58 protein-coding genes and 2 pseudogenes (2 of these 60 cut by a window edge) are annotated in these 56,000 nt (G+C 67.9%); 24 read left to right on the forward strand and 36 right to left on the reverse strand.

The features are described from left to right. The 3 genes from A5696_RS25785 to A5696_RS25795 form a co-directional block, all read right to left on the reverse strand. A protein-coding gene (locus tag A5696_RS25785) for an NIPSNAP family protein (protein WP_067883895.1) crosses the window boundary here: on the reverse strand, positions 1-686 show its 5' portion. The gene continues 19 nt to the left of window position 1, outside the view; the window shows 686 of its 705 coding nt (coding positions 1-686); it begins with the start codon at positions 684-686; the stop codon falls past the left edge of the window. Next, a complete protein-coding gene (locus A5696_RS25790; protein WP_067883897.1) occupies positions 686-1,237 on the reverse strand; it encodes a hypothetical protein in 552 nt (183 codons plus the stop codon). Before A5696_RS25790 ends, A5696_RS25785 begins: the two co-directional genes overlap by 1 nt. Positions 1,238-1,326: 89 nt before the next feature. Then, positions 1,327-2,496: a CaiB/BaiF CoA-transferase family protein gene (locus A5696_RS25795; RefSeq protein ID WP_067883899.1), complete on the reverse strand. Its 1,170-nt coding sequence runs from the start codon at positions 2,494-2,496 to the stop codon at positions 1,327-1,329. Positions 2,497-2,591: 95 nt separating this feature from the next. On the opposite strand from A5696_RS25795, the gene A5696_RS25800 reads away from it, so the two are divergent. From A5696_RS25800 to A5696_RS25805, 4 genes and pseudogenes are all read left to right on the forward strand, one after another. Continuing rightward, positions 2,592-3,101, forward strand: coding sequence for a hypothetical protein (locus A5696_RS25800; RefSeq protein WP_156738593.1), 510 nt, complete (start codon positions 2,592-2,594; stop codon positions 3,099-3,101). 121 nt (positions 3,102-3,222) lie between these two features. Further along, positions 3,223-3,357, forward strand: a pseudogene (locus tag A5696_RS29290) (EthD family reductase); the annotation flags it as partial. Positions 3,358-3,400: 43 nt separating this feature from the next. Continuing rightward, a complete protein-coding gene (locus A5696_RS28585; RefSeq protein WP_231964592.1) occupies positions 3,401-3,559 on the forward strand; it encodes an EthD family reductase in 159 nt (52 codons plus the stop codon). Between the two features lie 36 nt (positions 3,560-3,595). Continuing rightward, entirely contained in the window at positions 3,596-4,273 is a 678-nt protein-coding gene (locus A5696_RS25805; RefSeq protein ID WP_067883902.1) for a DUF427 domain-containing protein, read from the forward strand. A gap of 69 nt (positions 4,274-4,342) precedes the next feature. Here the strand turns inward: A5696_RS25805 and A5696_RS25810 are convergent, their stop codons facing one another. From A5696_RS25810 to A5696_RS25820, 3 genes are read right to left on the reverse strand one after another with little or no spacing between them, the layout of a single operon-like run. Then, positions 4,343-5,497, reverse strand: a complete 1,155-nt coding sequence (locus tag A5696_RS25810) for an acyl-CoA dehydrogenase family protein (protein WP_067883904.1) — start codon at positions 5,495-5,497, stop codon at positions 4,343-4,345. Further along, positions 5,498-6,412, reverse strand: a complete 915-nt coding sequence (locus A5696_RS25815) for an LLM class F420-dependent oxidoreductase (protein ID WP_067883906.1) — start codon at positions 6,410-6,412, stop codon at positions 5,498-5,500. It lies immediately after the preceding gene. A 15-nt stretch (positions 6,413-6,427) separates the two neighbouring features. Next, on the reverse strand, positions 6,428-7,318 hold the full coding sequence (locus A5696_RS25820; RefSeq protein WP_067883908.1) for an acyl-CoA thioesterase II: 891 nt from the start codon (positions 7,316-7,318) through the stop codon (positions 6,428-6,430). Between the two features lie 148 nt (positions 7,319-7,466). Between A5696_RS25820 and A5696_RS25825 the strand changes: the two genes are divergently transcribed. From A5696_RS25825 to A5696_RS25835, 3 genes are read left to right on the forward strand one after another with little or no spacing between them, the layout of a single operon-like run. After that, positions 7,467-8,285, forward strand: coding sequence for an SMP-30/gluconolactonase/LRE family protein (locus A5696_RS25825; protein WP_067883909.1), 819 nt, complete (start codon positions 7,467-7,469; stop codon positions 8,283-8,285). Positions 8,286-8,304: 19 nt separating this feature from the next. Next, positions 8,305-9,138, forward strand: a complete 834-nt coding sequence (locus A5696_RS25830; RefSeq protein WP_067883911.1) for a thioesterase family protein — start codon at positions 8,305-8,307, stop codon at positions 9,136-9,138. A gap of 31 nt (positions 9,139-9,169) precedes the next feature. Next, positions 9,170-9,709 carry a TetR/AcrR family transcriptional regulator gene (locus tag A5696_RS25835; RefSeq protein ID WP_067883913.1) on the forward strand — a complete coding sequence of 180 codons (540 nt, stop codon included), beginning with the start codon at positions 9,170-9,172 and terminating at the stop codon, positions 9,707-9,709. A gap of 100 nt (positions 9,710-9,809) precedes the next feature. Here A5696_RS25835 and A5696_RS25840 read toward each other — a convergent pair whose 3' ends face one another. From A5696_RS25840 to A5696_RS25855, 4 genes are all read right to left on the reverse strand, one after another. Beyond that, entirely contained in the window at positions 9,810-11,159 is a 1,350-nt protein-coding gene (locus A5696_RS25840) for an FAD-binding oxidoreductase (RefSeq protein WP_067883915.1), read from the reverse strand. A 55-nt stretch (positions 11,160-11,214) separates the two neighbouring features. Beyond that, positions 11,215-11,565, reverse strand: coding sequence for a WhiB family transcriptional regulator (locus A5696_RS25845; protein ID WP_067883917.1), 351 nt, complete (start codon positions 11,563-11,565; stop codon positions 11,215-11,217). Positions 11,566-11,728: 163 nt separating this feature from the next. Next, on the reverse strand, positions 11,729-12,469 hold the full coding sequence (locus tag A5696_RS25850; protein WP_067883918.1) for a glucose 1-dehydrogenase: 741 nt from the start codon (positions 12,467-12,469) through the stop codon (positions 11,729-11,731). 15 nt (positions 12,470-12,484) lie between these two features. Then, a complete protein-coding gene (locus A5696_RS25855) occupies positions 12,485-13,585 on the reverse strand; it encodes a diacylglycerol kinase (RefSeq protein WP_067883920.1) in 1,101 nt (366 codons plus the stop codon). Between the two features lie 109 nt (positions 13,586-13,694). Between A5696_RS25855 and A5696_RS25860 the strand changes: the two genes are divergently transcribed. Further along, positions 13,695-14,591, forward strand: coding sequence for an alpha/beta hydrolase (locus A5696_RS25860; RefSeq protein ID WP_067883922.1), 897 nt, complete (start codon positions 13,695-13,697; stop codon positions 14,589-14,591). A 133-nt stretch (positions 14,592-14,724) separates the two neighbouring features. Beyond that, on the forward strand, positions 14,725-16,188 hold the full coding sequence (locus tag A5696_RS25865; RefSeq protein ID WP_067884233.1) for a PE-PPE domain-containing protein: 1,464 nt from the start codon (positions 14,725-14,727) through the stop codon (positions 16,186-16,188). 16 nt (positions 16,189-16,204) lie between these two features. Here A5696_RS25865 and A5696_RS25870 read toward each other — a convergent pair whose 3' ends face one another. Then, a complete protein-coding gene (locus A5696_RS25870; RefSeq protein WP_067883923.1) occupies positions 16,205-16,828 on the reverse strand; it encodes a TetR/AcrR family transcriptional regulator in 624 nt (207 codons plus the stop codon). A 161-nt stretch (positions 16,829-16,989) separates the two neighbouring features. On the opposite strand from A5696_RS25870, the gene A5696_RS27860 reads away from it, so the two are divergent. Further along, positions 16,990-17,115, forward strand: a complete 126-nt coding sequence (locus tag A5696_RS27860; RefSeq protein ID WP_108637325.1) for a hypothetical protein — start codon at positions 16,990-16,992, stop codon at positions 17,113-17,115. Between the two features lie 4 nt (positions 17,116-17,119). Here the strand turns inward: A5696_RS27860 and A5696_RS25875 are convergent, their stop codons facing one another. Genes A5696_RS25875 through A5696_RS25890 form a run of 4 tightly spaced genes read right to left on the reverse strand, consistent with a single transcriptional unit; the run spans position 17,120 to position 20,507 of the window. Then, entirely contained in the window at positions 17,120-18,544 is a 1,425-nt protein-coding gene (locus tag A5696_RS25875) for an NAD(P)(+) transhydrogenase (Re/Si-specific) subunit beta (protein ID WP_067883925.1), read from the reverse strand. Beyond that, on the reverse strand, positions 18,541-18,870 hold the full coding sequence (locus tag A5696_RS25880; RefSeq protein WP_067883927.1) for an NAD(P) transhydrogenase subunit alpha: 330 nt from the start codon (positions 18,868-18,870) through the stop codon (positions 18,541-18,543). The genes A5696_RS25875 and A5696_RS25880 overlap by 4 nt, the downstream gene beginning before the upstream one ends. Before the next feature lie 2 nt (positions 18,871-18,872). After that, positions 18,873-19,988 carry a Re/Si-specific NAD(P)(+) transhydrogenase subunit alpha gene (locus tag A5696_RS25885; RefSeq protein ID WP_067883929.1) on the reverse strand — a complete coding sequence of 372 codons (1,116 nt, stop codon included), beginning with the start codon at positions 19,986-19,988 and terminating at the stop codon, positions 18,873-18,875. Between the two features lie 57 nt (positions 19,989-20,045). Further along, a complete protein-coding gene (locus A5696_RS25890; RefSeq protein ID WP_067884234.1) occupies positions 20,046-20,507 on the reverse strand; it encodes a nuclear transport factor 2 family protein in 462 nt (153 codons plus the stop codon). 149 nt (positions 20,508-20,656) lie between these two features. On the opposite strand from A5696_RS25890, the gene A5696_RS25895 reads away from it, so the two are divergent. The 4 genes from A5696_RS25895 to A5696_RS25910 all read left to right on the forward strand — a co-directional run bounded on the left by A5696_RS25895 (position 20,657) and on the right by A5696_RS25910 (position 26,380). Then, complete coding sequence (locus A5696_RS25895; protein WP_067884246.1) at positions 20,657-21,877, forward strand: acyl-CoA dehydrogenase family protein; 1,221 nt, start codon at positions 20,657-20,659, stop codon at positions 21,875-21,877. Beyond that, positions 21,870-22,694, forward strand: coding sequence for a tyrosine-protein phosphatase (locus A5696_RS25900; protein WP_067884248.1), 825 nt, complete (start codon positions 21,870-21,872; stop codon positions 22,692-22,694). The genes A5696_RS25895 and A5696_RS25900 overlap by 8 nt, the downstream gene beginning before the upstream one ends. Before the next feature lie 140 nt (positions 22,695-22,834). Next, a complete protein-coding gene (locus tag A5696_RS25905) occupies positions 22,835-24,496 on the forward strand; it encodes a PE-PPE domain-containing protein (protein ID WP_067883931.1) in 1,662 nt (553 codons plus the stop codon). A 162-nt stretch (positions 24,497-24,658) separates the two neighbouring features. Next, positions 24,659-26,380: a PE-PPE domain-containing protein gene (locus A5696_RS25910; protein ID WP_067883933.1), complete on the forward strand. Its 1,722-nt coding sequence runs from the start codon at positions 24,659-24,661 to the stop codon at positions 26,378-26,380. Positions 26,381-26,402: 22 nt separating this feature from the next. On the opposite strand, the pseudogene A5696_RS27865 reads toward A5696_RS25910, so the two are convergent. Beyond that, a pseudogene (locus tag A5696_RS27865) lies at positions 26,403-26,559 on the reverse strand (NADPH:quinone oxidoreductase family protein); the annotation flags it as partial. A gap of 222 nt (positions 26,560-26,781) precedes the next feature. Here A5696_RS27865 and A5696_RS25915 point away from each other — a divergent pair. Continuing rightward, on the forward strand, positions 26,782-28,533 hold the full coding sequence (locus tag A5696_RS25915; protein WP_067883935.1) for a PE-PPE domain-containing protein: 1,752 nt from the start codon (positions 26,782-26,784) through the stop codon (positions 28,531-28,533). A gap of 22 nt (positions 28,534-28,555) precedes the next feature. Here A5696_RS25915 and A5696_RS25920 read toward each other — a convergent pair whose 3' ends face one another. From A5696_RS25920 to A5696_RS25960, 9 genes are all read right to left on the reverse strand, one after another. Continuing rightward, positions 28,556-29,524: an NADPH:quinone oxidoreductase family protein gene (locus A5696_RS25920; protein ID WP_067883937.1), complete on the reverse strand. Its 969-nt coding sequence runs from the start codon at positions 29,522-29,524 to the stop codon at positions 28,556-28,558. A 4-nt stretch (positions 29,525-29,528) separates the two neighbouring features. Then, the gene (locus A5696_RS25925) at positions 29,529-30,389 is read right to left on the reverse strand and encodes an SDR family oxidoreductase (protein WP_067883938.1); all 861 of its coding nucleotides are present in this window, start codon (positions 30,387-30,389) and stop codon (positions 29,529-29,531) included. Between the two features lie 55 nt (positions 30,390-30,444). After that, on the reverse strand, positions 30,445-31,881 hold the full coding sequence (locus A5696_RS25930; RefSeq protein WP_067883940.1) for an aldehyde dehydrogenase family protein: 1,437 nt from the start codon (positions 31,879-31,881) through the stop codon (positions 30,445-30,447). Between the two features lie 135 nt (positions 31,882-32,016). Then, positions 32,017-33,582: an LCP family protein gene (locus A5696_RS25935; protein ID WP_067883941.1), complete on the reverse strand. Its 1,566-nt coding sequence runs from the start codon at positions 33,580-33,582 to the stop codon at positions 32,017-32,019. Between the two features lie 107 nt (positions 33,583-33,689). Next, on the reverse strand, positions 33,690-34,616 hold the full coding sequence (locus A5696_RS25940) for a class I SAM-dependent methyltransferase (RefSeq protein ID WP_067883943.1): 927 nt from the start codon (positions 34,614-34,616) through the stop codon (positions 33,690-33,692). After that, the gene (locus A5696_RS25945; protein WP_067883945.1) at positions 34,617-35,558 is read right to left on the reverse strand and encodes a class I SAM-dependent methyltransferase; all 942 of its coding nucleotides are present in this window, start codon (positions 35,556-35,558) and stop codon (positions 34,617-34,619) included. Between the two features lie 17 nt (positions 35,559-35,575). Then, positions 35,576-36,517, reverse strand: coding sequence for a class I SAM-dependent methyltransferase (locus tag A5696_RS25950; protein ID WP_067883947.1), 942 nt, complete (start codon positions 36,515-36,517; stop codon positions 35,576-35,578). Positions 36,518-36,600: 83 nt separating this feature from the next. Beyond that, positions 36,601-37,236: a TetR/AcrR family transcriptional regulator gene (locus A5696_RS25955; protein WP_067883949.1), complete on the reverse strand. Its 636-nt coding sequence runs from the start codon at positions 37,234-37,236 to the stop codon at positions 36,601-36,603. Positions 37,237-37,238: 2 nt separating this feature from the next. Further along, positions 37,239-38,201, reverse strand: a complete 963-nt coding sequence (locus tag A5696_RS25960) for a pirin family protein (RefSeq protein ID WP_067883951.1) — start codon at positions 38,199-38,201, stop codon at positions 37,239-37,241. 155 nt (positions 38,202-38,356) lie between these two features. Between A5696_RS25960 and A5696_RS25965 the strand changes: the two genes are divergently transcribed. Next, complete coding sequence (locus A5696_RS25965; RefSeq protein ID WP_067884250.1) at positions 38,357-39,754, forward strand: chloride channel protein; 1,398 nt, start codon at positions 38,357-38,359, stop codon at positions 39,752-39,754. Here the strand turns inward: A5696_RS25965 and A5696_RS25970 are convergent. After that, positions 39,751-40,299 carry a Dps family protein gene (locus A5696_RS25970; protein WP_067883952.1) on the reverse strand — a complete coding sequence of 183 codons (549 nt, stop codon included), beginning with the start codon at positions 40,297-40,299 and terminating at the stop codon, positions 39,751-39,753. The two genes, A5696_RS25965 and A5696_RS25970, sit on opposite strands and share 4 nt — an antisense overlap. Positions 40,300-40,368: 69 nt before the next feature. Continuing rightward, on the reverse strand, positions 40,369-41,280 hold the full coding sequence (locus A5696_RS25975; RefSeq protein ID WP_067883954.1) for a DNA-3-methyladenine glycosylase: 912 nt from the start codon (positions 41,278-41,280) through the stop codon (positions 40,369-40,371). A gap of 59 nt (positions 41,281-41,339) precedes the next feature. On the opposite strand from A5696_RS25975, the gene A5696_RS25980 reads away from it, so the two are divergent. Next, positions 41,340-41,741, forward strand: coding sequence for a nuclear transport factor 2 family protein (locus tag A5696_RS25980; RefSeq protein WP_067883955.1), 402 nt, complete (start codon positions 41,340-41,342; stop codon positions 41,739-41,741). Here the strand turns inward: A5696_RS25980 and A5696_RS25985 are convergent. The 3 genes from A5696_RS25985 to A5696_RS25995 form a co-directional block, all read right to left on the reverse strand. Then, positions 41,735-42,115: a DUF427 domain-containing protein gene (locus A5696_RS25985; protein WP_067883957.1), complete on the reverse strand. Its 381-nt coding sequence runs from the start codon at positions 42,113-42,115 to the stop codon at positions 41,735-41,737. The two genes, A5696_RS25980 and A5696_RS25985, sit on opposite strands and share 7 nt — an antisense overlap. A 68-nt stretch (positions 42,116-42,183) precedes the next feature. Then, positions 42,184-43,215 carry an NAD-dependent epimerase/dehydratase family protein gene (locus A5696_RS25990; RefSeq protein WP_067883959.1) on the reverse strand — a complete coding sequence of 344 codons (1,032 nt, stop codon included), beginning with the start codon at positions 43,213-43,215 and terminating at the stop codon, positions 42,184-42,186. Beyond that, positions 43,212-43,718: a nuclear transport factor 2 family protein gene (locus A5696_RS25995; RefSeq protein ID WP_067883961.1), complete on the reverse strand. Its 507-nt coding sequence runs from the start codon at positions 43,716-43,718 to the stop codon at positions 43,212-43,214. The genes A5696_RS25990 and A5696_RS25995 overlap by 4 nt, the downstream gene beginning before the upstream one ends. 234 nt (positions 43,719-43,952) lie before the next feature. Between A5696_RS25995 and msrA the strand changes: the two genes are divergently transcribed. The 3 genes from msrA to A5696_RS26010 all read left to right on the forward strand — a co-directional run bounded on the left by msrA (position 43,953) and on the right by A5696_RS26010 (position 47,563). Continuing rightward, complete coding sequence (msrA, locus tag A5696_RS26000) at positions 43,953-44,468, forward strand: peptide-methionine (S)-S-oxide reductase MsrA (protein WP_067883962.1); 516 nt, start codon at positions 43,953-43,955, stop codon at positions 44,466-44,468. Positions 44,469-44,667: 199 nt separating this feature from the next. Beyond that, on the forward strand, positions 44,668-46,281 hold the full coding sequence (mdlC, locus tag A5696_RS26005; RefSeq protein WP_067883964.1) for a benzoylformate decarboxylase: 1,614 nt from the start codon (positions 44,668-44,670) through the stop codon (positions 46,279-46,281). A 61-nt stretch (positions 46,282-46,342) separates the two neighbouring features. Beyond that, positions 46,343-47,563: a CdaR family transcriptional regulator gene (locus A5696_RS26010; protein ID WP_067883965.1), complete on the forward strand. Its 1,221-nt coding sequence runs from the start codon at positions 46,343-46,345 to the stop codon at positions 47,561-47,563. 1 nt (position 47,564) lies between these two features. Here the strand turns inward: A5696_RS26010 and A5696_RS26015 are convergent, their stop codons facing one another. After that, a complete protein-coding gene (locus tag A5696_RS26015; RefSeq protein ID WP_067883968.1) occupies positions 47,565-48,881 on the reverse strand; it encodes a cytochrome P450 in 1,317 nt (438 codons plus the stop codon). Positions 48,882-49,029: 148 nt separating this feature from the next. Between A5696_RS26015 and A5696_RS26020 the strand changes: the two genes are divergently transcribed. Both A5696_RS26020 and A5696_RS26025 read left to right on the forward strand, forming a co-directional pair. Then, the gene (locus A5696_RS26020; protein ID WP_067883970.1) at positions 49,030-49,626 is read left to right on the forward strand and encodes a TetR/AcrR family transcriptional regulator; all 597 of its coding nucleotides are present in this window, start codon (positions 49,030-49,032) and stop codon (positions 49,624-49,626) included. A 32-nt stretch (positions 49,627-49,658) separates the two neighbouring features. Further along, on the forward strand, positions 49,659-49,871 hold the full coding sequence (locus A5696_RS26025) for a molybdopterin-binding protein (RefSeq protein ID WP_067883972.1): 213 nt from the start codon (positions 49,659-49,661) through the stop codon (positions 49,869-49,871). A gap of 22 nt (positions 49,872-49,893) precedes the next feature. Here A5696_RS26025 and A5696_RS26030 read toward each other — a convergent pair whose 3' ends face one another. Together A5696_RS26030 and A5696_RS26035 are read right to left on the reverse strand one after the other, a co-directional pair. Continuing rightward, positions 49,894-50,784, reverse strand: coding sequence for an alpha/beta fold hydrolase (locus tag A5696_RS26030; protein WP_067883974.1), 891 nt, complete (start codon positions 50,782-50,784; stop codon positions 49,894-49,896). Positions 50,785-50,819: 35 nt separating this feature from the next. Next, entirely contained in the window at positions 50,820-52,055 is a 1,236-nt protein-coding gene (locus A5696_RS26035; protein WP_067883975.1) for a sulfotransferase, read from the reverse strand. A 28-nt stretch (positions 52,056-52,083) separates the two neighbouring features. On the opposite strand from A5696_RS26035, the gene A5696_RS26040 reads away from it, so the two are divergent. Then, entirely contained in the window at positions 52,084-52,659 is a 576-nt protein-coding gene (locus A5696_RS26040) for a TetR/AcrR family transcriptional regulator (protein ID WP_067883977.1), read from the forward strand. After that, complete coding sequence (locus A5696_RS26045) at positions 52,656-53,759, forward strand: DUF1214 domain-containing protein (protein ID WP_067883979.1); 1,104 nt, start codon at positions 52,656-52,658, stop codon at positions 53,757-53,759. The genes A5696_RS26040 and A5696_RS26045 overlap by 4 nt, the downstream gene beginning before the upstream one ends. A 136-nt stretch (positions 53,760-53,895) precedes the next feature. On the opposite strand, the gene A5696_RS26050 is transcribed toward A5696_RS26045, so the two are convergent. The 3 genes in view from A5696_RS26050 to A5696_RS26060 are tightly spaced (at most 54 nt apart) and all read right to left on the reverse strand, a layout consistent with a single transcriptional unit that may run on beyond the window. Then, positions 53,896-54,939 carry an LLM class flavin-dependent oxidoreductase gene (locus A5696_RS26050; RefSeq protein WP_067883981.1) on the reverse strand — a complete coding sequence of 348 codons (1,044 nt, stop codon included), beginning with the start codon at positions 54,937-54,939 and terminating at the stop codon, positions 53,896-53,898. Further along, a complete protein-coding gene (locus A5696_RS26055) occupies positions 54,939-55,463 on the reverse strand; it encodes an SRPBCC family protein (RefSeq protein WP_197517084.1) in 525 nt (174 codons plus the stop codon). Before A5696_RS26055 ends, A5696_RS26050 begins: the two co-directional genes overlap by 1 nt. A gap of 54 nt (positions 55,464-55,517) precedes the next feature. Beyond that, positions 55,518-56,000, reverse strand: the end of a protein-coding gene (locus tag A5696_RS26060) for an acyl-CoA desaturase (RefSeq protein WP_067883985.1). 624 nt of this gene lie beyond the right edge of the window; only the last 483 of its 1,107 coding nucleotides appear in the window; its start codon lies off the right edge, out of view; it ends in the stop codon at positions 55,518-55,520.

The following is a 56,000-nucleotide window of genomic DNA, read 5'->3' on the forward strand; positions in this document are numbered from 1 at the left end:
GGTAGGGCCTGCAGAATCGAGTCTTCCCAGCCGTCGCGCAGGGCCGGCGCCACGCTCATCCACGTGACGATCTCGGCCGGCGGGCTCTCCTTCCAGGACGGGTAGTGATTGGCGAAGCACTCCCAGCCGCCGTCGAGCGCCCAGTAGTGGATGACCTCGTTGTAGCGAAACGTGGTGGTGAAGGAGCCCAGCCAGCGCTTGCCCGTGCGCTCCGACCACGGGACGTACAGGCGCTCCAGCTCGCGGATGTAGTCGTCCTGGCGCCCGGGCTTGGTCTGCATGATCTCCTGGATCACCAGCGGAGCAGCGAAATTCGTCTCGCGCAGCTGTTCCAGCGTCCTGTTGCTGGGACCGGGGTACATGATCCGCCCCTCCCCCGAGGCGCCGATGTCGGACAGGTACGCCGCCCACTTGCCGGCCGCGGCTTCGTGGCTGCCGCCGCGCGCCTGCGCTGCGCCGATGCGGGCGTAGTCGGCGAACCCGTCGATCTCCCAGATGACCGTGGCCTGCGGCCAGTGGCCGTTGTAGGGGGTGGTTTCCCAGATTGCGAACAGCCGGGCTCCGAGGTCGTCCATCATCGGCTGGTATGTGTCGGTGAAAGCCTCGGTGAAGCCGTCACTTCGCCCGGATCCCAGTGAAATCGTCTCGTGCAGGTAGAGCAGGGTGTGGCCGTAGTACTTCTTCATCAGTCGAGCCGGGTGGCGGCGTCGCACAGCAGCGTCTCGGTCGGATCGACCGGGCCGCAGCCGATTCCGGCCGCCGCCAGGGCGTGGCCCTTGAATCGGCGCGCGGCCATGCTGAGCACGTGCTGCGCCTGGTTCATCGCGCGGTCGACCGCCAACGGCCATCCGTCACCCCACAACGCGACCTCGGTCAACCGATCACCCATGGCCTCGAGCACCTTCTCGCGCACGCGGGCGTCGGCGGTGAATGCCTCGGCGCTGACCGCCAGGCTGTGGCTCCTCGCGGCCGCCGGATCCGGCTGCTCGTCGGAGTCCACTGCCCGCACCCCGAGGATCCGCAGCGCGCGGGTGTCGCAGCCGTGCGGCAACATGACGGTCACCTCCCAACCGGCCATCACGCGGTCATAGAGCCAGCCCCCGGCGGACTGCACGACATCGGCGGCGCTGGAAGCGACGACGTCCAACCGATATCGCAGACACTCACCATCGGCACGGGTCGACCGCGCGGACCTGACCCGGCCCTGGTGGCCGATGTTGAACGTTGGAGTGACCATCGTTGGTGTTTCCTGCAGCGCTCGTCCTGGGCTTGTTGTCACCGGACAGCGTGACACTTCGGGAAAAATTTGTAAAGGTCGCGGGCCGGTCAGGACCCGCGGCGTGCCTCGAGTTCGGCGAGAATCTCGTCGGTGTGCTGCCCCAGTTCCGGCGCCACGGACCGCGGCGCCCACGGCGTGCCATGGAAATCCGCCGGTGTGGCCACCATCGCCACGCCGGCTTGTCCGTTGGGCACGTCGACGATGCCGCCCGCGGCGTGGAACTGCTCGTCGGCCACCACGTCCTCGAGCGAGTTGACCGGCGACCAGAAGAGGTCGGGTTCGCCCGCGAAGATCTGCGCCCACTCGTCCAGCGGGCGGGTCGCGAAGATCTCGTCCAACTCGGCGATCAGCGGCACCGCATTGGCGGCGCGGGACCGGGCGTCGGCGAACCGGGGATCGTCCGCCCACTCGGGCCGGCCCACGGCGCGGCACAGCGGCGGCCAGTGGCGATCGGCTTCCAGCCCGACGATCCAGAACCGTCGCCCATCACCGGTGGCGTAGTTGTTCATGCACGGGTTGCCCATCGATTCCCGCTGGCCGATCGCGATCTGCTGGCCGGTCAGCAGATAGGTGTTGAGGTCGAAGCCGACCGTGTAGGCACCCTGGCGGTACAGCGACGTGCTCACCAATTGGCCCGCACCGGTGCGTTCGCGGGCGAGCAGCGCCGCGCACACCGCCGCGGCCAGGGTCATCCCGGCGGAGTGGTCACCCATGCCGCCGCGCTGGAACGGGGGCGTGTCGCCGGGCCGGGTGAGCAGGTGGGCCACCCCCGCCCGCGACCAGAACGCGGCCACGTCGTAGGCGGCGCGGTCGGCGTCGGGACCCGTCTCGCCGTACCCGGTGATCAGGCCGTAGACCAGCCGGGGGTTGCGGGCCGACACCGACTCGAAGTCCAGCCCGAGGCGCCGCAGCGCGCCGGGCCGCACATTGGTCACGAAAACGTCGGCGTCGCTGAGCAATTCGAGGGCGGTGTCGCGCCCCTCGTCGGTCGTGAGGTCCAGGACGATGCTGCGCTTGGACCGGTTGTCCATCTCGAACGGCGGGTTGACCCCGAGGTCGCACCCCAGCATCCGGCCGAACAGACGCCCCGGGTCACCGGTCGGCGGTTCGATCTTGATGACGTCGGCGCCCCAGTCGGCCAGGATCCCGCCGGTGGCCGGCCCGGCCACCCACACGCCGAGCTCGACGACCTTGACGCCCTCCACCGGTCCAGCCATGGCTAAGTTCCTACTCCGTGTTGCTGCCGCCTCTCTCAACCGGGTCACGCGGTCGACCATGGCGCTCGGGTAGCTCCCGGCGTAGGGTGCGCGTTGTGGGGGCCGGCCACGATATGCCAGACGACTTGTTGGATCGCAAAGTCATCCGAAGCGTCCGGGTCTTGGTTGGGTCCGAGGTCGGTGGCGTTCAGGCCGCGGCATTCGCCGAACGACACGCACGTAACGCAGCGGAACGCGACATCTGGGCGGCTTTGCGCGAACTTGAGCTGCAAACGCGCGAAGCGGTTTTCGATCAGCTGGGCGGAGCCGCCGCGCGATTCACCGCCACAAAACGCATGGCGAAGACCCTCGGTGGGGCGAATGGGGCGGCCGTGACGGTGTTGCCTCATCAGATGCAGATGCGCTCGCTGGTCGTCGCCACGAAGCTGTTCATCCCGCATTTCCGCAAGCTTGACCAACATTTCGCCGGTGGGCCCCGGGCCGCGTTCTTCCACTATGTCCTCGCGCACGAGCTCGCAATCGCCGAACTGGGTCGGCGAGCGCTCACACACGATGAAGATCCGCTGACCCCGGTCGAGGCACTGCTCGGCGATGTTCCGAAGTGATGGGTTTTGCCACCAGCACCGAGCAGCTCCCATCCGGGAACGCACGACGATTACCGCGACGATGACCGGGTAGCCGAGACGCTGACCCGAATATCGGGTAGTTGAGGGGAAACCGACTGATCTGAAACCAAATACAAGGGGGGCATCGGTCGCCAAGCTTGTCGTCATGTATCCAAAGCCGAAGGATACGGCGCACTTTGAGCGGTTCTACCGCGAAGTCCACGTCCCGCTCGTTGAAAGAATGCCCGGAATCAAGGACTATAGTTACCGCTACCCGACGGGGCCTGACAACCAGGAGGGTGCGTTCTTCTGCTTTTTCCATCGCAACATTCGACAGTCTAGAAGCGATCAAGGATGCGTTCGCTTCTCCTGCCGGTAGGGACGTGATCGCCGACATTCCGAACTATTCGCCCGATCATCACCCCACCATGTTGTTTCTGGAATCGATTGACGGCTGAAGCATCCGCTCATGCGGAGGCTCAGGAAGGAAGACCATGAGCCTGGTAGCCGGACGCGGTCCGCTCAGCACCGATCCGGCCGGGCGGTTCTCGCCGGCGATACCCACCGAGGTCGTGTACATCGAGCCACACCCCCGGCGCGTCCAAGCCTTCCGGGACGGGCGTCCGGTGATCGACACCGAGCGGGCACTGATGGTGCACCGGCGGGGCCGCCCGCTCAGCTACGTGTTTCCGGCCGACGAGGTCGGTGACCTCCCGGCGGAGCCGGAACCCGAAGCGCCGGGCTTCGTCCACGTGCCCTGGGACGCCGTCGACACCTGGCTGGAGGAGGGCCGCGAGCTCGTCCACTACCCGCCGAATCCCTACCATCGCGTCGACTGCCGCCCGACGCGGCGCCGGCTGCGCGTCTCGGTCGCCGGCGCCACACTGGTGGACACCGACGACACACTGATCCTGTTCGAAACGGCGCTCGAGGCTCGTCTTTACGTCGACCCGAAGCACGTACGCACCGATCTGCTGCGGCGATCGGAGACGTCGAGCTACTGCAACTACAAGGGCTTTGCGACCTACTGGTCCGTCGCCCTCGACGACCGCACCGTCGACGACGTCGCCTGGAGCTACGAGGACCCACCCCCCGAATGCCTGCCCATCAAAGGATTCCTGAGCTTCGACACCGCCCGGGCGGATGTGACGGCCCAACTGCCACTCACTTGAGCCGCGAAAGTGCAACTGGCAACGCATTTCCCGAGTGCCGCCGTCGGCAGTTGCACCTTCGCGGCGAAATCAGGAGTAACTAGGACGCCCCAGCCGCAGCGCGTGCTGCGCGATCATGTTGCGGAACACCTCCAGGGTTCCGCCGTAGATCCCGAGCGGCAACGAAAGACGGTAAAGGTGTTCTGCCGCACCGTCGCTCGCGGCACCCCGGGCGCCGGTGGGCAGCGCCGACGCCGCCCCGAGGATGTCCATCAGGTCCGGGGTGATGTCGCGCATCGTCTGCGCGATCGCCACGCGACCGAACATTCCGGGCGTGGACAGCGCCGCCTCCATCCGTGCGACGGCCCGTCCGAGGCGGTATTTCACCGACTCGTCGTCCACTTCGGCAACAAGCGCCGCGACGGTGTCGACCACTTCGGCCATCAGATCGCCGTGGCCCGCCATCGCCGCAACGTATTGCAGCCCATGGTTTTCCGGGTCTACCATGCCGTGCTCGGAGTCCAGCGCCGCGCGCATCACCGTCCAGCCGCCGTTCACCTCGCCGATGCGGTGGAGGTCATCGACGCGCACGTCGCTGTAGTAGACGATGTTGGTGCGGTCGCCGTCCAGGGTGCGGATGGGTTGGATCTCGATGCCCGGCGAGTCGAGGGGGACCAGAAACATGGTCAGGTTCTTGTGTTTCGGGCCCTGCGGGTCGGTGTTGGTGAGCAGGAAGACGTACCGGGCGTTCTGCGCGTTCGAGGTGAACATCTTGGAGCCATTAATGATCCAGCTAGATCCATCCGCGTCCCGCACCGCCCGGGTCTTGCAGGTGGCGACATCGGAGCCGCCCTCCGGCTCGGTGTACCCCAGGCACAGCCGGATTTCGCCGGACAGCACGCCGGGCACGACCTTGTCGGCCAGCTCTGGCGCGCCGAATTGCTGGACCAGCCGGGCGACGACGGACGTGGTGCCCCAGTGGTACCACGGCGTGTGGGCCCGGGCGATCTCGAGTGCGAAGATGCGCCGTCGGACCGGGCTGAACCCGCCGTCGGCCTCCGCCTTCCAATCCGAGGCCAGATAGCCGGCCTCACCGAGCGCCAAATGCACTCTCTCGTCGAAGTTTTCGCCGAACTCAAGCTGGCGGGCGAGCACCTCGTCGGTGACGTGCTTGGCGATGAAGGCCCGGGTCTCGTCGAGAAATTCCCGGTCTTCGGCGGAGAGTTCGACCCGTGAAAAGTCCATTTAGATCGCGTCGACCACCTGGGTTCGGAACCGGTCGAGGGTCTCTAGCGCGTGCGCCACGCTGTCGCCGGGCAGCCCGACGCTCACCCACGTCACGCCCACTGCCGCAAGCTTTTCCAATCCGTCGAGGTACGCGTCGGCGTTGAACTCATCGGACGCGGGGCTGCCGCCCTCGAAGTTGGTGAAGGTGACGTCGATCGCGGACCAGTCGCGGCCCGCCGCGTCGCAGCGCCGGCGCAGATCGTCGATGCCCTCCGTGAGGCGCTGCACCGAGTCGATCACCGCAGTGCCCGCGGTCTGGGCCAGCTGCGGCGGAGCCGGAAACGGGCACCAGCCGTCGCCGTACTGCGCGACGCGCCGGCGCGCGGTCGTCGTGTTGCCGCCGATCCAGATCGGTGGGCAGGTGGCCGGCCGCGGGTGGGCCGTGATGCCCCGGGCGGTGAAATGCTTTCCCTCGAAGGTGATGTCGTCGCCGGTCCAGATGGTCCGGATCACCTGCAGCGCTTCCTCGAACAGCTCGGCGCGCTCGTCGTAGTTCACACCCAGCGCCGCGAACTCGCGCTTGAGATAGCCCACGCCGACGGCCAGAGTGAAGCGGCCGCCCGAAAGCAGGTCCAGCGAGGCCCCGGACTTGGCCACCACGAACGGGTTTCGATACGGCAGCACCACGATGTTGGGGATCAGCCGCAGCGTCGTCGTTCTGGCGGCCGCATAACCCAGCGCCACAAAGGGATCCAGCGCGTCGTGCCCGCCGGCCTCCAGCCACCGCTGCGAGGGCGCCGGGTGGTCGGTGAAGCCGAACCCGTGAATTCCGGCCGCCTCGGCAGCTGCCGCCACCTTCCCGATGCCCTCCCCGCTCACCAGTTCCGGGTTATACGGATGGCTGTGCATCGGATGGGTGATGGTGAAGCGCATGAAGGCGGCCAGACGCTAGAACCGCGCGCGGGAATCGATGGCCGTGTCGCTGGTGCGCAACGGACGGATCAGCGCCTCCTGGGCGAACGAGCACAGCAGCTCGCCCTCCTCGGAGTGCACGGTGCCGCGCACGTACGACATTCCCGCGCCGACCTGGGTGCTCTCGTGGGTGTAGAGCAGCCAACCCTGCCAGCGCACCGGCTCGTGGAACGCGACGGAGATGCTCATCGGCGCAGTGGACACGGTCAGGTGCGCCTGGGCGGTGCCAATGCCCGGGTGCGCGCGCATGGTGGTGGAAATGCCCAGGTGGCCGGTGAAGTACGCCAGCAGCGCCTTGGCCAGGTCATCCCGGGTGGGGATCGGCTCGTAACGCAGCCAGGCGTAAAGCTCCGGCGGCCCGACCTCGTCGGGGCTGTTCACATCGACGACGTCGACGAGGCGCAGCTCGCGTCCGACCATCGGCATCGGCGAGGGGTGGGCTTCGGCGGGCCCGGCCACGTCGGGCCGCGGCAGATGGTGGCGAATGACGTCGTCGGTCGGGACGTCGGCCAGCACGGTGATGCTCAGGCAGCGCCGACCGTTCTGATGCACGGCGACCACCGCGGTCGCGGTGGACCGGCCCTCGGACACCACGTCGAGCACCAATTCGATCGGCGGGCCGACGGTGACCGCGCGGGAGAACACCGCGTGCGCCGAGCGCACGGACTTGTCCGGGAATCGTTTGGCCACCGCGACGATCGCCTGGGCGAGCACCTGGGTGCCCTCCACCACCTGCCGTTCGTCGGCGACGGCGATGCCGGTGTCGCCGGTGAACCGATCTTGCCCGTCGGCCCGCACGTCGAAGAGATCCAGCAGGCCCTGCACCGTCCACTCGGTCTGCTCGGATTCCTCGGAAGCTTTAGTCAAGTCCGCTCCATCTCTCGCGCCGGCAGCTCACGGCTCAGCGTGACACTTTGAGTAGGATTTGTAAAGCTTGGCTAACAAACCGGGCGAGATTGACACCGGCACACGTCCTGCATGACACTTTCCCGATGTTTTGTAAAGGCCCGGCCGGATGATCCCCGAGCCCCTGGCCAACGGCTTCTGCTTCGGTGAAGGCCCGCGGTGGTTCGAGGGACTGCTGTGGTTCTCCGACATGCTCGGCGAGGCCGTCCACACCGCGGACATGCGCGGCTCGCTGACCACGTTGCCGCTGCCCGGGCGCTCCCCGTCCGGCCTGGGGTTCCGCCCCGACGGGTCACTGCTGATCGCCTCGACCGAAGACCGCCAGGTGCTGCGCTACGACGGCGAAACGGTCGTGACCATCGCCGATCTCGCCTACCTGACGCCGGCCAATCTGGGTGACATGGTCGTTGACGACGCCGGGCGGGCCTACATCGGATGCCAGGCGTTCTCCGGTGGCGCGATCATCCGCCTCGATGCCGACGACACCGCCGCTGTTGTCGCCGAGGACCTGGATTTTCCCAACGGCATGGTGATCACCCCCGACCGAAGGACGTTGATCGTCGCCGAATCGACGGCCCGCCGGCTGTCCGCGTTCACCATCGACGACGACGGTGGGCTCGGTGCGCGTCGGGTCTTCGCCGACGGCCTCGACGGGCCACCGGACGGCATCGCGCTCGACGCCGAGGGCGGGGTGTGGGCGTCGATGACGCTGGCCCACCAGTTCGAGCGGATCACCGAAGGCGGCGTGGTGACCGATCGGATCGACATGGGCGAGCGGGTGGCCATCGCGTGCGCGTTCGGCGGCCCCTCGCGCCGCACGCTGTTCCTGCTCTCCAGCACCGACGCCTATCCCGCGCGCCTGATCGGCACCAAGTTGTCGCGGCTGGACGCCGTGACGGTGGACACCCCCGGCGCTGGCCTACCCTGACACCCCGGAAGGTGGACGAGTGACGGATTCCTATTACGAGCTGATCGACGGCGCCGACCCGTTGGGCGAGAAGTTCCGGGCCACCGACCTCGCGCGCGGCACCTGGTCGGCCGCGATCCAGCACGGCGGACCGGTATCGGCGCTGCTGGTCCGGGCGCTGGAGCGCTGCGCCCGGCGCGACGACACTCGGCTGTCCCGCGTCGTCATCGACCTGCTGGGCGGGGTGCCGGCCGAGGGCGACCTGTGGGTGAGCTCCCAGGTGCAGCGCGGCGGCAAGCAGATCGAGTTGGTCAGCGCCGAGATGCTCGCCGTGGGTCCCGACGGCGGGCCGCGGCCGGTGGCTCGCGCCAGCGGCTGGCGGTTGCAGCGGCAGGACACGCGGGCAATTGCTCACGCCGCGACCGAGCCGCCGCGGCCGCGGGCCGAGGCCCGCAACCGCAACCTCAAGGCGCTGGACTGGGACCGCAACTACGTGCACAGCCTCGAGTGGCTCTGGCTGACCGAGCCGCTCAGCGCGGGTCCGGGCGAATCCTGGATCAATCCGACGGTCGACCTCGTCAAGGGCGAGGCCATGACGCCGCTGGAGCGGCTGTTCGCGGTGGCCGACTGCGCCAACGGCATCGGCAGCAAGCTGGACATCACCAAGTGGACGTTCCTCAACACCGACCTCGCCGTGCACGTGTTCCGGATCCCCGACGGCGACTGGATCGGCATTCGCGCGGAGACCAGCTACGGGCCGGACGGAGTGGGGACGACGGTCGGCACGCTGTTCGACGAGGGGGGCGCGGTCGGCGCCATCCAGCAGTGTGTGCTGGTGCGGGCGCGTCCCGGCCGGGAAACGAAAAAACCGTGACACCTTGTCGATACTTCGTAAAGTTTCTCTTATGAGCCAACCGGCCCAAGCGGCAGAGTTCGACACCTCGACGCGGCAACGCATCCTCGACGCCACCGCCGAGGTGCTCGGCCGCAACGGCAAGACCAAGCTCAGCCTGTCGGAGGTGGCCGCCCAGGCGGGGGTGTCGCGCCCCACGCTCTACCGCTGGTTCGCCTCCAAAGAGGAACTGCTGTCGGCGTTTTCGCAATACGAGCGGCAGGCCTTCGAGAGCGGCCTGGTCAGGGCCACGGCCGGATTGAAGGGGGTCGACAAGCTCGACGCCGTGCTGCGGTTCATCGTCGAGTTCCAGCATTCGTACTCGGGCGTGCGCATGGTCGACGTCGAACCCGAGCACACGATCGCCCAGTTCGGTCGCGTCATCCCCGAGATGCGCGACGGGTTGCAACGGCACCTTTCCGGACCCAACGCGGCGGTGAAGGCCGCGACGGTCATCAGGATCGCGATCTCGCACTACATCGTCCGCAGCGACGATGCCGATCAGTTCCTGGAGCAACTGCGCCACGCCGTCGGGATCAAGGGCACCTCCTGATCCCCGCGAGGTGGGGGCACCGCCCGCTTGCGGGTGAGCGTGTTTGTACGGCAACACGCCGTATTGCGCGTACAACTGCGCACCCTCGCGGCAGGAAGGTTCAGTCGAACAGCACCGCGGCGTTGAGGTAGCCGGTCGGGTCCAGGGCGCTTTTGACCGCCCGCATCGCGGCGATGTCGGCGGCCTCCCGCGACATGCCCAGGTAGGGGCGCTTGCGGCTGCCGACGCCGTGCTCGGAGCTGACGTTGCCCCCACACCGCGCGATGAGGTCCATCATCGGCTCGTACAGCGCCGGCTCCTGCTCGACCGGGCAACGCAGCACGTTGAGGTGCAGATTGCCCTCACCGATGTGACCGAACAACACCGGCACCGCCTCGGGCACCCGAGCACCGATCAAGGCGACGGCCCCGCGGGCGAACCCGTCGATCGCCGACAGGGGCAGCGACACGTCGAACTTCAGCGGCGGCCCATACACGCCCAGCACGTCGGCGAGCGCTTCCCGCACGCGCCACAACCGTTGCTGCGCAGCGACATCCACGCCGACCGCCGGTTCGGCGCACAACCGCACACCGTCCAGGAGGTCGGCGAGCCGATCGGTCTGGTCGTGGTCGCCGGCCAGTTCCACGAGCAGCAGCCAGTCGCCGGCGACCGGCGCGCCGACCCCGAGATGCTCGGCAGTCAGGACCGCGGCCCGGCCGTCGATCAGCTCCAGCGCCGCGATCCCGTCGGCGTCCCGAAAGGTGCGCCCGGCCGCCACCAGCGCCTCGAGGTCGGCGAACCCGCAGACCGCCGTCGCCCGGTGCGACGGTGTGGGATGCAAGCGCAGGTCCAGCGCGGTGATCACGCCGAGCGTGCCCTCGGCGCCCACGAACAGCGCCGGCAGGTCATACCCGGTGTTGTCGCGGCGTACCAGGCTGTGGCGTCGCATCAGCGAACCGTCCGGCAGCGCCACCTGCAAGCCCACGACCTGCTCGCCCATGTTGCCGTAGCGAACGGTGCGCAGGCCGCCGGCATTGGTGGCGGCCATGCCGCCGACGGTCGCGGTGTCCCGGGCGGCCAGGTCGACGCCGAACACCAAACCCGCTGCGGCAGCGGCACTCTGAACGGCGGCCAGGGTGGCGCCGGCACCGGCCGAAACGCGGCGCTCGACGATATCGACGTCGCCGACGGCGTTGAGCCGTTCGGTGGACAGCAGGACGTCGTCGTGCTCGGGGACGGTGCCGGCCACCAGCGAGGTGCGACCGCCCTGCACCGTCACGTGCGACCCGGCGTCGCGGCATACCCGCAACACGTCGGCGACCTGCTCGGCGGACCCGGGTCGCACCAGCGCGCTCGCCTGCCCGCGGTAGCGGCCGGTGTAGTCCACGCTGCGGCCGGCCAGCACGTCGGTATCGGTGACGACGTGTTGGGAACCGACGATCCTTTTCAGCTCCACGAGCCTGCCTGGCATGCTCGCGGTTATAGCACCGCCGGATGGTCCCCGACCAAAGCCCCCGCTGCGCGATTCAGCCGACGCTGCGGTTTGTCCGCTCGCTGAGGAAGTTTGACCACGACACCACCTCGGGGTGCCGCTGGAGCAGGGCTCGCCGCTGGCGCTCCGTCATGCCGCCCCACACACCGAATTCCACGCGGTTGTCCAACGCTTCCGCGGCGCACTCCCGCATGACCGGGCAATGACGGCAGACCACCGCGGCCTTGCGTTGGGCGGCACCGGTGACGAAGAGCCGGTCGGGATCGGCGTGGCGGCACAAGGCCCTCGACACCCAGCCGGCGTCTTCGTCCTCGGCCGGGTTGCCGGCCACCCCCCGCATAACCACCCGGTGCGGCCGTTGACCGCCGGGCTGTGACCCTGACATGAGCAGTCCCCTTCTCCCGGCCCGAGATCGCCACACACGTCCTTGCCTGCATGAATTCCCGGCGTCGCGCCGCTTAAACGACACCAGTTGAATAATCGGCGGCCGCCACCGAAACCGTGGCCGAAGCCCCCGCGACGCCCCGGTTAAGGCCGACGGCTTCGCTTCAGAACTCCTTGTGCGGCACGTCTGTGACCAGCCCGCCGTCCATGACGAATTCGCTGCCGGTCGTGTAGGACGACTCGTCGCTGGCGAGGAACAGCACGAACGTCGACACTTCCCGCGCCTCGCCCGGGCGCCCCAAGGGAACCGTGACCATGTCCTCGGGCAGCTTCGCGGTCATCGGGGTGCGGATGAAGCCGGGGTGGATCGAGTTGACCCTGATGTTGAGCGGCGCGAGTTCCAGCGCCGCCGACTTGGCCAGGCCGCGCACCGCCCACTTCGACGCGACGTACGGGTGCACCGCGGGCGCGCCCCGCAGCCCCTCGATCGACGACACGTTGATGATCGACCCGCCGCCCGCCTCGGTCATCGGGTCGACGGCCACCCGCATGCCCAGGAAGGTGCCGGTCAGATTGACGTCAATCACCTTCTGCCACTTGCCCAGATCGAAATTTCTCAGCTGCCCCAGCGCCACGATGCCGGCGTTGTTGACCAACACGTTGAGCCTGCCGAATTCGCCGGTCGCCGTCGCGACCGCGGCATCCCACTGGTCGGGCTGGGTGACGTCGAGGTGGACGTAGCGCGCGGCGTCGCCGAGCTCGTCGGCCAGCGCCTTGCCCTCGTCATCGAGGATGTCGCCGATCACCACCTTGGCGCCCTCTTCCACGAGCATCCGGGCGTGCGAGGCGCCCATCCCGCGGGCGCCACCGCTGATCAGCGCAACTTTGCCGTCTACTCGTCCCACTCGGGCTCCTTTCGGTTACCTGACTACCAGGTTGTTCGGTGCGTACAGACCTTTGCCGGTGACCAGCGGAAGGTCGAGCGTGGTGCGGATGCCGGGCGGGGCCGCGATTACCGACGGGATGGCGTTGACGATGCGCCCGGCCGCGCCGACGATCGCGGCGTGGTTGTGGTCGCCCTTGCGGCTGCTCGGCACGATGTCGACCCCGTAAGACGGCTCGCCGGTGATTTCGACGCGGTACGAGCCGCCGCCGGAAGCGGGCTGGGGCCAGTCGGGACGCAAGTCGGGGCGCAACCGGGTGATGTGCTCGACGACGATGGCCGGGCGCCCCTTGGACATGCCGCAGATCTCGAACTGCAGCGCGGCCATGGTTCCCTTGGCCACGGGTCCGACCGCGATCTCGAAGTCCTCGGGCGCCGGCTCGCGCTGGCACGAGTCGGTGATCTCGTCGATCTCGATGCCGAGGCCGGCGGCCAGCTGACGGATCGCCGTCCCCCAGGCGATGCTCAGCACCCCGGGCTGCAGCAGCATCGGCACCTCGTCGAGCGGCCTGCCGAACCCCATGTAATGCATGACCTCGGCGCCGTCGTAGGTGGCGTAGTCGGCGATCTCCATGCAGCGCACCTGCTCGATGCTCTGGCAGGTGCCCGCCAGCGCGAACGGGATGAGGTCGTTGATGAACCCGGGGTCCACGCCGGTGATGAAGACGCTCGAATTCCCTTGCCGCGCAACGTCTTCCACGCGAGCGATGTACTTTTCGGGCATCACGCCCCACGGGTACTGCAGCAGCCCCGGCGACGACCCGACGACGTTGCCCCCGGCGGCCAGGATGCGCATGACGTCGGCCATCGCGTCGCGCAGGCGGGTATCGCCCATCGCGCAGTAGACGACGCAGTCGGGCCGGGTGGCCAAAATGGCGTCCAGGTCCCCGACGGCCGCCACGCCCGTCGCGGTGCCGGCGCCCAGGCCGACGCCGCACAGTTCCCCGGCGTCCTTGCCCACCTTTTCCGGCGTGGACACGCACACGCCCGTCAATTCGAACTGCGGGTTGGTGATCAGTTCGGCCAGGGCCAGCCCCCCGACGTTTCCGGTACCGACGTGCGCGACGCGGATAGCCATGCGAGTCTCCGTCCCTCGATCGCCCGAAACGTTTCTAGACAGTAGTCCACTATTTCTCAGGCACCCACGGCACCCAACTCGAGCCCCGACCCGGCAGAATTGAATCGCTGTGACACAACGTGAGGACGTCCAATTCGCATCCGGCGACGAGGCGATCAGCGCGTGGCTCTACCGGCCCGCGAGCGGTGATCCCGCGCCGCTGCTGGTGATGGCGCACGGCCTGGGGGCCGTGCGCACCATGCGACTGGACGCCTATGCCGAACGATTCAGCGGGGCCGGCTACGCCTGCCTGGTGTTCGACTACCGCAACTTCGGCGACAGCGGAGGCCGGCCGCGCCAACTGCTCGACATCAAGATGCAGCTCGCGGACTGGGCGGCCGCGGTCGCTTACGGCCGCACCCTCGAAGGCATCGATAACCAGCGAATCGGCTTGTGGGGCACATCGTTTGGCGGCGGACACGTGATCGCCATGGCCGCCCGGCTGCCGGGCATCAAGGCCGCCGTGGCCCAGTGCCCGTTCACCGACGGCGTCGCCTCGGCGCGCACGCTGAACCCGCTGATCTTCGCACGCATCGGTGTGCTGGCCGTTCGCGACCTCGTCGCGGCCGGGCTTGGCCGGCCACCGGTGATGGTCGCCGCGGCGGGCAAGCCGGGCGAGGTCGCCTTGATGAACGCCCCCGACGCGTATCCCGGGTACATGCGGCTGGTCCCCGAGGGCCAGCACGTGCCGAACGAGGTCGCCGCCCGGTTCGCGTTGAGGATCCTCAGCTACCGTCCCGGGCGCTGCGCCGCAAAGGTGCCCTGCCCGATCCTGTTCTGCGTGTGCGAGGCCGACTCGGTGGCTCCCGCGGTCCCCACGCTGCGCTACGCGGCCAAGGCTCCCCGAGGTGAGGTCAGGATGTATCCCGAGGGGCATTTCGACATCTATGTCGACGACGCGTTCGAGCGCGTGGTGGAGGACCAACTCGCCTTTCTCGGCAGGCATCTGAAGCACGCCAACGTGTAGCGCGGGCAAACTTGCGCGAAACGCCAGATTTCCCGAGGGCACGGTCTTAGTCTCTGTCAGTACCTAATACCCACGGTCGCGGGTAAGCCCGTTCGGCCGGGCGGGGTCCCAGTCTGTGGGGAAGGGCGGGGAGATGTCGGATCTGATCAGCACCCCGGAAACGCTGGCCGCCACGGCCGCCGACGTGCAAAGCATCGAGTCGGCCATCACCGATGCCCGCGCCGGCGAGGCGGCCCGGACAACGGGCTTGCTGGCGGCGGCGGAAGACGAAGTGTCGACGGCCATCGCGACCCTGTTCGCCACGTACGGCCGGCAATACCAGGCCGCCCTGTCCCAGGCCGGAATTTTCCACACCGAATTCACCCGGGCGCTGGCCGCCGCGGCGAGCACCTACGCGCAAGCCGAGGCCACCGGCGCCGCGCTGCTCGCGCAGACGCCGATCGCGGGCGGCGCGCCGACGGGCGGCAACCCACTGGCCGTGCAGTTGGCCGCCGGGGACCCGATGTACGCGTTGATCATGGGCGGCACCAACAACCCGATGCCCGACCCCAAATATGTAACCAGCGTCTTCAACGCGTACATCAAGCCGAATCCCCTTTTCTCCTCGGCCATCCCGCAGGGCCTGTTCACGCCCGAGCAGTTCTGGCCGGTGACCCCACAACTCGGCAGCATGACGTTCGGCCAGTCCGTCGCCAAGGGCGTCACGTTGCTGAACAACGCACTCCTGGGACCCACCGGCGTCATCACGCAAGGCAACAGCGCCGTGGTTTTCGGCTACTCCCAAAGCGCCACGATCGCCACCAACGAGATCAATGCGCTGCTGGCGGCCGGCTCACCCATCCCTGCCAACCAGTTGTCTTTCGTGCTGATCGGCGATCCCAACAACCCCGTCGGCGGCATCCTCGAGCGCTTCCCCGGTTTCTACATTCCGTTCCTGGATGTGGCGTTCAACGGCGCGACGCCGCAATCCCCGTGGCACACCACCGTTTACACCTACCAATACGACGGCATCGCCGACGCCCCGCAATACCCGCTGAATCTCGTCTCTGACCTCAACGCGTTCATGGGCTATTTCTTCGTCCACGGCCAATATCCCCTCTTGACGGCCACCCAGGTGGGCACCGCCGTTCCCTTGCCGACGAACGGCGGCAACACCGACTACTACATGCTGATGACGCAGAACCTGCCGCTGCTGGAGCCGATCCGCGCGATCCCCTACGCCGGTCCGCCGATCGCCGACATCTTCCAGCCCGATCTGCGGGTGCTCGTCGACCTGGGCTATGCGGACTACGGCACCGGCGCCAACTACGCGAACGTTCCGACCCCGGCCGGGTTGTTCGATCTTCCGAATCCGTTCACGGTCATCCCGGACCTGGCCCTGGGCGCCGTGCAGGGCCCCTACGGCGCCGCGGTCGAAATCGGTGTGGAGGCGGGGCTGCTGTCGCCCTCGCTGTTCCCGAACACCTATCCGTGGGTCCCGTCCATCGACCCCGGCCTGAATGTCTCCTTCGGCCAGTCGAGCACGACGCTGCTGTCGATCCTGAGCGGCGCCACGGGCAGCGTGCTGCACATCATTCCGCCACCGAACTTCGGCTGATTCTCCCGCCGCTCCGTCAGGGGCCGAGCGGACAGCTGTTGCGGACCGACTCGTCGCGGATCAGTCCCCGCAGCAGCGCGGTGCTGAACTCGGCGGCGATCTCCTTGGCTGTGCGCCGGCCGCTCGGCCGCAGCCAGCGGTAGCTGCCCAGCGTCATCCCGATGTAGCCCAGGGCCACCACGTGCGAATCGCATTCGAAGAACTCGCCGCTGGCGATGCCGCGGTCGATGAGCCCGTGCACATGCTCGTAGACCTGGGCCTCCTTCTCACGGACCTCGGCGACCTGCTCGCTGGTGAACCATTCGGTGATGTAGGGCTGCTCCTGGAAGTAGACGGCGGCCCGCTCGGGATTGGCCGCGATCCCGGTGAGCAGGCGGACGGTGTATTGGTAGAGCGCCTCGCGGGCCGTCCATGACGGATCGTCGTGCACGGCGGCCAGGGTGCCCTCGGCGGCCTGGCGGTAGATGTCGAACAGGATCAGCGACTTGCTCGCGTAGTAGTGGTAGACGGTCGCCTTGTTCAGGCCGATCACGTCGGCGACGTCGTCCATCCGGGTGCCGTGATAGCCGCGCGCGGCGAACAGCTTGGTGGCAACGGCCAGCAACTCTTCGCGGCGGGTCATCCCGTTGTCGGACGCCATTCGTACTCTCTATCGTCACAGTCGGCGGGCCGCGGACGGGCCCGGATAAGGCAAAGTACCAATCAACTGGTTGGACAGTTTAAGGGCATCGCCGCTGTCGCACCGACGGCTCGGCGACTACGATGGTGTGTCGAACTGGTCGCGAGTCGAGAGGTGGGGACATGGATCCGAGTCCGGACTATGACATGAGCGACGAGATCGAGTTCTTCTTCAAATACGTGCCATGGGGTCTGCGCGGCGTCGTCGACGGCAACGGTTACCCGCCGCCGGCCTACCCGCCCGTCTAGACCGCTACAGCGCCTTCAGCTCCTCGGCGACCTCGGTCACCGATTTCTTCGCGTCCCCGAACAGCATCGTCGTCCCCTCCGCGTAGAACAGCGGGTTGTCGATGCCCGCGAAACCGGAGTTCATCGACCGCTTCAGCACGATCACCGACTTCGCCTTGTCCACGTTGAGGATCGGCATTCCGTAGATCGGGCTGGACTGCTCGTTGCGGGCCGCCGGGTTGGTGACGTCGTTCGCGCCGATGACGATCGCGACATCGGTGCGGGCGAACTCGTCGTTGATGTCGTCCATGTCCTTCATCGCGTCGTAGTCGACCTCGGCCTCCGCGAGCAACACGTTCATGTGTCCGGGCATGCGGCCGGCGACCGGGTGGATCGCGTACTTCACCGGCACGCCCTTGTCCTCCAGCAGCGACGCCATGTCCTTGACCGCATGCTGGGCCTGCGCGACGGCCAGGCCATAACCGGGCACCACGATCACCTGGTTGGCGTAGGCCATCTGGATCGCGGCGTCGGCGGCCGAGGTCGACTTGACGTGCTTGTCGCCGCCGCCGTCACCGCTGGGCGCCACGCCGCCGCCGCCGAAACCGCCCGCGACGATCGCGGGAATCGAGCGGTTCATCGCCTTGGCCATCAGGTTCGTCAGGATCGAACCGGACGCGCCGACGATCATGCCCGCCACGATCATCGCGGTGTTGTTCAGCGCCAGGCCGGCCGCGGCGGCCGACAGCCCGGTCATCGCGTTGAGCAGCGAGATGACCACCGGCATGTCGGCGCCGCCGATGGGCAGCACCACCATCAGGCCCAGCACGCCCGCGGCGGCCAGCAGGCCGATCATCCACCACAGCGACACCCCGCCGCTGCCGGGATGCGCGTGCAGGCCGATGACCACCGCGGCGCCCACCGCCGCGGCCAGCAGCAGCAGGTTGATCGGTTGCTGGGCCTTCCCGAAGCCGATCGGTGATCCCGAGATGATCTCCTGCAGCTTCCCGAACGCGATGATCGACCCCCAGAACGAGATCGACCCGATGATCGCGGCGAACAACGACGCCACCACGATGTGCACGGTGGGTGACTCGCCATGCTGGAACGCCGAGAAACCTTTGGTCTCAATGAATTCCGCGAGCGCTATCAGCGCGACCGTGCCGCCGCCGACGCCGTTGAAGAAGGCCACCAGCTGCGGCATGGCGGTCATCTTGGTCAACCGCGCCGGGGGAACCCCGAGCACGACGCCCACGACCAGGCCGGCGATGATGAGCACCCATTGGTCGGTGTGCCGGATCTTGATCAGTGTCGCGCCGACCGCGATGGCCATGCCCACCGCGGCGATCAGGTTGCCCCGCACCGCGGTCTTCGGGCCGGTCAGGCCCATCAAGCCGTAGATGAAGAGCGAGAACGCGACGATGTAGAGAACGGTGACGAGGTAGTTCATTTCGCCGCCAGATCCTCGGTCTGCACGGGCTTGACTTTCTTCTTGCCCTTGAACATGCCCAGCATCCGGTCGGTCACGATGAAACCGCCGATCACGTTCAGCGTGCCGAACACCACGGCGACGAACAGGATGATCTGTACCGCCAGCGACGGGTGCTCCACGGTTCCGAACACCACGAGCGCGCCCAGCACCACGATGCCGTGGATGGCGTTGGTCCCCGACATCAGCGGCGTATGCAGGGTGTTGGGCACCTTGGAAATCACGGCGAACCCGACGAATCCGGATAGCACCAGGATCGCCAGGTTGGCCAACAGCTCGTCATACATCTCTAGGAGTCCTCTCCGCGCGGGCGGGTCACACAGGCCGCCGCGACCACCTCGTCGCCGAAGTCGGGCGCCAGCTTGCCGTCCTTGATCAACAGCTCCAGCAGCGCGGTGATGTTCTTGCTGTAGAGCTCGCTGGCGTGCTCGGGCATCGTCGCCGGCAGGTTCAGCGGCGCGGCGATGGTGACGTCGTGCTTGACCACGGTCCGCCCGGGCTCCGTCAGCTCGCAGTTGCCGCCGGTCTCCCCGGCCAGGTCCACCACCACGCTGCCCGGCTTCATCGCTTCCACGGCCGCGGCGGTCACCAGGCGCGGCGCGGGCTTGCCCGGCACCAGCGCCGTGGTGATCACCACGTCGAAGCCGGCGATCGCCTCCTCCAGCGCCTTCTGCTGCTGGGCGCGCTCCTCGTCCGTGAGCTCGCGGGCGTAGCCGCCCTCGCCGGCCGCTGTGATTTTTGAGATGCCGACGTCGAGCCACTGCGCGCCCACCGACCGCACCTGGTCGGCCACCTCGGGACGCACGTCGTAGCCGGAGGTCCGCGCCCCCAGCCGCTTGGCCGTCGCGAGCGCCTGCAGCCCGGCGACCCCGACACCGAGCACCAGCACCGAGGCCGGCTTCACGGTACCCGCGGCCGTCGTCAGCATCGGGAAAAACCGCGTCGACTCCGAGGCCGCGAGCAGCACCGCCTTGTAGCCGGCCACGTTGGCCTGCGACGACAGCGCATCCATCACCTGGGCCCGCGAGATCCGCGGGATGGCCTCCAGAGCGAACGCCTGCACACCGGCGTCGGTGAGCGCGCCGATCAGGTTGTCGGGATTGCGCGGGGCCAGGAAGCCGATCAGCGTCTGACCGCTGCGCAGCCTGCCGACCTCGGCCGCGGTCGGCGGGGCGACCTTGACGACGACATCGGCGGCCCAGGCGTCGCCGATGCCGGCCCCGGCCTCGGTGTAGAGCTCGTCGGGAAGCAGCGCGCCTTCGCCCGCGCCCGCCTCGACCACCACCGCCACACCGCTACCGACCAGCGACGCGACCGCCTTGGGGACCAAAGCGACGCGCCGCTCGTCGGTCCCGGACTCGGCGACCACCCCCACCTTGAACGTGTTGGCCTGCGCATCTGTCATGGCGCCTACATCCACTTCCCTTATGTCTTTGGCTTGCCGCAGACACCCTAACCGCCGCTACCAGAGCGGAATCTCTTGACCGTGTTCCGACTCCTGACGGGGGCCGAAGTACCGGCGCTCGGATTCGTCGATCGGCACGTCGTTGATGCTCGCCTCGCGCCGCGCCATCAACCCCGACGGGGCGAATTCCCACAGCTCGTTTCCGTAGCTGCGGTACCACTGGCCCGTGCGATCGTGGCACTCGTACTGGAACCGCACGGCGATGCGGTTGTCGTGGAAGTCCCACAAGCTCTTGCGCAGCGCATAGTCGAGCTCGCGCTCCCATTTGCGGGTCAGAAACGCGACGATCTCCTCGCGGCCCACGACATGCTCGCTTCGATTGCGCCACTGCGAGTCCGGCGTGTAGGCCAGGCTGACCCGTTCGGGATCGCGGGTGTTCCAGGCATCCTCGGCCGCCTGCACCTTCTGCATCGCGGTTTCGTAGGTGAAGGGAGGAAACGGGGGGCGGGATTCGGTCATGAGGTACATCGTGCTCGACGGGAATCGCGACACATAAACGTCTGCGACGACACGCCTGCGCCGCTCGCAACCGTCTATATCTCGCGCGCTGGCGACCTGACGCGCCCTGTTACCGCACGTGTCCTATCGTGGCGGTCATGGACTTCGCGATGTCGGCCAAAGCCAGCGACTACCACAAGCGACTGTCCGACTTCATGATCGAGAACGTCTTTCCGGCCGAGGCCGAATACGACAAATACCGTCACGAGGCCGGCCCGGACGACCACACCGTTCCGCCCGTCATCGAGGAATTGAAGACGAAGGCCAAGCAGCAGGGACTGTGGAACCTGTTCCTGCCCGCCGAGTCGGGCCTGACCAACCTGGACTACGCCCCGCTGGCCGAGCTGACCGGCTGGAGCCTCGAACTCGCCCCGGAGGCGATCAACTGCGCGGCGCCGGACACCGGCAACATGGAGACCCTGCACCTGTTCGCCACCGAGGAGCAACGCAAGCGGTGGCTGGAGCCGCTGCTGGCCGGAGAGATTCGCAGCGCCTTCTCGATGACCGAGCCGGCGGTCGCCAGCAGCGACGCCCGCAACATCGAGACCTCCATCGAGCGCGACGGCGCCGACTACGTCATCAACGGCCGCAAGTGGTGGACGTCCGGGGCGTCGGACCCGCGCTGCAAGATCCTGATCGTGATGGGCCGCACCAACCCCGAGGCGGCCAGCCACCAGCAGCAGTCGATGGTCCTGGTGCCGATCGAGACGCCGGGCGTGACCGTCGTCCGCTCCACAACCGTCTTCGGCTACCAGGACCAGCCCGGTCACTGCGAGATCATCTACGACAACGTCCGGGTGCCGGTCACCAACCTGCTCGGCGAGGAGGGCGGCGGCTTCGCCATCGCCCAGGCCCGGCTGGGTCCGGGCCGCATCCACCACTGCATGCGCGCGCTCGGCGGCGCCGAACGTGCTTTGGCCCTCATGGTGGACCGGGCGAAGACCCGGGTGGCCTTCGGCCGCCCGTTGGCCGAACAGGGCGTGGTACGGGAGGCAATTGCCAAGTCCCGCAACGAGATCGACCAGGCCCGGCTGTTGTGCGAGAAGGCGGCGTGGACGATCGACCAGCACGGCAATAAGGCCGCTCATCTGCTGGTCTCGCAGATCAAGGCGGTGGCCCCGACGGTCGCCTGCGACGTGATCGACCGCGCGATCCAGGTGCACGGGGCCGCCGGTGTCAGCGACGACACGGTGCTGGCGCGGATGTACGGCTGGCATCGGGCCATGCGGATCTTCGACGGGCCGGACGAGGTGCACATGCGGACCATCGCGCGTGCCGAGATCGGCCCGGAGCAATCCGCGCTCGCCGCGGCGGTCACCGCGCGTGGCTGAGGCGGCGGTCCGGGAACTGTCCGGCGCGTGGAACTTTCGCGACGTCGCCGACGGCGTGGCCGCGCTGCGCCCCGGTCGGTTGTTCCGGTCCGGCGAGCTGAGCCGCCTCGACGACGACGGACGGGCCACGCTGCGCCGGTTGGGCATCACCGACGTCGCCGACCTGCGCGCGTCCCGCGAGGTTGCCCGGCGCGGTCCGGGGTTGGTGCCCGATGGCGTCGAGATCCACCTGCTGCCGGTACCAGACCTGTCCGACCAGGAAGCCGACGCCGCCGCCCCGCACGAAGAGGCGTTCCAGCGGCTGTTGCGGGGCGAATCCGACGGGTCGGACGAGTCGGTCAACGAGACCGCCGTGCGCTTCATGACCGACGAGTACCGGCAATTCCCGACGCGCAACGGGGCGCAGCGCGCGCTGCGCCGTGTCGTCACGCTGCTGGCCGCCGGGCGCCCGGTGCTCACGCACTGCTTCGCGGGCAAGGACCGCACCGGCTTCGTCATCGCGACGGTGCTCGAGGCCGTCGGCGTCGATCGCGACGCGGTCGTCGCGGACTTCTTGCGCAGCAACGAGGCCGTACCCGAGCTTCGGGCGCATATCTACGAAATGATCCAGCAGCGCGGCGATACCGAGCTGACCCCGGAAGTGGTGACCTTCACCGAGGCGCGGCTGTCCGACGGGGTCCTCGGCGTCCGAGCGGATTACCTCGCCGCCGCCCGTCAAACGATCGACGACGAATTCGGTTCGCTGGGCGCGTATCTGAACGACGCCGGTATCACCGATGCCGACGTCGACCGGTTGCGCGCCGCGCTGCTCGGCTGAGCCGCCGGCTCCCGAAATCCCTTCGCGCTCAATCGCGCCCACAGCCGGGCCCAACGCTTTGACGCAAACGCCGGACAGGATGGCGGCGTCACCCTACGCTGACGGGGTTCGCGTCTTTTGGTCGGGAAAGGATCGGGCCCGTGACGTATCTGATCGCTGAGCCGCAGGCGCTGGCGTCTGTCGCGGCCGAGCTCGACGGGATTGGTTCGGCATTCAGTGCCGCCAACGCCGCAGCGGCAGCCCCGACCTCGGGGCTGGCGGCGGCGGCCGGCGATGAGGTGTCTGCGGCCATCGCCGAGGTGTTCGGCGCGGTCGGCAAGGAGTATCAGGCCGTCGTCACGCGGTTCGCGGCGTTTCACAACCAGTTTCGGCAGGCGCTCGCGTCCGCCGGAATCGCCTATGCAGACTCCGAGGCCGGCATCGCCACCACCTTAGGGCTGGGAGCACCCGGTGCGCCCGCCCCGGCATTGCCGGCGGCCACGATTCCCCCGTTTACCGCCAACCAGTTGTCGTACTTCATCGGTGGCACAGGGGTTCCCATACCGTCGAGCTCATTCGCAACCCGGGCCAACAACCTCTACGTCCGTTCGATGAACGCCCTGGCGGAGCTGTACACGCCGGAGGAGTTGTACCCGCTGACCGGTGTCAAAAGCCTCACCCTCAACCAGTCGGTGGCCGAGGGCGTGACCATTCTGGACAACACGCTGTACAACACGATCCATGGCCAGGGCCAAACGGTGACCGTTTTCGGCATTTCGCAGAGCGCCATCATCTCGTCGCTGGAGATGCAGAACCTGGCCAACGGCACGTCCCTCTTCGGCGCGAACCCGCCCAGCGTAAGCCAGCTCAACTTCGTGCTGACCGGCAACGAGGTGAACCCCAACGGCGGCCTGCTGTCGCGGTTCCCGAACCTGTCGCTGCCCGCCCTGGGGCTGGATTTCTATCCCGCGATGAACGCCAACACGCCCTACCAGGTGGCCAACTACACGCTGGAATACGACGGATTCGCCGACTTCCCGCGATACCCGATCAACGTCCTTTCCGACCTCAACGCGGTCGCGGGCATCGTCTTCGTGCACACCACCTATCTGGATCTGACGCCCACCCAGGTCAACAACGCCATTCAATTGCCGACGTCGCCTGGTTACACCGGCAACACCACGTACTACATGATTCCCACGGCCGACCTGCCGCTGCTGAAGCCTCTGGATGCGATCCCGGTCATCGGCAAGCCCCTGGTCGACCTGCTCCAACCGGACATGAAGGTATTGGTCAACCTGGGCTATGGTCCCGACCCCACCCTCGGGTACTCGACGAGTTACGCGGACGTGCCGACGCCGTTCGGTTTGTTCCCGAATGCCAATCCGGGCACCGTGTTCAATGCGCTGGCCGCCGGCACCCAGCAGGGAGTCCACGACTTCTCGCTCGACCTGCAGCAGATCGCCTCGCAGCCCACCGCGGTCGTACCGCAGTTCTCCTTGCCGATCGCGCCGGGCCCGACGACGCCGGCCGGCTTCCCGTCGCCGCAACAGGTCTTCAACACCGTCAACACGATCGTCTCGACCGACTACGCCGTCGCGCTGCCCACCGCTGACATCGGTTACACCCTCGCCACCACGGTGCCCTTCTACGACTCCGAGCTTTTCCTGAGCCAACTCGGGCAGGGCAACCTCATCAACGCGATCGGGTATCCGATCGCCGCCGATGTCGGATTGGGAACGGTCGCGGGCGGGGTCGAGTTCCTGACCATCGCCTCGGCGCTCTCGAGCAACGTCAAGGACATCCAGAGCCTCATTCCCTAACGCGGCCAAAGCCGTTGCCAAAGACAAGGGCGCAAAACGCCACCAAGAACGCCCGATCACTCCTAAGCTAGCTGTGCCGGTTTCAGCGATGCGCCTGGTCATCGGGTCGGCAGCGTCGTCGAGGCCAACACGAGTTCCTCCGTGTCCGGAAGGGAAAAGCCGATGACGAACCTGTTCACGCAGCCCCAGATCGTGGCGACGGCCGCAGCGGATGCATCGGCGATCGGATCGGCGCTCAACGAGGCGAAGGCGGCCGCCGCGGGTCCCACGACGAGCGTGGTGGCGGCGGCCCAAGACGAGGTGTCCGCCGTCACCGCGCAACTCTTCGGCACCTACGGCCAGGAGTACCAGGCGCTGCTCCGCCAGGCCTCCGCATTCCACGAGCAGTTCGTGGCGGCGCTGGCCGCCGCCGGGGGCGCCTACGCGCAAGCCGAAGCCCAGATCGCCGGCACGCTGGGTCTCACCGGTGGAGCCGGCCCGGCGTTTTCGGCGGTGACCACCGCGGCGGACCCGACCGTCAAAGCCATCTTGATCATGACCGGCAGCGGCACCGCCAATCCCCCATCGAGCTACATCGCCAACGTCACCAGCCGCTACCTGACGCAATTCACGAGCGCTCTCCCCCCGATCCCCGTGACCACGGCCGAGGGGTTGTATCCGTACACCGGCACCAAAGACCTGACGCTGGACATCTCCCTGGCCCGCGGCGTCACCGCGCTCGACAACGCGATCAACCTGCAAATCACCCCGTTCCTGCACGGCGGCAGCGGCTCCGTCTCCATCCTGGGCTACTCGCAGAGCTCGATCATCGCCTCGCTGGAGATGCCGAAACTGCTCGCCGAGGGGTTCACGAATGGGACGGCCGGAAACCCGATCCAGGCGTACTTCACCCTGCTCGGTGACCCGGCGAATCCGAACGGCGGGCTGCTTTCCCGGTTCCCCGGCCTCAGCTTCCCGAGCCTGGGCGTCACGTTCGGCACCTCGACACCCAGCAACGACTTCCCGACCACCATCTGGTCGCTCGAATACGACGGCTTCGCCGACTTTCCGCAATATCCGATCGACGTCTTCTCCGACCTCAACGCGCTGGCCGGCATCGTGTTCATCCACGGCACCTATCCGCACCTGACGAACGCACAACTCGCGTCGGCCATCGCGCTGGGGCAGTCCGGGAATCCGTCGATGACGACCTACAACATGATCCCTACCGACAACCTGCCGCTGTTGACGCCGCTGCGGGCGCTGCCGGTGATCGGAAACCCGCTCGCCGACCTGATCCAGCCGGACCTGAAGCTCATCGTCAACTGGGGCTACGGCGACCCCAACTTCGGTTGGTCAACCGGCCCGGCCGATGTCCAGACCCCGTTCGGGTTCCTGCCGCCGCTCAGCGCAACGACGGAACTGGGGGCGCTCCTGCCCGGCGCCACCGCACAGGGAGTCAACGCCTTCGTCAACGACATGTCGCACCTGGCGGGCTCGCTTCCCGGGGCCGCCACGTCGGGCGTCGGCGCCCTGACCCTGCCACCCTCGGCGTCGATCCCCACGACGATCACCGGCGTCCTCCAGGGCATCCAGTCGGCGAACACCAACATCGTCGGCACACTGACGGGCGACTTCTCGACCGCCTATTCCGCCCTGCTGCCGACGGCCGACATTGCAACCGCGGTCGTGGTCACCCTGCCGTCCTACGACGTCAACCTGTTCCTGAACGGCATCATTCAAGCCGTCAACGGCGATCCCATCGGCGGCCTCACCAATGCGTTCGGCCAGCCGATCGCGGCCGACGTCGGCCTGACCACGCTCGCGGGTGGTTTCGAGTTCCTCGCCATCGAGAACTCGCTCGACACCATCTTGACCGGAACCCCGAACCCCGGGCCCCAGTGATCGACGTCTGCCGGGCTGCCCGCTAGGGCTCCAGCACCACGTTGCCGAGCACGCCGCCGTCGGCCAGGCTCGCGCAATGCGACCGCGCCCTCTGACAGCGGATACCGCTGCGGCGGAGGCGGTTTCAGCCCGGGGAACACCAACTGGCTCAGCCCCCAGGAGAACAGGGCGGCCGAGCCCGTGAACCTTGCGGGCGCGACGACGGGCGTGCTGGCCGGCGCGGGGGATTATCCTGCGCGGCGGCCCGACCCGTCGGGCGGACGCAAAGCGGTCAAAAGCCAGACAATCGGATCGTGCCGCTCTACGCTGCCTAACTGACCTTCGCAGTGGTTCGGTCTCAAATCATTTGCGTCCGTCGTCGGTCGGGCACGGCAGGACGCTGGTGGAGAAGGGATGAGCCGATGACGTACCTGCTTGCGCAGCGCGAGACGATGGCGGCGGCCGCCGCGGACGTCGCAAAGACGGGTTCGGTGATCAACCAAGCCAGGGCGACTGCGGCCGGCCGGATAACCGGCGTGGCCGCGGCGGCCGGTGACGAGGTGTCGCTGGCCGTCGGCACGCTGTTCAACAGATTCGGCCTCGAGTATCAGGCGATGGTCACACAGGCCGGGGCGTTCCACGCGGCGTTCGCTCAGGCACTGGCCGCCGCCGAGGGTTCCTACACCCAAGCGGAGGCCGCGGCGGCGAACGCGCTGGCGGGCAGTACCGCCGCCCCCGTCGCGGCGGTGGCGAAGGCCATCGCGAACGACCCGGACATCACCTTGGTCGCGGGGGGCAGCGGCAATCCGATACCCGGCGCAACGTACATAACGAACCTGGTCAACAACTACGTCACGCCCAACTTCCCGAGCTTCACCCTCGCCAACGCCCAGGTCATGTACGAGCCGAACGGGGCATATCCGATATACCCGGTGAACAACGGCATCAAGGGTTTGACCTTCGACACCTCGGTCTCCCAGGGTGTCACGATCCTGAACAACACGCTGGTGGCGACGGGCCCGGGGCTGCATCCGCTGCTGTATCCAGGCTCGCCGAACAACGTTGTGTTCACCGGCTTTTCGCAGAGCTGCGTCGTCGCCTCGCTGGAAATGGAAAAGCTCGCGGCCATGGGCGCCGCGGCCCCGACGGCAAACCAACTCGGCTTCGTCCTGCTGGGAAATCCCATGACCCCCAACGGCGGCCTCTTCACGCGCTTTCCGGGTTTCACCAGCCCGAGCCTGGGGGTCACCTACTACGGCGCGACCCCTCCGAACACGATCTACCCGACCGTCAACTACACGCTGGAATACGACGGTTTCGCCGATTTCCCGAAGTATCCGCTCAACGTCCTGTCCGACCTGAACGCGCTTGCGGGCATCTATTACGTGCACCCCGACTACTACCTGATCAATCCGCAGGCCCTCCCGCCCGGCTACCAGCTTCTGACGTTGCCGACGTCGCCCGGCTACTCCGGCGTCACCAAGTACGAAATGATCACCGTCCCGAATCTGCCACTGCTCGATCCGGTGCGCGCAATCCCGGTCATCGGCAACCCGCTCGCGGACCTGCTGCAACCGGACCTGACGTATCTCGTCAACTGGGGCTACGGCAACCCGGCCTACGGCTATCCGACCGGGCCGGCCGACGTGCCCACGCCGTTCGGGTTGTTCCCACCGCTCGGGGCGACCACTGCCCTGGGCGGCGATCTGATCTCCGGAACCCAGCAGGGGATCCTCGCCGCCGCCAATGACCTGAGCGCGCAAGCGGCCCAAGGATTCCCGTCGCTGTCGAGCCCGTCGGACCTTTGGAACCTGGCGAGCATTCCCAGCCTGCAGACGTACAACCCGTTGGTAGCGCTGACCGCCCCGCAAACGACGGCCTCGAACGTCATCAACACCCTGGCGGACGCGTTCTCGACGGCGTACGCGACGCTGCTTCCGACGGCCGACAACGTGACCGCGCTCTTCACCGCCCTCCCGGCTTACGACCTCACGCTGATCTCGGACGGGATCTCGCAAGCCCTCAACGGACAGGTCGTAACCGGACTTGCCAATGCGCTCGTCGGACCCATCGCCGCGGACACCGCCTTGAGCCTGATCATCGGCGCGGGCGAGGGCCTGGTGCTGTTGGGCGCGACACGGTCGATCGCCGCCGATCTCGCGAGCCTGCTCTGACCCGAAACCGGTCCGCGCTCAATTACGGCTCCAGCACGACCTTGCCGAGCACGCCGCCGTCGGCCAGGCTCTGCAACGCGACCGCACCCTCCGACAGCGGATAGCGCTGCGGCGGAGGCGGTTTCAGCCCGAGGAAAACCAACTGGCTCAGCCCCCAGGAGAACAGCGCGGCCGAACCCGGGACCTTGTTCAGGTACTCGCCCCACGCGACGCCCACCACGCTGACGTTGCGCAGCAGCAGCCGGTTGACCTTGACGGTGGGGATGCCGCCGGCGGCGAAGCCGATCACCAGCAGCTTGCCGTCGATCGCAAGGACGCGCACCGCGTCGTCGAAGGCCGGCCCGCCGATGGGGTCGACGACGATGTCCACCCCGCGGCCGTGGGTGTAGTCACGCACCCGGTCGGCCCAGCCGTCGACCAACGGCACCACCAGGTCGGCGCCCAGCGAAGCGACATAGTCGGTCGCCGCCTCGCGGTGCACGACGGCCAGCACCTGCTTTGCGCCCATCGCCTGGGCGACCTGGATCGCCGCGGTGCCCACGCCGCCGGCGGCGCCCAGCACCAGGACCGTGTCACCCGGCCGCATCGCGGCGCGGCGGGCCAGCGCGAAATACATGGTGTTGTAGTTGACCAGCAGGGACACCGCTTCGGCGTCATCGAGTTCCGCGGGGCTGCGCATCACGTTGGGCACCGGAACGGCCACCTGCTCGGCGTAGGCGCCCAGGATCCCGAATGCCGAAACCCGCTCGCCCACCCGGAAACCCGACCCCTCCGGCGCCGAACGCACCACCCCGGCGGCCTCCATGCCGGGGACGAACGGCGGGGGCAACTTCAGCTGGTACTCGCCCTTGGCCAGCAGCAGGTCGGGAAAACATACCCCGGCGGCCCGGACGTCGATGACGACATGGTTGCCGTCCTCGGCGACATCCTCGATATCGGTGAAGACCATGCCGTCCGGGCCGGACAGCTCTTGCACCACACAGGCTTTCATCGCCTTACAGCTTGAAGCCGGCCTTCTGCGCCGAGGACAGGTCGGTGATCTCCGTCCAGTGCGAGGCGACGTCGTCCACCGACGGCGGCTTGTCGAAGTTGACGCCCTGGTTCTCGAACAGCGCGACCCGCTGCACCTTGCCGCCGCCGACAACGAATACCGAAGCGCTGTCGGAACATTCCTCGGTGCACAGGTAGGCCACCACCGGTGCGACGTACTCGGGGGTGAGCTTCTCGAGCACCTCCTTCGGAAGGATGTCCTCGGTCATCCTGGTGGCCGCGATCGGGGCGATCGCGTTGGCCTTGATGTTGTACTTGGCGCCTTCCAGCGCCAGCGTGTTGATCAGGCCGACCAGACCGAGCTTGGCCGCCCCGTAGTTCGTCTGCCCGAAGTTGCCGAACAGACCGCTCGTGGAGGTGGCGACGACCACACGGCCGTAGCTCTGCTCGCGGAAATGCGGCCAGGCGGCGCGGATCACGTTGTAGCCGCCGTAAAGGTGCACCTTGAGCACCGCGTCCCAGTTCTCGGAGGTCATCTTGTGGAAGGTGCCGTCGCGCAGGATGCCGGCGTTACTCACCACACCGTGCACGGCGCCGAATTCGTCGAGTGCGGTCTTGATCATGTTCTCGGCGCCCTCGGGGTCGGCGACGCTGTCGTAGTTGGCGGCCGCCCGACCGCCCGCGTCCTTGATCTCCTTGACCACCTCGTCGGCCATGTTGTGGCCGGCACCCGTGCCGTCACGGGCTCCGCCGAGGTCGTTGACGACGACGCTCGCGCCCTCGCGGGCGAGCGTGAGGGCGTATTCACGGCCCAATCCCCCACCCGCTCCGGTGACGACGATGACGCGATCCTGCACTCCGGGCATCAGGTTCCTCTCTCCTGTTTAAAGGAATTGGCGCATAAGGGAATTCGATTTGGTGCTAGAAGAGCTTGCGGGCCATCTTGAAGGCCCGCTCGGTGTAGGGCGGGTAGATCAAGCTGGACAGGTCCGGCCGGGTCGGCTTGGTCAGCACCGACTTGCGGTGGCTGAACTCCTCGAAGCCGTACTTGCCGTGGTAGGCGCCCATGCCCGAGGCGCCGACGCCGCCGAACGGCAGCTTGGCCGTCGACACCTGGAACGCGAGGTGATTGACCAGCATGCCGCCGGCGGGCACCTCCTTGATCACCCGCTCGCGGACGTCGCGCGACTTGGTGAACAGGTAGGCGGACAGCGGCTTGGGCCGCGAGTTGATGAAACGTATTGCGTCGTCCAGGGATTGAACGGTGATCACCGGCAGGATCGGGCCGAAGATCTCCTCTGTCATCAGCGGCTCGTCCGGAGCCGGATCGACGACGACGGTCGGGTGGATGCGCAGATCCGAGGCGCCGAAGCCGCCGCCGACCGCGACCTCACCCTTCGTCTCAGCCAGGTAACCGGTCAGCCGGTCGAACTGGCGTTGATTGACGATCCGCATCCCGTCCGGGTGGTCGGCTTCGTACTTGGAAATGGCGTCGGCGATCTTGCCGACCAGCTCGTCGCGGATCTTTGCGTCGGCCAGCACATAGTCGGGCGCGACGCACGTCTGTCCGGCGTTGAGCACTTTGATCCAGGCGATCCGCTTGGCCGCGACATCGACATCGGCGTCGGCGGCCACGATCACCGGGCTCTTGCCGCCGAGCTCCAGCGTGCACGGGGTCAGGTGCGGCGCCGCGCCCTGGTAGACCTTGCGGCCGATCTCGGTGCCGCCGGTGAACAGCAGGCGGTCCAGGCCCTGGGCGATGAGCTCCTGGCTGACCGAGCCGTCGCCCTCGACCACGGCGATCGCGTCGTTGTCGAGGTAGCGCGGCACCAGCTCGGCCATCAAGTGTGCGGAGGCCGCGGCGATCTCCGAGGGCTTGAGGATGACGGCGTTTCCGGCGGCGATCGCGCCGGCCGCCGGACCCAGCGTCAGGTAGAACGGGTAATTCCACGCGCCGATGATCAGCACGGTGCCATACGGCTCGTATTCCACCCAGCCGCGGCCGGGCAGCTGCGCCATCTCCAGCAATTGATAGCGCCGGCGCGTCCACCTGCGCACGTGCTTGGCCGCGTATTTCGCCTCACCGGCCGTGGTTGCGATGTCGGCGATGTACGCCTCGAAGGGCTTGCGGTCCAGGTCTTCGGCGAGCGCTGCCGTGATCGCGGCCTCGTTCTCCTCCATCAGCTTCGCCAGCTGAAGCAACTGGCGCCTGCGCCATTCGATATCGCGGGTGCGGCCGGAGGCGAACGTCTTGCGAAGCCGGGCCACCGTGGCGGGGATGTCGACCGGCTGGGCTGCCGCGCCGTTCGTGGATTCCTTGGATTCCGCGGTCTTCGGTGCAACCGATTCGGTGGTCATCGTTGTCCTTCCCGAGCAGAATTGCCCGCTGCAATGCGGGCGACCGCTCATCGGTGTTAACCGCGATCCTAACCATCCGGTTGGGGGAGCAATAGGAAGGATCCGCCCCGGCCAAACCCCCGGGCCCGACGACAGCTACTTGACGCAGGGGATGCTCGTCGCGGACATCTGGCTGAGGTCGGTCGGCGCCGGGGCGTGAGCGCCGGTGCCAGTGGCGGCAACCGCCGTCACCTGCCCGGATGACGAGCCGTCGACCGTAGCACCGGGATGGGCGAGGTAGTCATTTGCCGGAAAGCCCGTGCCCACCGTCAACCGAACGGTTCCCGCCGGCACGGTGTCCGCCGCGGTTGCGGGTACGCGCAGTTCCTCCGCCAGCATGCGTCCGCCCTCGTCGGCTCCCGACCCGTACTCGACGACGCTGTCAACCACCGGGGTCGTGGCAGTGGTCGCGCTCCCCCGGGTAAAGCCACGGACGCTCAACGCATCCTCGATCGCGGCGGCCAGTCCGTCGCGCGACGTGCCGTTCACGACGTCGAGCACCAGGGGTTGCGACAACGCGGGCGATGGTGGCGTGGTCGATGGCGCGGGTTCCGCGGCGCCCGGAGTGTCCGAGAAGAATCGGCCGTCAACGATCCGCCGGATGGCGGCAACGTCGACCAGGTTGACGTCGGACCCATTCGGGTCCCTGCCGAAACCGGAGATCGGCAGGGTGTAGAACGACATCGGCCTCCCGCTCAGTCGCGAGGCCCGCGCCGCAAAATCGACGAGATCCAACCCGGCGTCGACGGCGACGTTGTCGCGGGCCACCTCAAGCAGTTTTCGCAGGGCGCTCGGGCTTGACAGGGCACCGCCGTCCCGGGCGGCTTTCACCAACGACACGAGGAACGCCTGCTGTCGACGCGTCCGGTCGAAGTCCGTGAAAGAGCCGTCGTTTTCATCGCGCCGCTGCCGAACGAAGGCCATCGCCTGCGCCGCATCGATCCGCTGAACCCCTTGGTGGAAGTCGGCACCCGAATAGCCGTCCACCGTATCCCCACTGAGGCACACTGTGATCGGCTCGACGACCTTGGCAATCTGGAAGAATGCCCCCAGGGTGACCTCGACGAAATGGTCGAGCGAGATCCCCAATAGATCGGTCACGGTAGCGATTTCGGCCTTGCGGCCGGACTCGCGGGCGGACTGCTCGCGAGCCGCGAGGTCGGTCGCGCCCGGACCGTCCGAATGGCCGGCGGCCTGCGAGTCCAAAGACTGCTGATACGCCAGCCCGTATGCTTGCTTGACCTTGCCCTTGCAGACCGATCCTGGGCAGCCCGGCAGATCCACATAGTCGTCGCGAGGAATCGATACCGCGGTGACTGGCCCATCACCGCCCGAAATGTGCACGATGATCAACACATTCGCGTTGTAGCCGCCCGCGGTTTCGTCACCGGCATGCAGCGCGTCATACATCTCCTGCGGAAGCGGCCGCCCGTTTTGATCCAGGCGACTGTCCAGACCCATCAGCAGAATGTTCTGATCCACACCGGGCGGCGTCGCCGCATCCGGAAGGGCGTGGGAAATGATGATCCTGCCCAATGTCGTGTGGTAACCCGTCCAGCCGACACCGGTCACGGCCATCACGAAAGCCGAAGCGAGGCTGGCGATCAGCCGCCCTTTCAACACCACCACGCGGCGCGACGAACCAGATTCGTTGCTGCTCATAACGAGTCACCATTGTGACTGACCACCCGGGGATTTCGCGGTAACAGCAGCCGCGAGCCGTAGGGCGATTGCGGTAAGCAACGGTGCCGAGGCGAGCGCCGGCCTTATCAGGGTTTGGTGGCCGTCACAAAGCTGTTGGTGAACGGCCTGTCCTCCGACCGTGGCGCCCTTCCCAGCCGCAGCCCCTCCTCGCGGGCGCTCACCGCGCGCGTCGTCCAGCCGTGGGCGCCGAACCAGTCGGCGGGCTCGGGCCGGCCCTCGTCGTCGAACCAGAGGTCGAACGGGTTGAACGAGGTGTCCTGCCCGCGCGCTTCGCGCTTGGCCCGCAACTCCTGCCACCTCTGCTCCGCCTCGCGACGCTTCTCCCGGTCGACGCCGAAGATTTCCACCGCCACCCGGCTGCCCGATCCGCTCAGGGCGTCGATCGACGCGAACATGGCCTCCTGGGCACCCGCCGGCAGGAACGGCAGCAACCCCTCGGCCAGCCAGGCCGTCGGACGGGTCTCGTCGAAGCCGGCGTCGCGCAGCGCCCCGGGCCAATCGTGGCGGAGGTCCACCGGCACCGGGCGACGGTCGACGACAGGGGCCGCCCCGTGGGCGGCCAGGGTGTCGGCCTTGTACTCGAGCACCTTGGGTAGGTCGATCTCGTAGACGACGGTGCCGTCGGGCCAGTCCAGCCGGTAGGCGCGCGAGTCCAGGCCGGCCGCGAGGATCACCACCTGCCGGATCCCGGCCGCGACCGCCTCGGCGAAGTACGCGTCGAAGAAGTGGGTCCGCACGGCCTGGTAATCGATCATGTTCCGGGAGTCGACGGTGAAATCGGCGGCCTCGTCATCGGGTTCCGGGGTCCACCAGGCGGCAACCTGCTCCCGAACCCCCTCGAGTTCGGGAGTGGACACCAGCACCTCGGCGAACCGATCGGAGATCAGCGGCTCCGAGCCGGCCGTCTCGGCGGCCCGGGCTAGCGCGACCATCACCGCGGTCGCCCCGACGCTGGTGGCGATGTCCCAGGAATCGTCCGCGGTGCGCGGCATCTACAACCGTTCCGCGACGACGAAGTCGGAGAACGCGTCCTTGTCGTCGGCGAGCGGGACGTTCTCGACGAAGCGGCCCAGCCGGCGCATCGCATCGACCGAGTGCTCCGCCGTCGCGCGCCAGCCGTGCTGGTTGAGCCAGTCGGTGACGTCCGCGCGGTGGTCGTCCCGGTACATCAACTCGCCGACGTCGACGGTGTGCTCGATGCCGATCTCGTCGGCCACCCTCTTGAAGCGTTCCCGCATCTGCTGTCGCCGCTCGTCGGCGTGGTTGGGTGCGGTTTCGGCCGAGACCCGGCTTCCGGGCGGGCTCAGCTCGCCGATCAGGGTGAACAACCGGTCCTGGGCCTCGGCGGGCAGGTACATCAGCAACCCCTCGGCCAGCCACGCGGTGCGCTGGGTGGGGTCGAAGCCGGCGGCGCGCAGCGCGGCAGGCCAGTCCTGACGCAGGTCGATCGCCACCTCGCGCCGATCGGCCGAGGGCGTCACGCCGTTCTGCGCAAGAGTCGTGGACTTGTACGCCAGCACCTGGGGCTGGTCGATCTCGTAAACCGTCGTGCCGGCCGGCCAGTCCAGGCGGTAGGCGCGGGAATCGAGCCCCGACGCCAGGATGACGATCTGGCGGATTCCGTCGGCGACGGCGTCTTTGAAGAAGGTGTCGAAGAAGTGCGTCCGCACCGCCTGGTAGCCGCGCATGTGGTGGAGGTGGGCCGCGGAATCCTCGTCGAGGGCCTCCACCTTGGCAGCGATCTCGGGGTCGAGCATGGCCTCCCACAGGACGCCGGCGCCCGAGCTGGTGACAAGGAGCTTGGCGTACGGGTCGCGGATCAGCGCGTCGGGCCGTTCGGTTTCGACGGCGCGGGCCGCGGCGACCATGACCGCGGTGCTGCCGACGCTGGTCTTGATGTCCCAGGTGTCGTCGTGGGTGCGTAGTGAGCTCATCGCGTTTGCTCCTTGGATCAGTCAGCCGGTCCGCCGAGACGCGCCCGCAGCAAGGTGCTGCGGACCGCCTCGTCGGCCAGGTCGTCGGGAACCGGTCGGCCCAGTCGGGCCATCTCGTCGCGGTTGTCCACGCCGGCCACCCGCCAGCCGTGGTCGGCCAGCCACGCAACGGGGTCCGTGCGATCGGGCTCGTGATAGGTCAGCGCCTGGACGTTCACGTCCAGGCCGAGGCGTTCGCGCATGCGCAGCCAGCGCTGGGAGTTGCTGCGCGAGTTCATCCCGAACACCTCGACGGCAACCTGGCTGCCGGGCGCGCTGAGCGCGGTGAACATTTCGAAAAGCCGGTCCTGGGCGTCGCTCGGCAGGTACGGCAGCAGACCCTCGGCCAACCACGCCGTCGGCCGGGCGCGGTCGAATCCGGCGTCGGTCAGCGCCGCCGGCCAATCGTCGCGCAGATCGATCGGGACGGGGCGCCGGGTCGCTGCTGGCACCGCGCCATGCTGCTCCAGAATCCCGGTCTTGTACTCCAGCACCTTGGGCTGGTCGATCTCGTACACCGCGGTGCCCGGCGGCCACGTCAACCGGTAGGCCCGCGAATCGAGCCCGGCGGCCAGGACCACGACCTGGCGAATCCCGGCGGCGACCGCGCTCGCGAAATAGTCGTCGAAGTAGTGGGTCCGGACCGCCTGGTAGTCGATCCCCAGCCGGTGCGCGCGTTTCCCCTCCGGGTCGCCGTCCAGCCAGGCGAGCTCGGGGTCGGCCAGCCGTTCCCACGCCGGACCGGCCGACGACACCAACAGGCGAGCGAACTCGTCGTGGATCAGCGGATCGGCGCCGGCGGTCTCGACCGCGCGCGCCGCCGCGACGCCCAACGCCGTGGCGCCGACCAGCTCGGTGATGGCCCAGCTGTCGCCGGCGGTCCGCAATGAAGGTGGTAACGATGCATCTACATCAGTCATGACCCGACCATGCTACCGAATAAGTTAGTTAGCCTATGCGCTTTGTGCGCAACTTCACTGGGGTCGGATCGGCGACCGGCCGATCAGGGCGTGGGACGCCAGAGCGCGCCTTCCAAGAGCTGCCGCAGCATTCCGGTGACGGCCAACATCTCCTGGTAGCTGCGGACGTAACCGGAATAGAGACCCACTCCGCAGATCACCACGAGCAGCGTCTCGACCAAGGCCGACGGATCGATACCGGGGACGACCTCACCGCGCTCGATCGCATCGCTGACGACATGCATCAGGAATTCCCGACTGAGCCGGACGGAATCGTTGTCGGTTCTGTGCAATTCCGGGTGCCGCTGGAATTCCAGCACAGCGCTGATTAAGAACGCGGATCCGGCGGGATTTTCGGAATTGGCGCGCACCGCTGCGGAGATGAACGCCGTCAGCCTGCCCATCAGCGTGGTCTCGCGCTCCGCCTGTTTGATACCGGCGCCGATGACGAATTCGTTGGTTTCGTCCAGCACCGCCCGAAACAGCGCCCGCTTGCTGGAGAAGTAGTGGTTGATCGCGGGCCTGGTCAGGTCGGCGCGGGCGGCGATGGCCTGGAACGTCGCGCCGTCGTAGCCGCGCTCGCTGAACACCAGACGAGCGGCCTGGATGATCCGTTGCCGCGTCTCGTCGGCCTTGGCGGCAGGCGGGCGCCCGGGCCTGCGACCCGCCGTTTGCGACATTACTAAAGTGTGCCACCGCCACGGTGCGGCATTAAAGCATTTGGCGGAACGCTGCCGAACTTTCCGGCCTGGTAGTCCTGCAGTGCCTCGACCAATTCCGCGCGCGTGTTCATCACGAAAGGCCCATAGTGGAATACCGGTTCGCGAATCGGTTGCCCGCCGAGCAGCAGCACATCAATTCCCTCCCGGTGGGCCCCCACAGTGATCCGATCACCGGGTCCGAGGACAGCCAATTGCCCTGAGCGAATCGGGTGGGCGACGGGGCCGACGTACCCGCTCCCGGACAGCGCATATACCAGCGCATTGAAGTCGCGCCGCCACGGGATGTTGAGCCGGGCGCCAGTTTCAATTGTCGCGTGCGCCAACGTGATCGGCGTGTGGGTGATGCCCGGACCGCGGTGCCCGTCGATCTCGCCCGCGATGATGCGGAGCAGCGCTCCGCCGTCGTCCGACGCGAGCAGTGCTGCGTCGTCGCCTTCGATCGCCTGATACCGGGGCGGGGCGAATTTGTCCCGCTTCGGCAGATTCACCCAGAGCTGGATGCCGTGGAAGACGCCGCCGCTTTCCACCAGTTCGGCCGGCGGGGTTTCGATGTGCAGAATGCCCGATCCGGCCGTCATCCACTGCGTCGCGCCGTCGGTGATCAATCCCCCGCCGCCGTGGGAATCCTGGTGTGCGAATTTGCCGTCGATCATGTAAGTGACGGTTTCGAAGCCGCGGTGCGGATGCCAGTCGGTGCCCCGGGGCTCGCCGGGCTGGTACTCGACCTCGCCCATCTGGTCCATGTGCACAAACGGATCCAGCGCGGCGGTGCTGACCCCGGCGAACGCGCGGACCACCGGGAAGCCCTCACCCTCGTAGCCGCGCGGGCCGGTGGTGATCGATCGGACCGGCCGTTCGGTGTCGCCCGGACCTGCAGCGCCGACGCGCGGCAACGTGAGCGTGTTTGCGGTGATAGCCGGCATGTTTGCCCTCCTTCGACAAGTGCTGACCGCTATAACCGGACTCTGGTCCGATTATTCCGCGGGTTTCGGTCCGCCTAAGATGACGTGGTGCTTGGGGTCAGGTCGGCGCCGTGAGCGAACACACGGACGACGAACCCCGGCCCACGGAGTCCCAAGTGGCGCCGGTGGCCTCCGGACCCGCCGCCGGCGGACGATTCGGGGCCTCGATCCGCAAGTCGGGCTACCTGCAGAAGTGGTTGCTACTGGGCGTCACGATCGGTTTCATCGCCGGCCTGGGGGCCGTCGTCTTCTATTTCGTCCTCAAGTACACCGCCGAGTTCCTGCTGGGCTACCTGGCGGGCTACCACCTACCGACGCCGGTCGGTGAGGGCGGCAGCCACGGGTCGGCGGGCTTTCAGCGCCCGTGGGCGCTCCCGCTGGTGACGACGGGAGGCGCGTTGCTGTCGGCATTCATCGTGGCGAAACTGGCCCCGGAGGCCACCGGTCACGGGACCGACGAAGCCATCCAGGCGGTGCACGGTGATCCCCGCGCCATCCGCTTCCGGGCGGTGCTGGTGAAAATGGTGGCCAGCGCGCTGACCATCGGCTCGGGCGGTTCGGCCGGCCGCGAAGGCCCGACGGCGCAGATCTCCGCCGGCTTCTCCTCGCTGCTCACCCGGCGGCTGCACCTGTCCGACGAGGACGGCCGGACGGCGGTGGCGCTCGGCATCGGCGCGGGCATCGGCGCGATCTTCGCCGCGCCGCTGGGCGGCGCGGTCCTCGCAGCCTCGATCCCCTACCGCGACGATTTCGACTACCGCTTCCTGCTGCCCGGCTTCATCACCTCGGGGACGGCCTACGCGGTGCTCGGGGCGTTCCTGGGCTTCGATCCGCTGTTCGGCTACATCGACGCCGAGTACCGGTTCGAGAAATCCTGGCCGTTGCTGTGGTTCGTGGTGATCGGCCTTGCTGCGGCAGCCGTCGGCTACCTGTATGCCCGCACCTTCCACACCACGGTGCGGCTCGCCCATCGGCTGCCGGGCGGGCCGGTGCTGAAGCCGGCGCTGGGCGGACTCCTCGTCGGCCTGTTGGGCCTGGTGATTCCCCAGATCCTCAGCAGCGGCTACGGCTGGGCGCAGCTGGCCGCCGATCGCAGCTCGCTGATGGCGATCCCGATGTGGATCGTCGTCATCCTGCCGATCGCCAAGATCGTCGCCACGTCGTTGTCGATCGGCACCGGCGGCTCCGGGGGCCTGTTCGGCCCCGGGATCGTCATCGGCGCCTTCGTCGGTGCCGCGGTCTGGCGACTGGGCGAGCTGTCGGGCCTGCCCGGCGTGCCGCACGAACCGGGCATCTTCGTCGTCGTGGGGATGATGGCGTGCTTCGGCAGCGTCGCGCGCGCACCGCTGGCGATCATGATCATGGTCGCCGAGATGACCGGCTCGTTTTCGGTGGTGCCCGGAGCCATCCTGGCCGTCGGGATCGCAGCGCTGGTGATGTCGCGCACCAACGTCACCATTTACGAGGCACAGCGGCTGAACCGGTGGGCCGCGGCCGCCGAGCGCGCGCGTTAGGAGGTGCTGCGTGCGCTGCTCGCGGCGTCCCGTTCGGTGGACGAGCCCTCATGGGTCAGCTTGCCGCCCGCGCTCTCCAGGTGCGCCCGCACGAACCACTGGAACTTCTCCAGGTGCCCGGCCTGATCGATCAGCAGGTCCTGGGTGACCTTGTCGAGTTCCTCGGTCTCCTCGATGTATTTGCGGATGTCTTCGATGACGCCGGTGTAGACGAGGTCCAACGCGGCCAGGTGCGCCTGCACGCAGTCGCGGCCGACCGAATAGTCGTCCCACGTGCGGTCGTCCAGGATGGCGCCCGGCGTCCCCTGCGGCGATGCGCCCAGGGCCGCGATGCGCTCGGCGACGTCGTCGGCGAACCCGCGGACCGCATCGACCTGCGGGTCGATCATCTCGTGCACGCCAATGAAGTTGGGGCCCACCACGTTCCAGTGGATGTGCTTGAGCGTCAGGTGAAGGTCGTTGTAGGTGCTGAGTTGCTTTTGCAGCAATTCGGTAAGTCGCGCAGCCTGTTTGTCGGTCAGACCCGGAATGGTGAACTGCGTCATCGGTCCCTCCCCTGGTTCGCACACGGTCTTTTCGGTGGGTTACCCGGTGGCCGTTGCCGGAAACCCGGGCTAGAGCTCGCTGATGTGCTGCACCGGCAGCCGGGCGCCCCGCCGGGGCTCGTAGGCCAGTCCGCTGGCTTCGAGCAGCCGAACCACCCGGTGACGGTGCGGTCGCATCGGCTCGAGCAGTTCGAGCATCACCGCGTCGTCGACCGGGCGGCCCAGCAGGGTCCAGCCGATCATCTTCGGGATGTGGTAGTCGCCCACCGACACGGCGTCGGCGTCACCGAATGCGCGCTGCGCGGTTTCGGCGGCCGTCCACTCACCGACCCCCGGCAGGGACGTCAGCGCTTGGCGGGCCTGTTCGCCCGGCCGCGACACGAGCCGTTCCAGCGACGGCGCCCGCCGCGCACAGCTCACCACGGCCTGCGCTCGCCGCGGGTCCACGTTGGCGCGATGGAATTCCCATGACGGGATGTGCCGCCACACCTCGGCCGACGGCGGCACCCGCATCCCGGCCGGGGCCGGGCCGGGTGCCGGGGTGCCGTACTTCGAGACCAGCAGACGCCAGGACCGGAACGCGTCGGCGCCCGGGACCCGTTGCTCGATGATCGCCGGGATCAAGGCTTCCAGCACCCGTCCGGTGCGGCCCAGCCGCAGGTGTGGGACGCGCCGGTGGGCGGCGGCGACGGTAGGGTCGCGCGGCACGAAGTCCGAGGCGTCGTCGTGGGCGCCCAGCAGCGCCGGCAACATTTCGACGAACTCCTGCGCCCCGCCGCCCCACGCCACACAGTGGGCGGCGTTGGCGGCCGCGCGGGTGATCCGCGCCGTGACGGGACCGGTCGGCAGCAGGCTGGTTCGCCAGATGGATCCGTCGCCGGTGACCCGGAAGCACGGGTCCCGGGGCCCTCGGCGCAGGGGCGCCAGGGTGTGCCCGAAGCTGGCCGCCCCGGGGAACGTGACCGTGCGCGCGCTTTCCACGAGGTCCTCTCCAGACCGCCCTGATTGACCGTCAACCGTGTCCAAGACAATATTGCGATGTGGCAACGCCGTTCGATGACCCGCAGGGCGAACTGGCCTGGATGTTCCTGCAGAGTACGAGCGAGGGCGGGGACGTCGATGAGGGCTTCGCGCTGCTCAGCGACGACTTCACCTATTGGACCCTCGCCACGCGCAAGGCGTGCGACAAAGAGACCTTCCGGGCAGCGATCGAGCGGCGCAAACGGGACCTCGAGCTCACCATCGACATGGTGCGTTGCGTCAACGAGGGCGACACGGTGGTCGTGGAGGCGCAAGCCAGCGGCACCACCGTCAACGGCGCCGAATACGACAGCCCGTTCGTGTGCATTTTCGACACCCGCGATGGCCTGATCGTCTCGATGCGCCTATACAGCGACACCAGAGCGCACGAGGATGCGCTCCCGGGGTGGCTGCCCTACTGAGCCGAGACGCTGATCTCCGCCTTGTTGGGGTAGAAGGCGACGTGCCCCGCGATCGCCGCCACGGCCGGGTACGGCTGCTCGTACGTCCAGATCACATCGTCGACGGTGTCGCCGGCCGACGTGGTCAGGCTGTAGTAGCTGGCGTCCCCCTTGAACGGGCAGTGGGTGCTGGTGTCGGTGCGGGTCAGCCGGTCGCTCACCACGTCTGCCAGCGGAATATATTGCACCGCAGGCAAAGTCGCCTCACGCAACTCCAGGGCAGCGGTGGTGTCCGCTACGAGCTCGCCGTTGACACGGACCTGAACCCGGCCCTTCGTCGGCTCGATGGTGATCGGATGCCCGGCGCTGGGCTCCTTGATTTCCGGGTGGCTCATGAGTTCCTCCTCAGACACGGGTAAAGCGTGCAACAACGGCCCGGGCCCAACGCTTCCCGAGCCGCGGCCTAATCGGCCTGGGCGGCCTCGCCTTTGCGCGCGCCCTGCGCGTCCTTGAGTGCGACCCAGAACCGGGCCGCCTCGCGGATGGACTCCTCCACCGGGCGCGGCTGCCAGCCCAGCTCGCGAACCGCCTTGCCGTGGTCGACGGGGGCCTCGGCGCGCATCATCCGCACCGACTCGAGGCTGAGTTCGGCGTCCTCGCCGGTGATGCGCGCCCTGAGGCTGCCCACCGCCCCGAGCGCATAGAGCACCGGGACCGGAATGGACCGCCTCGGCGGCGGCACACCGGCCTCGTCCGCGGCGATCCGCACCACGTCGCTCAGCGCGATCATGCGCTCGGAGATCAGGTAACGCTCCCCGATGCGCCCGCGCTCGGCGGCGATGATCATGGCCCGGGCGGCATCGTCGACGCCCACGACTTCCAGTTCGATGCCGTCCATCAAGAACGGCAGCTTGCCGAACACGGCGCCGGCGATGAACGCGCCGTGCGGGGTGCGGCCCCAGTCCCCGGCGCCGTAGGTGGTCGAGACGCACATGGCGACAGCCGGCAGCCCGGCCTCGGCCACATACCGCATCACCAGATCTTCCGCCTGGACCCGAGATTGGACGTAGGCGGACACCCGGCGCGAGCCGATCCTGTCTTCCTCGGTCGCCACGTGCCCGCGCCGCCGGCCCACCGTCGCGTAGGTGCTGGTGAAGACGAACCTGCGCAGGCCGGGTTCTTTGACGGCGACGTCGAGGACGTTGCGCAGGCCTTCGACGTTGGTGCGGAACAGCGGCGCCGGGTCGCGCAGCCAGGCGCGGGTGTCGACGACGCAGTAGTAGACGTCGTCGACGCCGTCCATCGCCTCGCGCAACGTGGCGGTGTCGAAGACGTCGCCGCGAAAGCGGGTGAGCTCGAGGTCGTCGATGGCCCGCGTGTTGGCGGTCGGCCGCACCATCGCGCGGACCTCCGCCCCGTCGCCGACGAGCTGGCGGGTGACGTGCGAACCGAGAAAGCCGTTCGCGCCGATCACCAGCTTGGGATGCGTGCTCACTCGGCTCCTCCGTATTGCTGCATCCAGCGCGCGGCGTCCTCGTCGAGGGTGCCCAATGCCTGCGCCTTGCGGCACCATTTCATTCCCGCGCGCAGGAAGCGCAGCGGGTTGTAGATGTCTTCCTCGCGGCTCCACTGGCCGTCGCCGGCGTAGGTGATGATCGTGATGTTGGTGGCGCTGATGACGCTGCCGTCGCCGGGGTCACGCATCGGGTTGTCCAGTTCGAGGATCACCCGCCCGGTGGACTCGTCGATCACCGACCACAACGTCGGGAACGCGACCATGTGGCTGCCCGGGAAGGTGGTCATCGTCTGCCGGATCCAATCGCGCACCTCGTCGCGGCCATGCATGGTGCCCGCTGCGTGCTCGACGTACTCGACGTCGGGTGTGTACTGCTCGACCCAGGTGTCCCAGTCCCTCGTTTCTGCGGCCCGGGCAACCGTCGCCTCGAACTGCTCGAACGCGGAAGCCAGCTCGCTGCGGGAGAACGCCGGCGTAGTCATGCCGAAACTAGAACACGTTCTATTGACCTTTGTCGAGCGTCGGCTCACCGGGGTCCGGGCGGCCGCGTCCCCGGCCCTTCCGCAGAACGCGAAACTGCTGCGAGTTTTTCGCCGATTTTTGCAGCCGTTTCACGCTCGGCGCGCGAGGGCGACGGCTCTCACCAGCGACTCCGGTAGCCGCGCCGATTATGCGGGATAATCGGGCGGTGTAAGCGGACGGCAAGGAGGACGAGCATGGCGGCGTATGGCAAGGCGATTCTCGCGGGCGGCTGCTTCTGGGGCATGCAGGACCTGATCCGCAGGCAGCCCGGCGTGATCTCGACGCGGGTCGGGTACACGGGCGGCGACGTCCCCAACGCGACCTACCGCAACCACGGGACGCACGCCGAGGCCATCGAAATCGTCTACGACCCCGCGGCCACCGACTACCGCACGATGTTGGAGTTCTTCTTCCAGATCCACGATCCGACAACGAAAAACCGGCAGGGCAACGACCGGGGCACCAGCTACCGCTCGGCCATCTTCTACCTCGACGACGAGCAGAAGCGGATCGCGCTGGACACCATCGCCGACGTGGAGGCGTCGGGGCTGTGGCCCGGCAAGGTGGTGACCGAGGTCAGCCCCGCGGGTGATTTCTGGGAAGCCGAACCCGAGCACCAGGACTACCTGCAGCGCTACCCCAACGGGTACACCTGCCACTTCGTGCGTCCCGGTTGGAAGTTGCCGCGCCGCGCCGCCGCCGGCCAATAGCCAACGGCGAAACCGTTCCCGCGGGTGGTCCCGCTCCCACAGTGTGGACAACCACTGTGGTCGCGTCGAGATGCTGTCGGTCAGAACATCGACAACACGCCCCCACGAGCCCGAGAATCTAACGCAATAGGGATCGAGCGCCCGCACACGCGGGCGCTCGATCCATTCGGGTAAGCCACCACGAAGGGATCTTTGGCTCATGCCGTCGAAAAACACCGTCTGGGATGTCACGTACGATCTGCTGCGCACCTTGGGCTTGACGACGGTTTTCGGCAATCCGGGCTCGACCGAGCAGACGTTCTTGAAGAACTTTCCCGACGACTTCACGTACGTGCTCGGCCTCCAGGAGGCGTCGGTGCTGGCGATGGCGGACGGCTTCGCGCAGGCGACCGGCAAGCCGTCACTGGTGAATCTGCACACCGCTGCCGGCACCGGCAACGCGATGGGCAGCCTCATCGCGGCGTACAAGAGCAACACCCCGATGATCGTCACCGCCGGTCAGCAGACTCGCGAAATGGTCTTGTGCGAGCCGTATTTGACCAACACCAGCGAAACGCTGCTCCCGCTGCCATGGGTGAAGTGGGCGTACCAGCCGGCCCGCGCCGAGGACGTGCCGGCGGCGTTCATGCGCGCCTACACGGTCGCGGTGCAGCCGCCTGCCGGGCCGGTGTACCTGTCGATCCCCCTTGATGATTGGGACAAGCCGGCACTCGGGCCCGCGGTCGTCCGCACCGCCAGCCACCGTAGCGCGCCCGACGCGGCACGCCTCGGCGATTTCGCCGAGCGCATCAACCGGGCACACCGGCCGCTGGTGGTCATCGGCCCCGAAGTCGACCGCGCCGGCGGGTGGGACGCCGCCGTCGCGTTCGCCGAGCGAGTGCACGCTCCGGTGTATGCCAGTCCACTGCCCGACCGGCTGTCTTTCCCCGAGGACCACCCGCTGTATCAGGGCATGCTGCCGATGACGATCGCCGAGGTGAACGCGGTGCTGCGCGGCCACGACGTGGTCGTCGTCGTCGGCGCTCAGGTCTTCCGGTACTACCCGTACGTGGCCGGCGACTACCTGCCCGAGGGCACCGACTTGCTGCACATCACCGCGGACCCGTGGCTGGCTGGCGCCGCACCGGTGGGCGACAGCCTGCTGAGCGACACCTTGCTGGCCCTGCAGCAGCTCACCCCGCTGATCGAAGCCGGGTCGGGCCGGCCCACCCCCACCGCTCTGGACCGCAGCCCGGGCGCGGTGGAAGCCGCCACCGCCCCGTTCACCCCGGAGCAGGTGTACTCCGCGCTGAACACCGTGAAGCCGCCGGAGGCGGCGCTGGTCAACGAGTCGACGTCGACGATGGCCGAGCAGGCGCGCTGGTTGCCCACCGTGCGTTCGCACGCCTTCTTCGCCACCGGCAGCGGCGGTATCGGTTGGGGAGTGCCGGGCGCGGTCGGCGTCGCGCTGGGCGACCGGGTGGCCGGTCGCAGACGCGCCGTCGTGGCGACCATCGGCGACGGCTCGTTCCAGTACTCGATTCAGGCGATCTGGACCGCCGCGCAGCACAAGCTGCCGATCGTGTTCGTCGTGATGCGCAACGGCGAGTATGCGGTCCTGAAATCCTTTGCGCTGCTCGAGAAGACGCCGGGAGTCCCGGGCCTGGATCTGCCCGGCCTCGACATCGAATCGCTGGCGACGGGCTTCGGGTGCCGGGCCGTCACGGTGGCCGACACCGAACAACTGGTGAAGGAATTCAACGGCGCGCTCGGCGCCGACGGTCCCACGGTCATCGTGGTGCCCACCAAACCCCAACTGGCGCACCTGGGCTGAAGCAACGATGCGGGCCGCGGCTCAACGGTGCTGATCCCCTGACTCGGATTAGGCTGCCGCTATGGCAGCCGATTCCGCGGACGCACAACTCGCCGAACTCGGTGCGGCCCTGCTGTCGCGCGCCGACGAACTGGCCGACACCATGCTCGGGATCATGCGCCGCGACGTCGACTTTCACCGAACCGTCGCATTGGTGACCGACGACCAGCTGCGCGCGACGGTGCGCGACCATCTCGAGTTCATCCTTGGGGTTTTCGGTGAACCCGAAAGCGAATACGACACGGCCGCGGCCGCCGCCACGGGACGCGACCGCGCGGCCGCGGGCGTGCCGTTGCCCGCGGTCATGGATTCCTACCGCAAGTGCGCACGCTTCATCTGGGACGAACTGCGCGTCGAAGCGGTGCGGTCCGCAACGGTCAGCGACAGCGGCCTGGTGCATGCCGCCACGGCGATGTGGATGGCGCTGGATGAGTTCACTACCGCGATGGTGAGCGGATACCAGGAGGAAATGGGCCGCCAGCTTGTCCGCCGCCAACGGGAACGCTCGGCGATGGTGCAGGCGCTCATCGACGGCCGGCTGCCCGACAACCTGGACCTCTGGAATGCCGCCGACGCACTGAGGATTTCGCTGCGCGGGCCCTACGTCGTGGTGTGCGCCGAACTGGCCAGCATCGGACGCTCCGTGCTACCCGACATCGAGCACCGCCTCTCGGTACGGGGCATCTCGTCCACGTGGCGGTTGCAACCCGACATCGAGATCGGCATCCTGCATCTCGGTCCGCAGCCGACGCTCGATCCCGTGATCGAGGAACTCAGCGGATACCCGCCGACCCGAATCGGCATGAGCCCGCTGATCACCGACCTCGCGGAAACCGCCGGCGCGCTGCGATACGCGCGCATCGCGATGACGGGATGCCGTCCCGACCGTGCACCCGTCACCGTCTTCGACCGCGACGTGATGGCGGTGACGGCCGTGACCGACCCCGACGTGATGGGCCACATTTCGGCGACCGTCCTGGGCCCCCTCGACGACTTGCCCGACCACGACCGAGAGCTGCTGCTCGACACGCTGGAAGCATGGATCGACAACGGGGGTTCCACCGAGCGCGCGGCCCAGCAGCTCTACGTGCACCCCAACACGGTTCGCCAGAGACTGCGCAAACTCGAGCATCGGACGGGCCGTCTGCTGGCCGAACCCCGGGCCGCGGCGGAACTGTGTATCGCGCTGGAGACCGCCCGTCGCGCCCCGAAGCCGGCCCCCGGGCCGCGCGGCGCGCGCTGACTCAGCGCCGGTGCACCACGATCCGCCCGCCGTTCTTGGGCGTGTAGGTGACACCACGGCAGTGCCACGGCTCGCCCGGCGCTGTCGTGGTCTCTATGGTGAAGTGGCGCAAGACCGTTCGAAGCACCACGTCCATTTCCATGTTGGCGAACGCCGCGCCCACGCAGCGCCGCGCGCCGCCGCCGAAGGGGATCCACGCGAACGTCGAGGGCTTTCCACCGACGAAGCGTTGCGGATCGAAGCGCTCCGGTTCGGGATAGACGTCGGGGTCGTTGTGGATCTGCACGATGCTGACGATGATCGAATCTCCCTGCGGGATGACCCATTCCCCGAGCCGGAATGCCGGCGGACAGACGCTGCGGCCGACGAAATCGACAACCGTCCTGGCCCGCTGAACCTCGAGGATCGCCGCCTGGCGGAGCTCGTCACCGCCGTTATCGGCCTCCTCGACCAAGGCTGCCAGCACGTCGGGGTGGCGGCTCACCCGCTCGAAGGCCCAGGCGAGAGTCGCTGCCGTGGTTTCGTGCCCGGCCGCCAGCAGGGTCAGCAGCTCGTCGCCGATGTCGCTGCGGGACATGGCCGAACCGTCGTCGTAGGTGCTGCGCAACATCAGTGCGAGCACATCGGTTCGGTCGGCGAAGTTGGGGTCCGCCCGCTCGGCGGCGATCAGCCTGTCGAGGACGACGTCGTACTGGCGGCGCCACTCGGCCAGCCGGCCCCACGGACTGAACCGGCCGTAGGTCCGTTCGGGCTTGGGCATCGGCGCCATCCGCGACCCGAGCGTGACCCACGGCGGGATGAGACGGCGCAGCTCGTCCAGCTCGGCGCCGTCGGCCCCGAAGACGGCGCGCAGGATGGCGTTGAGCGTGATGTGCATCGTCGACGGCAGCGTCGCAAAAGGCTTGCCCTCCGGCCACTTTGCGATTTCGCGCAGGGTCTCCTCTTCGATGATCGCCTCGTAGTTCTTCATGCTCTTGCCGTGAAACGGCGGCGCCAGGAGCCGCCGGCGCTGCCGGTGCTCGTCGCGGTCGAGCGCGAAGACCGAACCCGACCCGAACAGGCGGCTCAGGTTGGGCTGGATGTTGCCGAGCTCCTCGGGACTGGTGGTGAAGATCTGCTTCGCCAGCTGCGGGTCACCGACCATCACCACGCGACCGTAGATCGGGATGTTGAGCGCGAAGACGTTGCCGTGGCGGCGAGCCAGCCGTTCCATCATGCCGCGCCGCGAGATCGCGAAGACGATTCCGCAGAGCAACTTCGGGATTCGGGGCGTCGGCGGCAACCGGACGGCCGGTGGGGCGGTGACGACGTCGCTCATGCGGTGATGTTCCCCATTTCTCCCCGGTTCGGGGTTGGTACCGCGATGTACCACAACCTTTTCCGCTACGGTACTCTGAAGTACCAGACCTGACAAGGTGCCGCATTCGCCGAAGGGGGCGCCGCCCGTGACATCAGCGGTAGACGACGTGCTCCGCGCCGACCCCCAGGCCGGATCGGATCCGTTCCGGCTTCGCCTGCTCGACGGCCTCGCCGCCTCGATCGGCGAACGCGGCTATCGCGCCAGCACCGTCGCCGACATCGTCCGCCACGCCCGGACCTCCAAACGCACCTTTTACGACCAGTTCGCCAGCAAGGAAGACTGCTTCCTGGAGCTGCTGCGGGCCGACATCGAGAAGCTCGGTGGCGGTATCGCCGCGGCCGTCGACCCCGAGGCCGACTGGCACCGGCAGATTCGTCAGGCCGTCGAGGCCTATGTCGCCCACATGGAGGCCCGGCCGGCCATCACCTTGAGCCTGATTCGTGAGCTCCCGTCGCTCGGCGACGTCGCCCGTCCGGTCCAGCGCCGGGGCGTGCAGATGTTGTCCAACCTGCTGATCGACCTCAGCGCCAGCCCTGGTTTTCGCCGCGCGGAGTTGCCACCGCTCACCGCGCCGCTGGCCGTGATCCTGCTGGGCGGCCTGCGTGAGCTGACGGCGCTGGCCGTCGAAGACGGCCGGCCCGTCCGGGAAGTCGTCGAACCCGCCGTCGACGCCTCCATCGCCCTGCTCGGCCCGCGACACTAGGCTCGTCGCTGACCCCGACCCGGAGGATTGCGATGCGACTGTCGACACGAAACCAACTCAAGGGAACCATCACCGAGGTCAATCTCGGCAGCGTGATGGCGATCGTCAAGGTGAAGCTCGACGGCGGTGAACAGATCGTCACGTCGTCGGTCACCAAGGACGCAGCGACCGAGCTCGGGCTTGCGGTCGGTCAGCCCGCGACGGTGTTCATCAAGTCCACGGAAGTCACCATCGGCGTCGAGTAGCGCCGAAACGCACCGCGGCGCTTCAACTTTCGGCGCGCAGGAAGGACCTGAGCCGGTCGAGGACCAGATCAGGCCGCTCCTCGACGATCCAGTGACCCGCGCCCTCGACGACCTCGACCTCGAAATCGCTGATGCGGTCGGCGTATCCGTCCAGCAGATCGACGGTCAGCACCGGATCTTTGGTGCCGCTCAGCCAGCGGACCGGCACGTCGACCCGGGTGTCGTCGTATTCGCCGCGCAGCCAGCGAAACACCTCCGTGCTCAAAAAGGTGCGGTACCAACGTGAACCGGCCAGCGCGTGCCCGGGCTGGCGCATGCACTCGATATAGAAGCGGACGTCGTCCTCGGGCACCAGGTATCCCCCGCCGACCCACGACGCCAGAGCGCGGTAGAACCGGGCCTTCGGATCGCCGACCACCCGCGGACCGATGACCGGCAACGCTATCGGGACCTGGTACCAGAACCGCCAGAGATTGCGGAGCATTTTCAGGTCGGGCTTCACCCACGGCGCGGACGTGTTCATCCCGAAAAACCCGGTGACCTTTTCCGGATGCCGCAGCATCATGGTGAACGCGACGGGTCCGCCCCAGTCGTGCGCGGCGAGTTTGACGGTCGCGACACCCAAGCGATCCAACACCGCGGCCAGGTCGTCGGCCATGTCGTTCTTGAGGTATCTCGATGGCGGCGCCGAGCTCCACCCCGCGCCCCGCAGGTCGGGGCACAGCACCCGATAGCCGTCGGCGGCCAGCGGACCGATCAGCGCGTGCCACTCCCACCAGTTCTGCGGAAAGCCGTGCACCAGCATCACGGCCGGACCATGGGCCGGACCGGCATCCGCGATGTGGATGGTGACACCGTCCCCCAGCTCGATGTACCTGTGTTCCACACCTTCCAGCGCGGGCATAGCGACCATGTGTTGAGAAGGTACTCGATGAGCGCCCGAGCGGATCAGGCGAGGAACCGTTCCACGTAGGGCGCGAAGCGCGCCCGCAGGCCGTCGTCGGTGAGGCCGAACATCTCGGCGGACGTCTCGACGTTTCCGAGCCGGCCGCGACGGTGGTCGGCCAGGTAGTCGGCGACCGCGGCGCGGGCCGGTTCGGTGAACGGTTCGCCGGCCAGCGCGTACACCTGCCCGGCGACGCCGAGCTCGTCGGCCATGAAACGGTCGAAACGGATGTCGATCGAGCGTTCCGGGCCGATGGTCTCACGATCGCGGACGAGCGCGGTCAGCATCCGGTCGAGGCGATCGACCCAGTAGGCCGCGATCTTCGGCACCGGCACCGGCGAGCGATGCATCCGCGCCGAGTAGGTGATCATCGCGATCATCGACAGCGCCACCGGGACGGGGTCGCGGTGGGTGAACACGACAATGCCGGCGGGGAAAACCCGATCGAGCACCGGCACCTGCTCGAGGTGCTGCGGCGACTTGAGCAGCCAGCGCCGCCCGCCGCGCAGGAACTGCATGGCCTTGAGCTGGCGGGCGAGGTACTGGTAGTGGGGCGTCTGGTCGTGGGCCTGGTAATAGTCGCGCCAGCGGGGCACGTCGGCCAGCGTCTCGAAGAACATCGTCGAAAAATCGTTGGCCAGCAATTGGATTTCCTCGTGCACGTGGTCGGCGGTCATCTCGTGCATCAGCGGGAAATACGGCATCACGGTATTGATCACGCCGACCCCGACGTCCATCCGGGTGCGCCGCGGATCCGGCTCGCTGCCGGCCTCTGCCGGCAGCGGGAACGGTTCGACGCTCTCCCAATACGGCATCGTGCGGAAGGTGGGAGCCGCCGCCAGCAGGTTGTGCAGGTGGGTGGTGCCGGTGCGGGGCAGGCCCGCGATCACGATGGGCGGCTGCAGTTCGATGTCATCGATTTCGGGGTGCCGGCGCAGGAGATCGGTGAACAGCAACCGGTTCTTGAGCAACTGCAGCAGCTGCGCGAAGAAGTTGACCGCGCCCGCCGGGTGCAACCCGTCGATGTCGCGCAGCGCGGCGAGGTAGACGTCGAGCCGCTCCCGGTAGTCTTGCGCGCCGAAATCGTGCAGTCCGGTGTCGGCGGCGGCCCTGGCGTGCAGCGCCTCGGAATCCAGCGGACATTCCGCGGCCATCGCGGCCATCATGTCGAGAATCTGCTGCGCCTCGGTGCTGAACCGGGGCCGGGCGAGGTCGTCAAGGCGAACGGCGTCGGTCACGCCGACTTATGTTACTCTCGGTTTCGTAATGGTAGTGGATTTTGGCCGACCCCGTGACCCCCGCATCGACGGCGCGGTGCTGAGCGCGACCGCCGAACTGCTCGCCGAGACCGGCTACGCCGGACTGCTGGTCTCCGCGATCGCCGAACGAGCCGGCACCAGCAAGCCCGCGATCTACCGGCGCTGGCCGAGCAAGGCTCACCTCGTCCACGAGGCGGTGTTCCCGATCGGCGCCGCCACCGAGCTGCCCGACACCGGGTCGCTGCCCGAGGACCTCCGTGAAATGGTCGCCCGCGCAATGGCTTTCCTGACGACACCGGCGGCCAGGGCGGCTTTACCCGGGCTGGTGGGCGAGATGGCCGCGGATCCGACCCTGCACTCGGCGCTGCTGGAAAGGTTCGGCGGCGTCATCGGCGGCGGGCTCACCGAGTTGCTGGGACGGGCCGCCCGCCGCGGCGAGGTCCGGCCGGACATCACCGCGGCCGAAGTCACCGAGGCCATCGCCGGTATCACCCTGATGGGCCTGCTCACCCGCGCCGGCGAACTCGACGGCGCCTGGGTCGACCGCACGACGAGGTTGCTGCTGAAGGGAATCCAAGGATGACGCACGAATCGACGGCCGCGTGGCAGGAGTTGCTCGCGACCCTGGGCGCCCTCGACCGCTCCTTCCTCGAGGGTGACCGTGCCGTCACCGACGATCGCCACATCGCCGACGGCTACCGCACGCTCGCCACCACGCTGGGCGTCGCGTTGGACACCTACCTGTTCCCCGAGCCCGGCCGGCCGCAGTTCGTCGCGGTGAACACGCCGTTCCGCCGGGACCGCCGGTGGGGCGGCGACAACACCGACGCCTATTACTTCCTGTGCCCGGTCGATCCGGAGCGGCGCTACCGCGTCAGCGGCAATCGCGGTGACAGCGTGTACTTTTCGGTGACGGCCTACAACGAGCCGTCGCCGGGCGCATGGTCGGACCGGGTGGTGGCGATCGTCAGGGACAGCGACCTCGACGTCGACGCCGACGGCAACTTCAGCTTCGAATTCCCGCCGACCCGGGACGCGGCCGTGCTGATGACGCGCGACTACCAGGCCGACCCGCTCACCGGCCGCCCGGTCGTCTGGCACATCGAGGCGCTCGACGAACCCGATCCCATCCGGCACGGCGACGCCGAGACCGCCGCCGGCCTGCGGGCGGCCGCCACCTGGTTGCGCACGATGTTCGCCATCGTGCCGCTGGCGGTAGGCACCCGCGTCGATGACGAACACGCGCTCGGTCACGAGACCGCCCACGCGGCAAACGAATTCGCCGAACCCTATCAGGTGCCCGACGCCAACTTCGGCTGGTCTGCCCGCGACGCGTGCTACGCCTACGGCAGTTTCGTGCTCGATGAGGACGAGGCGCTGGTGATCACGCACCGGCCCCCGCACTGCCGGTTCTGGAACATGGTGGTGTGGAACCAGTTCATGGCGACCTACGGCGCGGCAGACGCGCGTTGCTCGGTCAACGGGCACAGCGCCGTGCCCAACGGTGATGGCTCGGTGACGATCGTCCTGTCCCACGCGATGACGACCCACCCGAATTCGCTGACGACGCTGGGCTATCCGCAAGGCAACCTCGCGTTCCGCTGGTTCCTGGCCGACGGTGTGCCGCAGCGGCCCGAAGTGAAACTTGGGAAGGTATCCGATGCTCCGACGAGCGTGTACTGAACCGCGCTCCTGATCGGCTCGGGCACGCCGCTTAGCGAGCGTGAAGCCAGCCGCACGTTCGACACCGAGGGTGAAGCCAGCCGCACGTTCGGCGCGAAAGCCGAATCACGCGTCGCCCGAGGTGAAACTGGTGAAGCTACGCGACCTCGCGGACCAGCTCGATGGCCCGGCCTAAGGTCAACAGCTTGGCGTCCAACGTGTCGCCGGCGGGATACAGCCGCACGGTGTCGACGCCGGCGTCGCGCCAGACGGCGAGCCGCGACCGCACCATCTCCTCGGTGCCGATGAGCGTGGTGGCCAGCACCATGTCGTCGGTCACCAGCCCTGCCGCGCCGTCGCGGTCACCGCGTTGCCAGCGCTCCCGCACTTCGGCCGCCACGTCGGCCCAGCCCTGCCGGCCGTAGGCCTGGTTGTAGAAATTCGTGCTCGACGACCCCATGCCACCGAGGCTGAACGCGAGCTCCTTCTTGCGGCCCGCGACCATGCCGCGCAGCTCGTCCTCGTCCGCGGCGAAGGCGACCTCGGCCCCCTGACAGATGTCGATGTCGGCGCGAACGCGGCCGGCGTTCGCCAGCCCCTCGTCCAGGTGGGCGAAGTAGGCGTCGCCGGCGCCCTCCGGCACGAAGCTGGTGCCCAGCCAGCCGTCGGCGATGCGTCCGGTCAGGCGCAGCATCGCCGGTGACAGCGTGGCGAGGTAGATCGGAATGGGGTGCTCGGGCTTTGTCGACAGCCGCATCGGGACCGCCTCCCCGCCGGGACGGGGGATCTGAAATTCCTTGCCGGAGTGCGAGATTTTGCCTCCGCCGAACGCCTGCCGGACGATGTCGACGGTCTCGGCGATGCGTGCCAGGGGCCGGCTGAACGAGACGCCGTGCAGGCCCTCGATCACCTGCGGACCCGACGCGCCGAGCCCGAGCAAAAAGCGCCCGTCCGAAAGGTTGGACAGGGTGATCGCGGTCTGGGCGACCAGGACGGGCGACCGGGTGCCGACCTGCAGGATGCCCGAGCCGAGCAACATCCGCTCGGTCCGCGCCGCGAGATAGCCCAGCGCCGACGGCGCGTCCGAACCCCATGCCTCGGCCACCCAGCACACGTCGAGGCCCAGCTTCTCGGCTTCCACGACCAGGGTTACGACTTCGGTTGCGGCGCCGGAGAACTCGACCGTCGTGGCCGTCCGCATCAACGGACTCCGCGTTCGGCCAGCCTCTTGAGCGCGGCGAGCGTCTTGATGATCGCGGCCTCGAATTCGCGCATCCGCACGAACACGATCTTTTCTTCCTTGTCGGGCATCGAGTCGATGGCCACCGACAGCCCCGAGCGTCCCGGCCCCATCCGCATCCAGAAGTTCAGCAGGGTGCCGCCGTCCCGGGGGTTCAGCCGAAATCGCCAAGTTGCCGACGGGTTTTCGGTTTCGCCCACCGCCCAGGCGAATTCGCGTGGGGGGTCGCACGCCACGATCTGCGAGGTGGTGCTCCACTTCCCGAACGCCTCATGCTCGTTGTGGCCGACGAAGCGGGCGCCGGTGCGGGGCCGGTCGGATCCCTCGGCCCACTCCACCGCCTTCAGCTCGTTGCTGAACGTCGGCATCAGCTCGATGTCGGAGACCAGATCCCAGACCCGCGCCGGGTCGGCGTCGATCCACGTCGAGGCCTCCACCGTGGGGGTGTCCGCGTAGCGCGCACCGGTCCATTCCACGCACCTCATTGTCCCCCGGAAAGGGCCCGAGGCAATGCTCCGGTGAGAAGCGGGACGGATACGTTATGCGGCGACGGCGAGCCGGTCGGCGGGCTTGTCGGGGCTGGGCTTGCCCGTCCACGAGTCCGGAAAGGTCAGCTTGACGATCTTGCGGACGACGGTGCCGAACTGGCGCACCAGCGGGCCCCGGTTGTAGGGGATCCCGTAGCGCCGGCAGATCTCCTGCACCTCGGGCGCGATCTGGGCATACCGGCGGGCCGGCATGTCCGGGAACAGGTGGTGCTCGATCTGATGCGACAGGTTGCCGGACAGCAGATGAAAGAGCTTGCCGCCGGTCAGATTTGCCGAACCGAGCACCTGCCGGAAGTACCACATGCCGCGGGACTCGTCCTTGGTCTCCTCGACGGTGAACTCGCTCGTGCCGTCCGGGAAGTGGCCGCAGAAGATGATCATGTACGACCACACATTGCGCATCAGGTTGGCCGACAGGTTGCCCGCGAAGACGAACGGGGCGAACGGCCCGGCCAGCAGCGGGAAGGCGACGTA

Origin of the sequence: Mycobacterium sp. E2699, from assembly GCF_001666745.1 — a bacterium.
In the GTDB taxonomy this organism is placed as follows: domain Bacteria; phylum Actinomycetota; class Actinomycetes; order Mycobacteriales; family Mycobacteriaceae; genus Mycobacterium.

Bases quoted from the DNA above. Each gene is read 5' to 3' on its own strand.
- A5696_RS25790 (WP_067883897.1), bottom strand. From the start codon at position 1,237: ATGGTCACTCCAACGTTCAACATCGGCCACCAGGGCCGGGTCAGGTCC.
- A5696_RS25795 (WP_067883899.1), bottom strand. From the start codon at position 2,496: ATGGCTGGACCGGTGGAGGGCGTCAAGGTCGTCGAGCTCGGCGTGTGG.
- A5696_RS25805 (WP_067883902.1), top strand. From the start codon at position 3,596: ATGAGCCTGGTAGCCGGACGCGGTCCGCTCAGCACCGATCCGGCCGGG.
- A5696_RS25810 (WP_067883904.1), bottom strand. From the start codon at position 5,497: ATGGACTTTTCACGGGTCGAACTCTCCGCCGAAGACCGGGAATTTCTC.
- A5696_RS25815 (WP_067883906.1), bottom strand. From the start codon at position 6,412: ATGCGCTTCACCATCACCCATCCGATGCACAGCCATCCGTATAACCCG.
- A5696_RS25825 (WP_067883909.1), top strand. From the start codon at position 7,467: ATGATCCCCGAGCCCCTGGCCAACGGCTTCTGCTTCGGTGAAGGCCCG.
- A5696_RS25835 (WP_067883913.1), top strand. From the start codon at position 9,170: ATGAGCCAACCGGCCCAAGCGGCAGAGTTCGACACCTCGACGCGGCAA.
- A5696_RS25840 (WP_067883915.1), bottom strand. From the start codon at position 11,159: ATGCCAGGCAGGCTCGTGGAGCTGAAAAGGATCGTCGGTTCCCAACAC.
- A5696_RS25845 (WP_067883917.1), bottom strand. From the start codon at position 11,565: ATGTCAGGGTCACAGCCCGGCGGTCAACGGCCGCACCGGGTGGTTATG.
- A5696_RS25855 (WP_067883920.1), bottom strand. From the start codon at position 13,585: ATGGCTATCCGCGTCGCGCACGTCGGTACCGGAAACGTCGGGGGGCTG.
- A5696_RS25865 (WP_067884233.1), top strand. From the start codon at position 14,725: ATGTCGGATCTGATCAGCACCCCGGAAACGCTGGCCGCCACGGCCGCC.
- A5696_RS25870 (WP_067883923.1), bottom strand. From the start codon at position 16,828: ATGGCGTCCGACAACGGGATGACCCGCCGCGAAGAGTTGCTGGCCGTT.
- A5696_RS27860 (WP_108637325.1), top strand. From the start codon at position 16,990: ATGGATCCGAGTCCGGACTATGACATGAGCGACGAGATCGAGTTCTTC.
- A5696_RS25875 (WP_067883925.1), bottom strand. From the start codon at position 18,544: ATGAACTACCTCGTCACCGTTCTCTACATCGTCGCGTTCTCGCTCTTC.
- A5696_RS25880 (WP_067883927.1), bottom strand. From the start codon at position 18,870: ATGTATGACGAGCTGTTGGCCAACCTGGCGATCCTGGTGCTATCCGGA.
- A5696_RS25885 (WP_067883929.1), bottom strand. From the start codon at position 19,988: ATGACAGATGCGCAGGCCAACACGTTCAAGGTGGGGGTGGTCGCCGAG.
- A5696_RS25890 (WP_067884234.1), bottom strand. From the start codon at position 20,507: ATGACCGAATCCCGCCCCCCGTTTCCTCCCTTCACCTACGAAACCGCG.
- A5696_RS25895 (WP_067884246.1), top strand. From the start codon at position 20,657: ATGTCGGCCAAAGCCAGCGACTACCACAAGCGACTGTCCGACTTCATG.
- A5696_RS25910 (WP_067883933.1), top strand. From the start codon at position 24,659: ATGACGAACCTGTTCACGCAGCCCCAGATCGTGGCGACGGCCGCAGCG.
- A5696_RS25915 (WP_067883935.1), top strand. From the start codon at position 26,782: ATGACGTACCTGCTTGCGCAGCGCGAGACGATGGCGGCGGCCGCCGCG.
- A5696_RS25920 (WP_067883937.1), bottom strand. From the start codon at position 29,524: ATGAAAGCCTGTGTGGTGCAAGAGCTGTCCGGCCCGGACGGCATGGTC.
- A5696_RS25925 (WP_067883938.1), bottom strand. From the start codon at position 30,389: ATGCCCGGAGTGCAGGATCGCGTCATCGTCGTCACCGGAGCGGGTGGG.
- A5696_RS25930 (WP_067883940.1), bottom strand. From the start codon at position 31,881: ATGACCACCGAATCGGTTGCACCGAAGACCGCGGAATCCAAGGAATCC.
- A5696_RS25935 (WP_067883941.1), bottom strand. From the start codon at position 33,582: ATGAGCAGCAACGAATCTGGTTCGTCGCGCCGCGTGGTGGTGTTGAAA.
- A5696_RS25940 (WP_067883943.1), bottom strand. From the start codon at position 34,616: ATGCCGCGCACCGCGGACGATTCCTGGGACATCGCCACCAGCGTCGGG.
- A5696_RS25945 (WP_067883945.1), bottom strand. From the start codon at position 35,558: ATGAGCTCACTACGCACCCACGACGACACCTGGGACATCAAGACCAGC.
- A5696_RS25950 (WP_067883947.1), bottom strand. From the start codon at position 36,517: ATGACTGATGTAGATGCATCGTTACCACCTTCATTGCGGACCGCCGGC.
- A5696_RS25955 (WP_067883949.1), bottom strand. From the start codon at position 37,236: ATGTCGCAAACGGCGGGTCGCAGGCCCGGGCGCCCGCCTGCCGCCAAG.
- A5696_RS25960 (WP_067883951.1), bottom strand. From the start codon at position 38,201: ATGCCGGCTATCACCGCAAACACGCTCACGTTGCCGCGCGTCGGCGCT.
- A5696_RS25970 (WP_067883952.1), bottom strand. From the start codon at position 40,299: ATGACGCAGTTCACCATTCCGGGTCTGACCGACAAACAGGCTGCGCGA.
- A5696_RS25985 (WP_067883957.1), bottom strand. From the start codon at position 42,115: ATGAGCCACCCGGAAATCAAGGAGCCCAGCGCCGGGCATCCGATCACC.
- A5696_RS25995 (WP_067883961.1), bottom strand. From the start codon at position 43,718: ATGACTACGCCGGCGTTCTCCCGCAGCGAGCTGGCTTCCGCGTTCGAG.
- msrA (WP_067883962.1), top strand. From the start codon at position 43,953: ATGGCGGCGTATGGCAAGGCGATTCTCGCGGGCGGCTGCTTCTGGGGC.
- mdlC (WP_067883964.1), top strand. From the start codon at position 44,668: ATGCCGTCGAAAAACACCGTCTGGGATGTCACGTACGATCTGCTGCGC.
- A5696_RS26010 (WP_067883965.1), top strand. From the start codon at position 46,343: ATGGCAGCCGATTCCGCGGACGCACAACTCGCCGAACTCGGTGCGGCC.
- A5696_RS26015 (WP_067883968.1), bottom strand. From the start codon at position 48,881: ATGAGCGACGTCGTCACCGCCCCACCGGCCGTCCGGTTGCCGCCGACG.
- A5696_RS26025 (WP_067883972.1), top strand. From the start codon at position 49,659: ATGCGACTGTCGACACGAAACCAACTCAAGGGAACCATCACCGAGGTC.
- A5696_RS26030 (WP_067883974.1), bottom strand. From the start codon at position 50,784: ATGGTCGCTATGCCCGCGCTGGAAGGTGTGGAACACAGGTACATCGAG.
- A5696_RS26040 (WP_067883977.1), top strand. From the start codon at position 52,084: ATGGTAGTGGATTTTGGCCGACCCCGTGACCCCCGCATCGACGGCGCG.
- A5696_RS26045 (WP_067883979.1), top strand. From the start codon at position 52,656: ATGACGCACGAATCGACGGCCGCGTGGCAGGAGTTGCTCGCGACCCTG.
- A5696_RS26050 (WP_067883981.1), bottom strand. From the start codon at position 54,939: ATGCGGACGGCCACGACGGTCGAGTTCTCCGGCGCCGCAACCGAAGTC.
- A5696_RS26055 (WP_197517084.1), bottom strand. From the start codon at position 55,463: ATGAGGTGCGTGGAATGGACCGGTGCGCGCTACGCGGACACCCCCACG.